The sequence below is a fragment of the Bacillus cereus group sp. N21 genome (assembly GCF_016483395.1).
Classification (GTDB): Bacteria; Bacillota; Bacilli; order Bacillales; family Bacillaceae_G; genus Bacillus_A; species Bacillus_A pseudomycoides.
Window position 1 is genome coordinate 1 of record NZ_JAEHBX010000011.1, and the last position, 57,671, is coordinate 57,671.

Genomic DNA, 57,671 nt, shown 5'->3' on the forward strand with positions numbered 1-57,671 from the left:
GTGGCTCAAGGGGCTCCCCTGCTAAGGGAGTAGATCGCTAACGCGGTGCGAGGGTTCGAATCCCTTCTTCTCTGCCAGAAACTGGCCCGTTGGTCAAGTGGTTAAGACACCGCCCTTTCACGGCGGTAACACGGGTTCGAATCCCGTACGGGTCATACTTAAAGAGATAGCATAATCTGCTATCTCTTTTTATTTATAATGATATTTTCTTCAAGAAAAAGCAGACTTATCAAAGTCTGCTTTTTTTATTAAAATTGATAATTTTTGTATACTTTTTTCTTTTTGAGGCGTCTAACTAATAGAAAGGAGAGAGCAATGGCATATGAAAAAGTTGAAGAAATAATTATACAAACGTCTAAGAATATTTATAGATATCTTCTTAAAATCGGTGTAAATGCAGTGGAAGCGGAAGATATTGTTCAAGATACAATCTATAAAGCATTGTTATCTATACCAATGAATAAAAATTAACCAATATTATCATGTCAGCAATATATAAGAGTTTGTATAAAATGAAGAATCGTTCCTTTCGTAACAGAAAGAATTATAACAAATCATATATTTTTATATTGGAACACGCTATAGAATGGAGTGGTAGTATGGATTTTGAAACTTTGTATCGAACGTATCAACCCTTAGTTTACTCTGTTGCATACCGCCTGCTTGGCTCTGTTAGTGATGCAGAGGATGTTGCACAAGATATACTCATTAAAAGTCAGCATATGGAGCAAGAACAAATTAGAAATATGAAAGCATATTTAATTAAGGTGACAACAAACCATTGTTTGAATGTACTACAGTCTGCGCGGAAACAGAGAGAAATGTATACAGGAGAATGGCTTCCTGAGCCAGAGATAGATAGGGAGAAATTAAATCCAATGGAAACACTACTGCAAACCGAAAGAGTATCCTATGCATTCCTTGTACTGTTAGAGAAGTTAACACCTGTTGAAAGAGCTATATTTGTTTTAAGAGAAGTGTTTAAGTACGAGTATCGTGAAATAGCGGAGCTTTTAAACAAATCAGAGGCAAATTGCCGAAAGATTTTTAGTCGTTGTAAAGAGAAGATAAGGCATGAAGTACCCATACATCCGCAACAATTGGATCATACAGAAAAGATGATACATACCTTTATCAAAGGCTCAGAAACAGGAAATTTTGAGGGATTTATTAATTTACTGACAGTAGATGCAACACTTGTCACTGACGGAGGCGGTAAAGTACGTGCTGCTATATTTCCGATTATGGGCAAACAGCGTATCCAGATATTTTTGGAGTCTATTGTTTCACGAGGATTCTTCCAATTGGAGCTTCTCCCAACTATCATAAATGGTCAATTTGGTATTTTAGCAAGGAATAAGGGCCGTGCAGAGAAGGCCATATGCTTTGAGTGGGATGAAAGCGGAGAATCCATTAGAAGAATCTACATTGTAGTCAATCCTGATAAACTAAAGCATATTCCAGTTCTATAGCATGTAATTGAAAAAGAGATCTTTTTTTTAGATCTCTTTTTTATTTTGTCACAAATTGAAAAGCTAATTTGTCTTATAAGTGACAGGATATAAAAGGGATGCTTGTATGTTTTCTATTAGAGCTTCTGTCATGAATGAAAATATTTTACGGCAGATAGTGATTTGAAATAATTCATGAAAGACCTTATTAAATATCCTGGTACCAAAGTACAAACTAATTTTATGGAGGGAATATAAGATGGAAACAAGATTTTTAATGGGAAAGGTAAATCCGGAAGGTTATAAGGCAATGGTAGGTTTAGAAAAATACTTGTTGACTACAAGTATTGATGAAATATTGAAAGAGCTAATTAAAATCCGGGCTTCTCAAATCAATGGATGTGCGTATTGCATTGATATTCATACGAAAGATGCACGAAAACTAGGGGAAACAGAGCAACGTATTTATGCTCTTAATGCTTGGCGTGAGACACCATTTTTTACGCAGGAAGAACGTGCTGTGCTTGCTTTGACAGAGGCAATTACACTAGTAGCGGAAACGCACGTTCCTGATAAGGTATATGAAGAGGTAAGAAATTTCTTTGAAGAAGAACAAATTGCTGAAATCATTATGCAGATTGTTACTATTAATGCATGGAATCGAATTGGGGTATCTACCCGTTTAATGCCGGAAAAAAGATAAGATGGAGATGTTACTAATAGTTTGTAGAGGCACCCTCATACTGTCAACAAACTAAGAAAAAGGATGGTTCCAAAAACGAAAAAATAAGTTATTCTTTCTGGAAATACTGCTGAAAGGATAGCTTTTTCGTTTTTGAGTATAAAGAAATTGTAATGGGAAGGATATAGAGCTTTTGCAAATTATGTATGATCTAATCTTTAATAGGTAAACGATAAAATATAAGGAAATAAGTTTTTCACAATCTAAAGAAAAGGCTTCCATTAAAATTGATTCCACACCTAATATCATAACTTTCTACTGTGTGTGAGAAAGTTCACAAATAGGTCATAATTTGTGAATATATTCACAATGAATCGTGCTACAATATGAATGTAAAGAAGTTAAACAACATTAAATTAGTATTTTAATTAATTACTTAAACAATAATAAAAAAAATAAATGTGAACAATAGAGAGGGGAATTTACCATGAAAAAAGGTATCAATCGTGTAGTATTAGTAGGAACAGGTGCAGTAGGTTGTAGTTATGCTTACTCAATGATTAACCAAGGTGTAGCTGAAGAATTTGTACTTGTGGATGTAAATGAGGCTAAAGCGGAAGGGGAAGCAATGGACTTAAGCCATGCGGTACCATTCTCTCCATCACCAACAAAAGTTTGGAGCGGTAGTTATGCAGATTGCAAAGATGCAGATTTAGTTGTTATCACTGCTGGATTACCACAAAAGCCAGGTGAAACTCGTTTAGATTTAGTTGAGAAAAATACAAAAATCTTTAAGCAAATCGTTCGCGGCATTATGGATAACGGATTTGATGGTATTTTCCTAATCGCAACTAACCCAGTTGATATTTTAACTTATGTAACTTGGAAAGAATCTGGATTACCAAAAGAACGCGTAATCGGTTCTGGTACAACTTTAGACTCTGCTCGTTTCCGCTACATGTTAGGTGACTATTTAGATGTAGATCCACGTAACGTTCATGCATATATCATTGGTGAGCACGGTGACACTGAACTTCCAGTATGGAGCCACGCTACTGTAGGTGTACAAAAGCTAGAAACAATCTTAGCGAACAACGAACAGTATAACCAAGATGATTTAGATAAAATCTTTGCAAATGTACGCGATGCTGCTTACCACATCATCGAGCGTAAAGGTGCAACTTACTACGGAATTGGTATGTCACTACTTCGTGTAACTAAAGCGATCTTAAACAACGAGAACAGTGTACTAACTGTATCTGCATACCTTGAAGGTCAATACGGCGAGAAAGATGCTTATGTAGGTGTTCCAGCTGTCATTAACCGCGAAGGTGTACGTGAAATCGTGGAGCTTGAGTTAAATAAAGAAGAAAAAGTGAAATTTACTCACTCTGTAAAAGTATTAAAAGAAACAATGGCACCAGTACTATAAGGATAATTGATAAATAATTCAGAAGCGGGAAATTGCTTCCGGCTTCTGAATTTTTATATAACTTTATATAAATTCCTTTTCCAGTTTCCCTGTATATCCCCAAATATACACCCCCTTTTGCTGGGAAAGGATCATTTATAGGAAAAGCACCCTATTTTGTATAGAGTGCTTTTATTTTTTTATATGGAAATTAAATCCATGAAATGGGGGGATAGCGATCGTAAAGAATTATTTCATGAGAGCGTAATAAAAATGAGGGGAATAAAGTTATGATAGAAAGAGCTAATGCTGAAGAAACAATATACATACTATCTAATGCAGTATTATCTGCTAATGAAGGTATTCAAAATCATGGAACAATTTCCGGAGAAAAGGCGATACAGATGATGACAGGTCTTATTGAAAAAGGGGCGTATTATCTTGTATACAAAGAGAATGATTCAATAGCTGGATGGATATTAGTAGGGACAAATACGGATTATTTTACAGAAAGGGAAATTGGTTTTATCTGAATTTCGGGGTAAAGGGATTTCCAAAAAGCTAGTTCAGGCTGGGATTGAAGAGTTGAAAAGAAATGGATATGAGGAAGTACGTCTTAATGTATTTTCCACAAACTTTGCTCAAGAGATTGATGAAAAGATAAGTTTTACTCCGTTACAAACAGTTATGGTTTACAAGTAAATAAGAAATGAAAAAATAAGAAAAGTACCGAGAGTCGGTACTTTTCTTTGTTTTCAGTTTTGAAGTTCTTCTTGAACGAATTACCTGGCTTTAAATCTTTCATATTGACGGTAACAGTAGGATTAGATAAATATATTATACCAGCTTGTAATGCGTTATTTTGATGTTTCAGGGTTGTTAAAATAGGAGAAGCGCTATGCTATAATAAGCCCCCATGTTTAGAGTAAAATATATATCGCCTTACTAACAATTAGATAAAATATAGTATTTAAGTGATGGGATAGTTAGAAAGCATGATTTCCAGTAAATGTTTTACTCCGTTATTCGTGGGCAGTAATAATCTCACCTCAAAATTCAATGGAAACAAAGAAGTTAGGTGGGAGATAAACTGCCCGTAAAAACCCAATTGGTGAGAGCTGATTAAAGTTTCACTTTATGAGAAAACATTTGTTTCAAGATAATAAAGAAGGGAAGAAACTAAAAAAATAGAGACCTTCTTACTATTGTATATTTTTGTGGAAAATAAAAAAGGACGAACAAAAAATAAAACGCTTTCAATGAATATTCGTCAAAATTCGATAAATTTGACGAAAAATTAAAGTGTTACCTTTAATTTTCGCGGAAAAACGTATATTTATTTAAAAATACACAAGGATATTTCAGTTTCCTATCGAATGTTTACAAAGTAATAAAAATTCTGTCATCTTAGTGAGGTGAACATATTGAGTGTAACAAATTGTATAGAAGAGAGTGTGTATGAATTTCATACAAAGCAGTGTTATGAGAGCTATAACATATTTGGCGCGCATCTTGTAACGGAAGATGAAATACAAGGCGTACGATTTACAGTATGGGCTCCTCATGCGAAAGCTCTGAGTGTAGTTGGCGATTTTAATGAGTGGGATATTGAAGGGCATAAGATGCGAAAAATGGCAGAAGAGGGTATTTGGTCATTGTTTATACCACATTTGGGGGAAAATGAATTATATAAGTATGCGATTGAAACTCCAGATGGTGAAACAATTTTAAAAGCAGATCCCTATGCAACATATGCAGAAGTAAGACCAAATACGGCATCTGTTATTTTTGATATAAAGGGATATAAATGGAATGATAAAAATTGGTTTCGAAAGAAGAAACGAAAATTAATTTATAAGGAAGCAATGGCAATTTATGAGTTGCATTTTGGTTCATGGAAAAAGAAAGAAGATGGCTCTCTGTACTCGTATCGAGAGATGGCAGAGGAGCTCATTCCTTATGTGGTGGAACATCAATTTACCCACATTGAAATTATGCCGCTTGTGGAACATCCATATGACCGTTCCTGGGGATATCAGGGAACCGGATATTATGCGGTGACAAGCCGGTTTGGTACACCGCATGATTTCATGTATTTTGTCGATGAATGTCATAAATATGGAATCGGTGTCATTTTAGATTGGGTGCCGGGTCATTTTTGTAAAGATGCTCATGGGTTGTATTTATTTGATGGAGCGCCGACCTATGAATATAAAGATTTGGATGTGCAGGAAAATCACGTTTGGGGCACAGTAAATTTTGATTTAGGAAAACAGGAAGTGCGTAATTTTTTAATTTCAAATGCACTGTTTTGGATGAAGTATTACCATATTGACGGCTTTCGTGTCGATGCGGTTGCGAATATGTTGTACTGGGAAAAAGAAGGGAAGCAGCAAAGTAATGAATACGCCGTTTCCTTCTTGCGTGAGTTAAATGAGGCAGTATTTGCAGAGGACGAAGAATTTTTGATGACCGCAGAAGATTCGACAGCTTGGCCACTTGTGACTGCGCCAGTGTATGAAGGCGGACTAGGGTTTAATTATAAGTGGAATATGGGCTGGATGAATGATGTTCTAAAATACATGGAGTGTGCACCGGAATATCGGAAATATATTCATGAGAAAATGACATTTTCTTTGCTATATGCTTACTCCGAAAACTTTATATTACCGCTCTCTCACGATGAAGTCGTTCACGGAAAAAAATCATTGTTAAATAAAATGCCAGGAGACTACTGGGAAAAGTTTGCACAACTGCGTTTATTATACGGGTATTTCTTTACGCATCCTGGAAAGAAATTACTCTTTATGGGTGGGGAATTTGGTCAGTTTGACGAATGGAAAGATCTCGAGGGTCTAGATTGGAATTTGCATGATTTTGAAATGCATCGTTATATGCATGATTACTTTAAAGAGCTCATAGCATTGTATAAGCGCTCTAAACCACTTTGGCAGTTGGATCATTCGCAGGAAGGATTTCAGTGGATTGATGCCGATAACAAAGAACAAAGTATTTTCTCGTTTATTCGTAAAGGGGATAAGGAAGACGATATCTTTGTTGTGATATGTAATTTTACTAATATTGTGTATGAAAATTATAAAGTAGGTGTACCAGAGTTCAAGTATTATAACGAGATTTTAAATAGTGACGCAGCAATATATGGCGGCTCAGGGCAGGTAAATAAAAAGCGCCTAAAGACAATTCTAGAGCCGTATCATAATCAGTCTGCTCATGTAGAAATAACAATTCCACCATTTGGTGTATCCATTTTAAGACCAGTGAAAACGAGAAAGGGGAGCAAAAAATAAGATGGTTCAAAAGCAGACGTGCGTAGCGATGTTACTAGCAGGAGGAAAGGGTAGTCGTTTAAGTGCTTTAACAAAAAATTTAGCAAAGCCAGCTGTTCCGTTTGGCGGTAAGTACCGAATTATTGATTTCACATTAAGTAATTGTGCAAACTCTGGTATTGAAACAGTTGGAATTTTAACGCAGTATCAGCCACTTGAGCTTCATAGTTATATTGGAATCGGTAATGCTTGGGATTTAGATCGTGTGAATGGCGGCGTGACCGTATTGCCTCCGTACTCGGAATCTTCAGGAGTGAAATGGTATACAGGAACAGCGAGTGCTATTTATCAAAACTTAAACTATTTGCATCAGTACGATCCGGAATATGTTCTGATTTTGTCAGGAGATCATATTTATAAAATGGATTACAGTAAAATGTTAGATTACCATATTGAAAAAGAAGCAGATGTTTCGATTTCAGTTATTGAAGTACCTTGGGATGAGGCAAGTCGATTCGGCATTATGCATACGAATGAGGATATGGAAATTGTTGAATTTGAGGAAAAACCACAACTTCCAAAAAGCAATCTTGCTTCGATGGGAATTTATATCTTTAATTGGGCTGTTTTAAAAGAATATTTAGAGATGGATGCAAGAAATCCAGAATCTAGTAATGATTTTGGAAAAGATGTCATCCCGCTTTTATTAGACGAAGAGAAAAAGCTCATTGCTTACCCATTTGAAGGGTATTGGAAAGATGTTGGAACTGTAAAAAGTTTATGGGAAGCAAATATGGACTTGCTTCGAGAAGAATCGACCTTACAGTTAAATGATCATAGCTGGCGCATTTATTCGGTGAATCCAAATGAGCCACCGCAGTATATTGCTGAAGGCGCAAAGGTAGAAGAATCATTAATTAATGAAGGATGCGTTGTTGAAGGAGATGTAAAACACTCTGTTTTATTCCAAGGAGTGACGGTTGGAGAAGGGAGTATGGTAATCGATTCGGTAATTATGCCAGATGCATGCATCGGTAAAAATGTTGTCATTGAAAGAGCGATTGTCGGATCGGGTATGGTCATTGAAGATGGGACAATTATTCGTCCAGAAAAAAATATCGATGATGTCGTACTAATAGCTGAGGGGAAATAGTGAAGGAGGATAAGATGAATGGGAGAATCAATGTTAGGAATTATTAATGCAACAGGGAGTTTTTCTTCCTTAAAGAAAGTAACAGGGCACCGTTCACTGGCAGCACTACCATTTGGAGGACGTTATCGTCTCATTGATTTTATGCTTTCAAATATGGTTAATTCCCATATTCATAGTGTAGCGATTTTTACGAGTCATAAAAATCGTTCCTTGATGGATCATCTCGGATCAGGAAAACAATGGGATTTAGATAGAAAACGCGACGGCTTATTTTTATTTCCTCCGAATTGCCAATGTAATCAAGATGAGTTTGGTTCCTTCGCTCATTTTAGAAGACATATTGACTATTTTCTGCGCAGCAGACAAGAGTATGTTGTTATTACAAATAGTCATCTTGTTACAGCATTAAATTTTCAAAAGATATTAGAAAGACATATACATACGGGCGCGGATGTTACAGAAGTATGCCATGAAGGCGTAACACTGCAAACTTATGTGCTGAAGAAACAGTTATTATTAGATTTATTTGAAACATATAAAGACATGGAACACTATAGTTTGTTTGATGTAGTCAAAGAGAAACGAGGAGAGTCGTTGTACATTACTACATATGAGCATACAGGGTATGTAGCAGTAATCGATTCGATTGAAAATTATTATAAACATAGTTTAGAAATTTTGCAGCCTTCTATTTGGAAGCAGTTGTTTACGAAAGAAGCTCCGATTTTTACAAAAGTAAAGGATGAACCACCAACACGTTATATAAAAGGAGCACAGGTGCAAAACACAATGATTGCAAACGGCAGTGTTATTGCAGGAAAAGTTGAGAATAGTGTTGTATTTCGTTCTGTTAAGGTTGGGAAAGGTTCGGTTATTCGAAATAGCATCATTATGCAAAAGAGCCAAATTGGAGATAACTGTATATTAGACGGCGTCATTATTGATAAGGATGTTAAAATTGAGGATGGTGTGGTTTTAACAGGAACGCCTGATAATCCATACGTTTTGGAAAAGGGCAGTGTTCAAAGTCAAAATATTACTAGTTATTCTTAAAAGCTTTATGTAAGTTAAATACAAATTGGAAAACTGATAAAAAACATTCTTTTTAAGGTGGAAGAGAGCATCCGCCCATGCATAGAGGCGGTCAGATCCTTTTCCTGCCCCATGCCAAGTGAAAACAAAGAGTTAAAACAAAGAGAGAAAACAAAACAAGTAGCAATCATCTTTTGTTCTTCGTAGCAGCGACTTATATGTCGAAAAATCAAAATGGATATATATAGCCAGTGAAATTCTATCCAATAGGGATTCACTGGCTCATCATGATATGAATTTAAAATCCGAAGGGAGGAAGCTGTAAGAAGGGCGGATCATGGTGTACACGCTTTTCAGGCAGTGGAACAACACGTGAATATTTTATTTGCAGTATCAGAATGCGTACCGTTTATTAAATCAGGTGGCTTAGCAGATGTGGCGGGTGCACTTCCAAAAGAATTGAAAAAATTAGGAGTAAACGTCCGTATTATCCTACCAAACTACAGCCTTATTCCCAAGCACTTGCGAGAAGCATGTACGCTTCATAAGGTAATCAATGTGCAGCTCGGTTGGCGAAATCAATATTGCGGGATTTTAAAAGGGAAGCAAGGCGGGATTACGTATTATTTAATCGACAATGAATATTATTTTAAAAGGGATTCTCTTTATGGACATTATGATGATGGAGAACGTTTTTCTTTCTTTTCTAAGGCGGTGTTAGAGTGTATGCCGCACCTAGATTTTGAAGTGGACATCCTTCACAGTCATGATTGGCATACAGCGATGGCGAATTTTTTACTGCGTGAAAAGTATGGGGATCATCCATTGTATGAGCATATTAAAACTGTTTATACGATTCATAATTTGCAGTTCCAGGGTGTGTTTCCTCGTGAAGTTATGCATGATTTACTGGAACTTGGTGATGAATATTTTGATAGTAAACAGCTTGAGTTTTATGGGAACGTTAACTTTATGAAAGGCGGTATCATCGCTTCAGATCGCATTACAGCGGTTAGCCCGACGTATAAAGAAGAGATCCAATATGGATTTTTTGGTGAAAAATTAGATGGTTTGTTACGGAAATATAATGATAAGCTGAGCGGGATTGTAAATGGTATTGATACGAGCGTATATAATCCGAAAACGGATCCTTATATTACTGCGCAGTATGATGCAAAATCATTGTATGAAAAACAAGAAAATAAACGCGCATTACAGCGCTACTTTGGTTTGCCAGAAAAAGAAGATACGCCAATTATTTCGATGGTAACGCGATTAACAAAGCAAAAAGGCCTTGATTTAGTACGTACTGTCTTTCATGAAATGATGGAAGACGATGTACAATGTATCATTTTAGGATCAGGGGATTCTGAATATGAGCAGTTTTTCGAATGGATGGCATATGAGTATCCAGAAAAAGTGAAAGTGTATATCGGGTTTAATGAAGAGCTAGCGCATCAAGTATATGCAGGGAGCGATTTATTTTTAATGCCATCATTATTTGAACCATGTGGACTCGGACAGCTCATTGCACTGGCATATGGTGTGATCCCAATTGTAAGAGAGACGGGAGGATTGAACGATACAGTTCAGTCTTATAATGAGAAAACAGAGAATGGAAATGGTTTCAGCTTTAGAAATTTTAACGCTCATGACATGTTACATACGATTCGTCGTGCACTGAAGTATTATCATAATCAACCGGTATGGAATCAGCTTGTAAAACAAGCGATGACAGAGGATTATAGCTGGAAAAAGTCAGCTCTTGAATATAAGGAACTATATAAAAGTTTGCTGAAACACTCTTAGGTGGTGAAAAAATGTTTACTCATGTTGAAAGCTTTAAAGTAGCCTTTTTAGAAAAACTAGAAACGATGTATGGAAAAAGTTTCAAAGATTCTACCAGTCGTGACCAGTATAATACACTTGGTCGTATGGTACGTGAGTATATGAATCAGCATTGGATTGCAACAAATGAAAGGTACCGGACAGGGAATCAAAAGCAAATGTATTACTTGTCTATTGAGTTTTTACTTGGTCGTTTGCTCGGTAGTAACTTACTAAATCTAGGTATCCGTGATGTATGTGAACAAGGCCTTTCAGAGCTTGGAATTTCATTAAAGGAATTGGAAGAAAGTGAAGCGGATGCAGGGCTTGGCAATGGAGGACTTGGCCGCCTTGCAGCCTGTTTTCTCGATTCACTTGCATCTTTAAATCTTCCAGGGCACGGATGTGGTATTCGTTATAAGCATGGCTTGTTTGATCAAAAAATTGTGGATGGATATCAAGTAGAATTACCAGAACAGTGGCTCCTTCATGAAAATGTTTGGGAAGTAAGACGACACGATCAAGCGGTAGAAGTGAGCTACTTTGGAAATGTAGAACCGATAGAAATGAATGGTCGCCTCGAATTTCGTCATACGAATGCGGAAGTGATTATGGCAGTTCCATATGACGTTCCGGTTGTTGGATATGAAACAGATACTGTGAATACACTTCGCCTTTGGAATGCAGAGCCGGTTCCTTTTCCACAAAATTATAAAGATATTTTGAAATATAAACGTGAAACAGAAGTGGTATCAGAATTTTTATACCCGGATGATACGCATGATGAAGGGAAAATGCTACGTTTAAAGCAGCAGTATTTCCTTGTATCAGCAAGCTTACAAAACATTGTTCGCATGCATAGAGAGCGAAATGGAACGCTTCGTAATTTACATGAGAAAATCGCGATTCACATTAACGATACGCATCCCGTTTTAGCAATTCCAGAACTTATGCGTATTTTACTAGATGAAGAAAAGCTTGCTTGGGAAGAAGCATGGGATATTACGACTCAGACAATTTCTTATACGAATCATACGACATTATCAGAAGCACTTGAGAAGTGGCCAATCCATATTTTTAAACCGTTATTACCACGAATTTATATGATTATTGAAGAAATCAATGAACGCTTTTGTCATGAACTATGGGAGCGATATCCGTATGATTGGAAGCGGATTGAAGATATGGCAATTATCGCACATGATCTTGTCAAAATGGCACATTTAGCAATTGTAGGAAGCTATAGTGTAAATGGCGTGGCAAAAATTCATACGGAAATTTTAAAGCAACGTGAAATGCGATTGTTTTATGATTTTTATCCGGAGAAATTTAACAATAAGACAAATGGAATCGCGCATCGGCGCTGGCTTATGAAGGCGAACCCGCAGCTTGCAAATCTCATTTCAGAAGCAATTGGAACGGAATGGAAGAAGCAACCGATTCAGTTGCAATCACTGCAAAGCTTTCAACATGACACTGCTTTTCAAGACAAGTTGCATGATGTAAAGCAAGAGCGTAAATATATTTTAGCAGAGCAAATTCAAAGCAAGATGGGGATTATCGTTGACCCGAGTTCCATTTTTGATGTACAAGTAAAACGATTGCACGCTTATAAAAGGCAACTATTAAATGTGTTACATATTTTGTATTTGTACAATCGTTTAAAAGAAGACTCAAGCTTTTCGTTTTATCCGCGTACATTTATTTTTGGAGCGAAGGCATCGCCAGGCTATTATTATGCAAAAAAAATTATTAAATTAATAAATGAACTTGCTAGAAGGGTAAATCAAGATCCATATGTGAGTCAATATATGAAAGTTATCTTTCTAGAAAACTATCGAGTTTCTTTAGCTGAATATATTTTCCCGGCAGCAGATGTAAGTGAGCAAATCTCTACAGCAAGTAAAGAGGCATCAGGAACAGGGAATATGAAGTTTATGATGAATGGTGCAATTACGCTCGGAACACTGGATGGGGCCAATATTGAAATAAGAGAAAAAGTAGGAGATGAAGCCTGTTTTATCTTTGGTTTAACAGCGGAAGAGGTGCTTCATTATTATCAAAATGGTGGATATCGTGCAAATGATTACTATCATCATAATATGCACATAAAAAAAGTAGTCGATCAGTTAATAAATGGCTTTTTCACAAATGTTGGAGCCGAATTTGAAGCAATTTATGATTCTCTTGTTATTCAAAATGACGAGTACTTTGTCCTTCGTGATTTTAGTCCATATGCAGAGCGTCAAGAAGATGTAGGAAGAGCATATGAAAACCGAAGAAAGTGGCTAGAAATGTCTATCATCAATATTGCACAATCAGGACACTTTGCTAGTGATCGAACGATTCTGCAGTATAGTAATGAGATTTGGGGTATTGGTGATAGGGTTAAGCTTTCGTGAATGGAATATATATAAATACAAATTAAAAAACCGACATAACCCACCATTCTTTTTAGGTGGGATAAAGCATCCGGCCATGCATAGAGGCGACTTATATGTTGGAAAATCAAAATGGATATATAGGAATAAGATAGAGTCCCTTGTGAAGATTTTGAGGTGCTTTTATTTATTGGAAAATATTGATGAGAAAACATGAAAGAAGAATGAGTGGAATTCGTAAAGTAAAAATAGCTTGGAAATTTTCCAAGCTGTTTTTACTTAGTTTGCTACTGAGATACAAGGATTTACTGAATACAAAACACCAGTCCCACCATATTCCTCTGTAGCAAAGTATGAGAATGTACAGAAACCTGTGACCGTAAAAAGTATAACGAGAAAAATTGCAAAGAAATATTTTAGCATGTAAGGTCCTCTCATCCAAAAATAATTACATAGATTATTATAATATAATAGTGTATTTTTTCCAAATGTTTCCGTATCAAAAATGAGAAGTCAGACATGTTTTGTATGTTGTCATGGCGTGGTTGTTGACGATAGATTTTGTATTTTTCGTAAATGTCAAGTTGTGATGAACATGTGTATACTCCCAGTCTTGGTCATTAAAATGTACTTTGCGCGGTGGAAGAAGCGGGACCACATCGAATAAATTAACGAAGCGAAAGCTGCTGGCTACTTGCATTTTATAGTAGTTGCGAAAAGTGATATCACCGACTTTTGGAGAGGCGAAGTTATAGAGACCGTATTGTGCAAATGCAGTATTAACGCGTGCATCTAATATGTGTAGTGTGGCAAGTGCTCCGCCTAGGCTATGCCCTGTGGCGAGTAGTTTTTTATGTGATGGTAAAGATACGAGCATATCCATAATCGTATCACGGCACGATTCATAAACAGAGAGAAAGCCGTTATGGACGTTTCCGCTATTTAAGGCGTATGGATAAGGTTTTTGGTTCACAAGTGAATCAATGACCCACTCTGGATCGGATTGGGTCCCTCGAAACGCTACGATGACTGTATCTTCAGATTCTAATATGAATCCAAACCACTCTGTTGTTTGCATAACCTTAGCCTGAAAACCTTGTACATATTGAAATCCTTCAGGTATTTGAAAAATCCCATTTTGTTTATATTGATCATATGTTAACTCGCAGCAAGAAGCTAGCAATATGGCAGTATCTTTATCAAAGGATAAAGGAGCACGCATCAGAGAAGCCCTCCTAAAGAAGAAGTAATAGTTCAATATATGAGTGGGGATGGGGAATCATTCTTTGAGTGGCTTGAAAACAAAGTGCAATGAAAAATGAATGTTTTTTACAAATTAACACTTGAACCTTCAGTTACGTGAGGTAGTATGATTTGAGTAACCACATCGGTAAAAAGAATGTAGGGGGGATTTAAGATGAGTAAAAGTGAAAACTATTCAATTGGAGAGTTTTCGAAAAGAGCAGGCATATCAATACGGACGCTACATTATTACGATGAAATTGGATTACTTAAACCCGAAAAACATCCTAGTTCCGGACGTCGAATATATAAAAAGCAAGACATCTTAACGTTGCAAAAAATAGTAAGTCTAAAATTTTTAGGATATAGTCTAGACGAAATATCTGTAATGATAAATATGTCTAGCTTTAATGTAAGTTTAAAAGAAACATTACAAAGTCAGAAACAAGCTTTTGAAGAGAAAAAGGAGCATATCGAAATTTCTTTGAAAGCAATTAATCGAACAATTACTTTATTAGAAGATGAAGGGCAAGTAGATAGTGACATTTTAATGAGTTTAATTTGTAATATACAAAAAGAAAGTGAACAACGCCTATGGCTTGAGGAATATATGGATAAGGAAGTCGTTGATCGATTATATGATAAATCTGAAGAAGAGATGGTGGCATTGGATAAAGAATTTATTCAGTTGTCGAAGGAGGTAAAGAGATTATTTGGAAAACCAGTCCATGATCCAGAGGTACAAAAGCTTGTCGATCAACATATGAAGGCAACTCTTACATATGTGGGAGAAGAAACGATATGCTCTTTGAATGGATTAGAAAATATGGAAGATGAGTATGAAAATATGATTCCATCACCATATACAAAGGAAGAAGAGGAATGGTTAAATGCGGCAATGGAGTATTATATGATTCAACATGGTATGTACAGTCCTACAGGAGAAAAAGATAAGTGAAAAAAATCGCTACGTCTTATGACATAGCGATTTGGACCTTATTCTTTTCCATCAAGAAGGCGACCAAGTCCACCTAAAACGCTACCTTCCCCGCTACTTTGAGCTGCAGGGCTTGTAAGACGCGCTGCTAAACGGCTTAATGTTAAGGATTGAATCCAAACTGTTCCTGGTCCTTCTAATGTAGCGAAGAATAAACCTTCTCCGCCAAATAACGCAGTTTTTACGTTTCCTACGAATTGAATGTCGTAGGAAACATCTCTTGTCATTGCAACGAGACACCCTGTATCAATGCGGAGTCTTTCACCGGGCTTAAGCTCACGCTTGTATACTGTGCCACCTGCGTGCATGAAAGCAAGGCCATCACCTTCAAGCTTCTGCATAATGAAGCCTTCACCGCCGAAGAAGCCGCTACCAATTTTTTTCGTGAATTCAATTCCGATAGAAACACCTTTTGCGGCGCAAAGGAATGCATCTTTTTGACAAACTACTTTGCCTTGATATTCTGTTAAATCAACTGGAACGATTTTTCCAGGGTAAGGTGCAGCAAATGATACGTGACGTTTGCCATGACCTGTATTTGTAAATACGGTCATAAACATACTCTCACCTGTAACGAGTCGTTTTCCGGCACCCATTAATTTACCGAATAGGCCGCTAGACTTTCCAGCACCGTCACCGAAGATTGTTTCCATTTCAATATGGTCTTCCATCATCATCATTGCTCCAGCTTCTGCAATTACGCTTTCTTCTGGATCTAATTCAATTTCAACAAACTGCATATCATCGCCATATAATTTATACTCAATTTCATGTGCTTTCATTATTTTCACCTCATATGTAGTGGATACTAATATTGTACAGAAATTAATGAGATTAGAAAACTATCGTTTTGTTAATTTTTAAACAAAAATCTGTTTTGATTGTTCAACATATAAGTGACTGCTACGAAAAACAACAGGTGACCTGCTCGCGTTTGCTCTCTTTGTTTTCACTTGGCATGGGCTGTAAAAGCCCGATTCGTTCAACTAATAATCAGTGGGGGATGAAGAAAACCCCCACTGATTAAAGTTTCACTTTATATATAGTTTACATATTTTGTGAACCTTTTAAAAAAATATGAGAAAAATGCTGAAATGAAAGTGTTCTCATTTGACGTTTTTGATAGAGCGTGATATAGTGAAATCACTATTGAGCTACATAATGTGGTACGGAAATAAAGCGTGTTTAATTCAAGGCATCAGGTCTGAGATACATTCATGTCCTTTATATCCACCTTTTCATGTGGATTCATAGTTTCATTTTTATTTAGGAGGTACATGACATGCAAACAGGTAAAGTTAAATGGTTTAACGGCGAAAAAGGTTTCGGTTTCATCGAAGTTGAAGGTGGAGACGATGTATTCGTACATTTCTCAGCTATCCAAGGCGACGGCTTCAAAACTTTAGAAGAAGGTCAAGAAGTTTCTTTCGAAATCGTTGAAGGTAACCGTGGACCACAAGCTGCTAACGTTACAAAAAACTAATTAGCTAGCGAGAAAAAAGCATTCCGAATTTCGGAATGCTTTTTTATTCTTTTGAACTAGACTCATTCGGAGATAACTCACCTTTATAAGTTCGTTCTTCAAAATCATCCAGCATCTGTTCGTATTCTTCATGCTCTTCTGTTGCATACACCTGTGGATTCTTTCCATACATATCTGTTCCGATGAAGTTTTCAAAGTCTTCTACGTAACCGCGTGGTTCTTCAGCATCTACATACATCTCATCAAAGTTTTTCGAGTCGCGGCGTTCTAAATCAGATGGTGTTTCTGATGTTCCGTATAAAGCAACATCTTGCCAAGCATCCTCTGCATCGTATCCTACGGCACTGTCCATATCGTATTTGCCAAACGGTGGCTCTACTAATTCTTCTTCAACGGGACGTGCGCTTAAGTTTAATTTATTCGTTGTATGTTCTATACAGGTCGTAGCAGTTGGCATCGCTTCTAATCTTTCTAGTGGAATTTCTTCACCAGAAACTTCGCAAACCCCATATGTGCCAGCTTCGATTTTTTGTAAGGCATGCTTCGTATCTTGCAGTTGCTTATGCCAAAATTCAATAAGCCCGAAGTCTTTTTCGCGTTCATATAATTCGGTAGCCATATCGCCGGGATGATTGTCATAAGCGGATAATTCTCCAACAGATTCCCGTTCAGAGGCGCGGTCTTCGCCTTCATGACTTTGCAGCGTTTGTTCAATTTCGTGCAGTTGCTTTTCTAAAATGGATTTAAAATGATTGATTTGTTGTGGAGTTAACATAGTATCCACCTTCCTACAATTCGGTTTCTTTATGTAGTATGAGCTTGATTGCGGGAAATATCCCGGTATTTGAGTGAGTCGATCGTGTTGTAAAATGTCGAGCGATCGATATGTTGTGTCGAAGTGCCGATATATGAGGAGAAACGGTCGATATATTTAAAAAATCGCCGATATATTTTGAAAATGGAAAAAGGAGCTGCTCTAGCAGCTCCTCTTTTATAGGAAATAACCAAGTAATAGTCCGATTCCCATTAAGAAACCAAAGATTGTATTTGTTTTTGCCGTCGCGATCATCGCAGGTGCCATTTCCATTGGAATACTTTTGCCGATAAATCCTTTTGTCGCTTTAAATGCTTTCGGGGCACTTAGGAAAACAATCAGCATCCATGGGGACACGATTCCGACAATGATTAGGGCAATTGTCCAAATGTAGGAAACAATAAACATGGAAGCAAGAACACCAATTGCGTTCTCACGTCCAACAATAATCGCTAATGTATTACGGCCATTTTCTTTATCTCCATCTAAATCACGAATGTTGTTGGAAAGTAAAATCGCTCCAATTAAAATCGCATTTGGAATAGATACTAAAATAATTTCTGATGTTACAGTTCCTGTCTGAATGAAAAATGAAATACCAATAATAATAACACCCATAAATAATCCTGCTGTTAATTCTCCAAAAGGCGTATAGGCAATCGGAAGTGGGCCGCCTGTATAAAGGTAAGCAACAGCCATACAAACAAGACCGATTGCAGCAAGCCACCAGCTAGAGTTCATACAAATATAAACGCCTAAAAGCATTGCGATACCGAAAAATCCAAATGCTAAATTAAGGACTGTTTTTGGTTGAATTCCGTCACGGACAATGGCACCACCGATACCAACTGAACCTTCGTGATCTAATCCTCTTTTATAATCAAAGTATTCATTAAACATGTTTGTTGCTGCTTGAATGAGAAGACAAGCAAGAAGCATGATAAAGAAAAGAGGGAGATGTATTTGATTGATACCCCCTACTTGCATTGCATAAGCTGTTCCAATAAAAACAGGAACAAAAGCTGCTGTTAATGTATGAGGACGTAATAAACTCCACCAAATGCGCCAGCCTGTTTGTTTACTTGGCTTTGGCGACATAGGAGAGGAATTCGTTTCGACTTTCATTTCCATGTTGAATCCTCCTTGTCACATAATATACACAATTAAGTGTAGGAAAAGCATCATTTAGTGTCAACGTTTATTTTCTAGGAAGAGAAGGGGAATTTCTCAGAAATGCTAAACGTTGACAGGGCTTTCGTTTGAGGTGTATCTTAAAATCAAGCGTATTTATGACTATTTTTCGCCCATAGGGGGGAGACTTTGTGATTCAGACGAAACAAAAAGATTTACAAGAAGTGATTTTGGCAGCTATTAAACATGCGACGAATGAAAAAACATTGGTCAGTTTTGTAAAACAAATAGATTGGATGGATCCGCTTCTTTTTTATGCAGCAGGAAAAAGGATTGCATCCAAAAATAGATGTTATTTTGCAGACCCATCTCAGCATGTCATATTTGCTGGAATTGGCTCTGTTCTCACTATAGCAAATTCTTCTGACAAACGCTTTCAAAATGCCCGCGAAAAGTGGAGTAAAGTGCAAGAGAAAGCAATTGTTCACAGAGAAGAGTATGAATTTGGAACGGGTCCACTTTTATTTGGTAGCTTTTCATTTGATCCAGAAAAAGAACAAACGGATCTTTGGGAAGAGTTTAAAGATACAACATTATCGTTACCGGCTTTTCTTTTAACGGTAAAAAATGAAAAAGCATGGTTAACAATGAATACATTTATTTCAGCTGAAGACTCTGCACAGGGAGTGTATGAAGAAATTGTTTCTTTGGAAAAAAGAATTTTAGAAGAATGCAACTGTCCGCTTACAGAAGCGAAATTAACAGTAACTTCTAAAGTAGAAGTTGATCCAAAGAGCTGGATGAATGCAATTGTAAAAGTGCAGGATGAAATGAAAAAAGGAATTGTACAAAAGGTTGTATTGGCAAGAGAATTAAAACTAACGATGGATCAGAATATTGATTCTGCTCGTGTTTTAGAGGCGCTCCGTATTGGGCAACCGGATTGTTACGTGTTTTCCTTCGATTATAAAGGAGCATGCTTTTTAGGAGCAACGCCTGAGAGATTAATTCGAAAAGAAGGCGGAAAATTTACATCGATGTGCCTTGCTGGTTCGATTGGTCATGGTAATTCTATAGAAGAAAGTAAGCAAAATGGTGATGCGCTTCTTCATGATGAAAAGAATTTAGCAGAGCATGGTTATGTAGTCAATATGATTCGTAGCGTATTAACAGAGCATTGTGAATCCGTTACTATTCCGCAGCGTCCAGGTTTATTAACAACAAAAAATTTACTACATTTATATACACCGGTTGAAGCGAAAGGTGAAGCATCACTTCTTTCAATGGTGGAAGAACTGCATCCAACGCCAGCACTTGGTGGTACGCCACGCCACGCTGCGATGAAGCTCATCCGTGATGTAGAGTTATTAGACCGTGGATTGTACGGAGCACCAATCGGCTGGATAGATGACAAAGGGAACGGCGAATTTGCGGTAGCCCTGCGCTGCGGGCTATTAAATGGTGACAAGGCATCCTTATTTGCCGGCTGCGGTATTGTGATTGATTCAGTACCACAGCTTGAATATGAAGAAACAAGTTTGAAGTTTAGACCGATGCTTGGTGCTTTGGAGGAATTAATGAAATGAATAATCATATAGAAGCATTATCATATTATTTAGGCGCATTTGTGGACGAACTGGCGCGTCTATATGTATATGATGTTGTCATTAGTCCAGGTTCGCGGTCAACGCCGCTAGCCTTGCTAATGGAGCAACATGAACAGATAAAAACATATTTGCATGTAGATGAACGATCAGCTGCTTTTTTCGCGCTCGGTATTGCGAAAGCGAAGAAGCGTCCTGTAGCGATTTTATGTACATCAGGAACAGCGGCAGCGAACTATTATCCAGCAATTTGTGAAGCCTTTCATTCGCGTGTGCCAATGCTTGTCTTAACAGCAGATAGACCACATGAACTAAGAGATGTTGGTGCCCCGCAGGCAATGAATCAGCTGAACTTATATGGCTCCTTTGTGAAACAGTTTATGGAGATGGCACTGCCAGAAGCTAGAGAGCCGATGTATCATTATGCCCGTATGACAGCCGGGCGTGCTGTTGCAAGTGCATCTCTTGCGCCAAGGGGACCTGTCCATATTAATTTTCCACTTCGGGAGCCGTTGATCCCTGACTTTTCTTTAGAGGAATTATGGGAAAAAGGACGAGGTGAATATACAGGGGCAGTTCATCAAGGGAATATGGCGATGACGAGTGAATATGTAAGTTCTCTTACAGAGCGCCTTTTGAGTATGGAAAAGGGGCTTATTATTTGTGGAGACGATAGTCATCCAGAGATTGCTGAAGTTATCACGCAGCTTGCTGAGAAAACTGGATATCCAATTTTGGCAGATCCGCTTTCAGGTCTTCGGAGCGGTAATCACGATAAATCATTGGTAATCGATTGCTATGATACATTTTTACGAAATGAATGGTTGAAGGATACATGGAAGCCAGATGTCATTATTCGTTTCGGTGGTATGCCAGTATCTAAGGCATTAACGCAATATATAAAGAAACAAACGGCTGCTGTCCATATTGTTGTAGATGAATCAGGAAAATGGAGAGATCCAGCTCTTGTAGCAACGGAAGTGGTATGTGCAAGCGACGTCTCGTTTTGTAAAGCAATGACAGATAATATGCAAAAGCGAGAACGGAATGATTGGTGCGAGATGTGGAAACATATAAACGATGCAACGAAGAAAAAGATTCGTGAAATCGAAACATATGAAACAGCGTTTGAAGGAAAAGTGATTACAGACATTGTGCATGTGTTACAAGAGGAAGCGACGTTATTTGTCAGTAATAGCATGCCAATTCGTGACACAGATACATTTTTCTTTAACATAGATAAAAAAATTCATGTCATGGCAAATCGTGGTGTGAATGGGATTGATGGGATTATTTCAACAGCCTTAGGAACGAGCACTGTTTGTGAACCACTCGTATTAGTCATTGGTGATTTATCATTTTATCATGACCTAAATGGACTCTTAGCAGCAAAATTACATGATTTAAACGTAACAATTGTCGTTGTTAATAATGATGGTGGTGGCATCTTCTCATTCCTACCACAATACAAGTCAAAAGAACATTTTGAATCATTATTCGGAACGCCGCTTGGGCTTGATTATGAACATGTTGTCAAAATGTACGGTGGTTCATTCTCGCGTGTAAATGACTGGGAAGCATTTCGTCATGAAGTAAAAAAAGGAACAACGGAAAAAGGGTTACACGTTGTGGAAATTTGTACAAACCGAGAAGAGAATTTACAATTGCACCGTGATTTATGGGCAAGTACATCGAAGGTTGCTACGGAAATTTTGCAAGGTGAATCGGAATGAAAGTAGCGCTGCAAGGTATAATGTATGAATATGAAGTGGTCGGTAGTGGAGAGCCACTTCTACTTCTTCATGGTTTTACGGGGAGCATGGAAACGTGGCATTCGTTTGTTCCTGCATGGAGTAAACAGTTCCAAGTCATCACAGTTGATCTTGTGGGACATGGAAAAACGGAAAGTCCCGAGGAACTTATGCATTATGATATTCAAAATGTAGCACTTCAAATGACGACACTACTCGATCATTTGAATATTGAAAAAGCACATATACTCGGCTATTCAATGGGCGGAAGACTGGCGATTACGATGGCATGCTTATATCCAAACCGCGTGAAATCTCTTTTATTAGAGAACTGCACAGCTGGACTTGAGATGGAATCGGACCGGAAAGAGCGCCGCGCGCGCGATGAACAGCTTGCAGATCGAATTGAATTAGAAAGAATAGAAGCTTTCGTAAATAGATGGGAAAATATCCCGCTGTTTGCAACGCAAAAAAAGTTATCACAAGGTGTGCAAGAACAAGTAAGGAAAGAGCGACTTGCTAATAACCCGAAAGGACTCGCAAATAGCCTTCGGGGCATGGGAACAGGAGCCCAGCCTTCTTGGTGGAGTCAGCTTGAAGAGCTCAAAATGCCTGTCTTGTTAATGAATGGAGAGAGCGATCAGAAGTTCTTTCACATCTTACAAAATATACAAAAACGCATCCCTCACGCGAAATTTGTCAAAATTGGTGGGGCTGGCCATGCAATTCATGTGGAACAACCGCAAAAGTTTGGTACAATAGTAGAGGGATTTCTCAAAACCATACAGTGACACTTTTTTCTTTTGAGGAAAGTAGAACTTATAGAGGCTAGTGGACAACCATTAGCACAATAAAAAGGAGGTAAGAATAATGGCTATTGAATGGGTAAAAGAAGGCAATTATGAAGATATTATTTATTCTACATACAATGGTATCGCAAAGATTTCGATTAACCGTCCTGAAGTACATAATGCATTCCGTCCTAAAACGGTAATGGAGTTAATCGATGCATTTGCACAAGCACGTGATGATGCAAATGTTGGCGTTATCATTTTAACAGGTGAAGGTGGACGTGCATTCTGTTCTGGTGGCGACCAAAAAGTTCGCGGTCATGGTGGATATGTAGGTGAAGACCAAATCCCACGCTTAAACGTATTAGACTTACAACGTTTAATTCGCGCAATCCCTAAACCAGTTATCGCAATGGTAGCAGGTTATGCAATTGGCGGTGGACACGTACTTCATATCGTATGTGATTTAACAATCGCAGCAGACAACGCTGTATTCGGACAAACTGGTCCTAAAGTAGGTAGCTTTGATGGCGGATACGGAGCTGGTTATTTAGCTCGCATGGTAGGTCATAAGAAAGCTCGTGAAATTTGGTACCTATGCCGTCAATACAGTGCACAAGAAGCACTTGATATGGGCTTAGTAAACACAGTTGTACCATTAGAAGAGCTAGAAGCAGAAACAGTCCAATGGGCAGAAGAAATCTTAGCAAACAGCCCAATGGCACTTCGTTTCTTAAAAGCTGCATTCAATGCAGATACAGACGGTTTAGCTGGTATCCAGCAACTAGCGGGAGACGCAACGTTATTGTACTACACAACTGACGAAGCAAAAGAAGGCCGCGACGCGTTCAAAGAAAAACGCCGTCCAGACTTCGGACAATTCCCTCGTTTTCCGTGATTAAAAGCGGAAGCGGCTCGTTCAGAATGTGAGGGGGATGGAGCTTCTGACGAAGAGGCACAGTTTGCCTCGTAGGAAGCAGCGAAGCCACCGACTATTCTAGCTGCTGTAGCTGGATGAAATTAAAGGCGGAAGCAGCTCGTTCAGAATAGGAGAGGGATGGAGCTTCAGACGAAGAGGCGTAGTTTGCCTCGCAGGAAGAAGCAAAGCCACCGACTATTCTAGCTGCTGTAGCTGGATAAGATTAAAAGCGGAAACAAAAACAAGAGACTTGATTGTACATCAAGTCTCTTTCTTTAATGGAAGGAGAATATGTAATGGAGACAATGCCCAATTGGTTAATGCAACGTTCTTTTTTAACACCAGAGCGCACTGCGATTGAGACAAAAGAGGAGAAGATTACATTTTTAGAACTGCATGAAAAAGTAGGATCTATTTGTGAACACCTTTCATACTTACAGATAGAAAAAGGTCAAAAAGTGGCTGTTCTGATGAAAAATGGTACCCAGATGATTACAGTAATTCACGCCTTATCTTATATTGGGGCAGTAGCTGTACTTCTAAATACACGTCTTTCAAGAGAAGAGCTACTTTGGCAAATGGATGATGCTGAAGTTGTTTGCTTAGTAACGGACCAAGAATTTGAAACAGAACAGGTACTAGTATATGCATTTGAAGAGGTAGTGAACGGACCGAAGAAAACTGCAGTCGTTCAAGAGGAGTTTTCCTTAGAAGAATCGATGACAATTATTTATACGTCAGGAACAACAGGAAAACCGAAAGGGGTTATCTTAACATACGGTAATCACTGGGCGAGTGCTGTTGGATCATCACTTAACTTAGGGCTTCGCGATGATGATTGTTGGTTAGCGTGCATGCCAATGTTTCATGTAGGCGGATTATCTCTGTTAATGAAAAATATTATGTACGGTATGCGGATTTTACTCGTTCCGAAATATGATCCTGATTTCATTCATGAGGCAATAAAAACTCGGGGAATAACAATCATATCTGTCGTTTCTAAGATGTTAATGGACTTATTAGAAAGACTTGGGAAGGAAACATATCCGAGCTCTTTACGTTGCATGTTATTAGGCGGAGGACCAGCACCAAAGCCACTTTTAGAAACATGTGTAACAAAAGGAATCCCTGTGTACCAAACATATGGTATGACAGAAACATCCTCGCAAATTTGCACACTTTCAGCTGATTACATGTTAACGAAAGTTGGTTCAGCAGGAAAACCGCTTTTCTCATGCCAGCTTCGAATTGAGAAGGATGGAGAAGTAGTGCCACCGAATGTTGAAGGAGAGATTGTTGTAAAAGGACCGAATGTGACACATGGCTATTTTAAACGTGAAGACGCAACGCGTGAAACAATAATAGACGGTTGGCTTCATACTGGAGATCTTGGGTATTTAGATGAAGAAGGATTTTTATATGTATTAGATCGTCGTAGTGATCTCATTATTTCAGGCGGAGAAAATATTTATCCAGCGCAAATTGAAGAAGTACTACTTGCAAATCCTAAAGTGGTGGAAGCTGGAGTTGTTGGGAAAGCAGACGAACAGTGGGGACAAGTGCCTGCTGCGTTTATTGTTAAGGCTGCCGATATAACAGAAGAAGAACTGATTAAATTTTGTGAAGAAAAATTAGCGCGATATAAAGTACCGAGAGAAGTGCATTTCTTACTTGAATTACCACGTAATGCTTCGAAAAAATTGTTAAGACGGGAACTAAGGCACCTGCTGGAGGAGATGTAAATGAGAATTAAAAAGGCGACGCTTTATGTAACAGAAATGCCTCTTGTGATTCCTTTTGCAGCAAGTTACGGAACGTATGAAACGCGGGAAAGTATTGTCATTGAACTTGAGGATACGGACGGATATATCGGGTTTGGGGAAGTTGTTGCGTTCTCAGAACCATGGTATACAGAAGAAACTGTAACAACGGCACTTCATATGCTTCAAGATTTTTTAATACCAGATGTATTGAAAGCTGAAATTACACATCCAAATGAAATTCCGAGTCTCTTTCAGCATATAAAGCGTAACCGTATGGCAAAAGCGGGAATAGAAGGCGCTGTATGGGATTTGTATGCGAAACACGAAAACAGGTCATTAGCGATTTTACTTGGAGGAACACAGTCAGAAATTGAAGTCGGTGTTGTGATTGGGTTAGATACGATTTCTAATATGTTAAAACGAATTGAAATGTATGCAGAAGAAGGATATCAACGTTTTAAGGTGAAAATCAAACCGGAATTTGATTATGAGCTAATAAAGGAAATACGAAGAGTCTTTCCAAAGGTTCCATTAATGGTCGATGCAAATTCAGCGTATACGTTAGGGGATATTGAGCGATTAAAACGATTGGATGAATTTCAGTTAATGATGATTGAACAGCCTTTAGCGGATAACGATTTTCTCGATCACGCTAAGCTCCAAAAACAAATAGAGACACCTATTTGTTTGGACGAGAGTATTCATAGCTTAGAAGATGCAAGAGTAGCGATTACACTTGGAAGCTGCCGCATTATAAATATTAAACCGGGACGAGTTGGCGGTTTAACAGAATCAATCCAAATTCATGATTATTGCAAGGAACATGGTATTCCTGTTTGGTGCGGCGGTATGGTTGAAATGGGGATTTCACGTGCGCAAAATATTGCGTTAGCATCACTCCCAAACTTTACGATTCCGGGTGATATTTCAGCTTCAAGTAGACACTGGGAGCGAGATATTATTTCACCAGAAGTAACATTGCAAGGCGGGAAAGTAATTGTTCCAAAAGAGCTTGGGTTTGGATATGGCGTAAACCGGGAAAGATTAGAAGAGATTACGAGAAAACGGATTGTATGTGAGAGGTGAATGTATGAGGCAGCAGGAAGATATATTGCGGGTTATACAAGCATATTTGTTAAAGGTGTCATTTGTAAAAGTTGCATATATTTTTGGGCCTCACGTAAGGAAAGAAGTAACAGATCAATGTAGTCATCACATTGCGATTGAAACGAAGAATGCTTCGCACAAACAATTTCAATGGTTATGTTTTGAGTTGACAGAAGAGCTGGAGGGAAGAGTGAAATTTGATGTGGTACATTTAAATACACTCTCTAATCAACAACTACAAAAGCGTATATTGCAAGAAGGAAAGTTGTTTGTACAGCGTATATAAAGTGAAACTTTAATCAGTGGGGAGCTTCATCCCTCACTGATTATTAGCCCTCACCAATCGGGCTTTTACGGGCAGTTCATCACCTGCTTAACTTCTTTGCTTTCACTGAATGAGGTGGGAGTGTTACTGCCCACAAATAGCGGGATAAAGAGCCTACGATGATTCAATTATCGTAGGTTCTTTTGTGATTCGCAGGCATTGCATTCTTTATTGATGGTTTATCAGTAAATCCAAGGTCTCGTTGTATCTTTTCGTAAAACAAGCCTGTTTTTGGGAAAAACAAGCTCCCGATTTCCCATGTAAACATAATATAAATTGAATCCGCTCATTTAGAACATGATAGGATCCCCTTGTTGTTACGAATGATACTAAAGGAGGAATAGAGTAATGAGTGATAAGTGCGATGACAGATGCGATGACAGACATGAACATCACCATAGACACATAAGACACGGCTGTGGAGGCGGTTTTGCGCTTCTAATCGTATTGTTTATTTTATTGATTATCATCGGTGCTAGCTGCTTCGGTGGTGGCTACGGTGGCGGTTGTGGATATGGCGGCGGCTATGGTGGCTTTGGTGGTGGTTACGGATACTGCTAACAAAAACTATTGAGAATAGCCTTGTGCGCATGCACAAGGCTATTTTATTCACAATTTAAGGCGTTGTGATAATTTATTCATGTAAAGGGAACGGATTAAAAAGAAGAAAATAATCTCGATCATCCCAAATAGGACTAATACGAATAATAATTCTTTTAATAATGAAAATGAGTATATAAATTGTAAAAATTTAATAGCGAATATCGTATGGATAACAGCAACAATATAAGGTACGAAGAATAGGATTGCCAGTTGAATTGTTGCCGAACGAGCCATTTCGTTTTCTGTTAATCCAATTTTCGTAATGGTAATATACTTCTGTTCTTCTCTTGTTAGGTCGTTATACATTCGAAAGTATAAAACGCTAGCTGCACCCATAAAGAAGATGACGCCGAGAAATGCACCGATAAAGAAACCAGAAACATTATTTTGTTTACTATATTGCAACTCATCACTAGCTGTAACTATTTGGAATGGAGCGACCTTTTCGATGCCATTTTTTTGTTCTTCTGGTTTAATAATATTGTCTCTATCCTCGTTCGTTACTTTTAAAATATTTGTTGTTGGTAAAAGGGCCTGTTCCCAGTTTTTTACTATATAATTATAAATTGTCATCGTTTCGATATGAGGAATCATAGTTTCCACTACATAATCTTGCATAACAATAATATAGGGAAGAGCAAACCTTGGCTCAATTGCTTGTTCAGAAAAGCCCTTTATACGAAATGTTTTTTTATTAGATTCGATCGTAATATTTTCTCGCTTTCCAAAAGGATGCATGATTAAACTTCCTGTAGCTTTTGAATACTCGGAAACAATATAGGTTTCGGATTCATTCAGCTGAATCGTGGATCTGTTTAATAGTGTAGAAAGCTGGTTATAATCACTTTCTTTCATAATGACAATATCAATATCCAAAACCTGATCCTTTAACACGGTGAATTTGTGTTTTTTATACTGAAATTCGTGATTTGTTAACTCTCTTTCGATTGTATCCGTATGCTTTTTTTCAAAAGAATTTTTATCATCAGATATATACGTGAAAGGAAACGGATAATCTGCTAGAATTACTGCTTTTGTGTAATTATTCATTGCAAAAAGTGATGTGATAATCGTGAATGTAAGCGCAGATAGCATAGTAACGATAAAAAGCATATTAATATTACCACGTGTACGTGTTGCTAAATCCGAGATCCAAAGCATATTAATTTTTTTCATATAAAAACGGCGTCTCTTTTTTAACAACCAAATGAAAAGAAAAAGTGTTTGTGAAAACAGTAAATAGGTTCCAATTGTTACAAGTGGAATGATAGATAATGGTGGAACAATGGCAAATCCGCTTCGAACCGTTTTCTCTGATACATAACTTTCTGGAACACCAGCGATATAATAGCACCCTATTAAACAAGCCACTCCAAAAAGAGAAATAAGAATAGAAGGGCGTCTCTCTTTTTTTTGTGGACCGTCATCTTTTATTAAACGCATTGTTTTGCGCGTGCGAATTAATATAGGTGTGAAAGTAGAAACAATCAAAAATAAAATGATAAATGTTATGGTCGTTATGATAATCGCTTTTGTTGGCCAATATAAATAAAGCCCTTTTACACCCGTTAATTTAGAAGTAACTAGTAGAAAAAAGTTAGAAAACACAAGGCCAACTTGAATGCCGGAAAAAATTGCTAATATTCCAATCATCATATTTTCCATAAATACAAGCCGCTTTAATTGTTTCTTTGAAATGCCAAGAATGGTCAAAATACCGAATTGCTTTTTACGTACTTTTAAAAATGCTCCTATAGAATAAAGGAGAAAAAAGAACGAAAACATGATGATGACAAATTGGGCCATCCCAATTAAATTCATCAGTGGTCCTCGCTCTTGTAAGTCTTGTAAACGTGGGTGATACGAATACACAGTAAATGAAAAGAAAACCATAATTGAAAATACACTGCTTACAAAATAGGCAAAGTATGCTTTTGAATTACGAGAGACATTTTTAAATGCAAACTGCCAAAATGTCATCCGCGTCGTCCGCCTAGTAACGCTAATACATCTAATATTTCTTGATAGAACTTCTCTCTATAAAGCCCTCGGTGTAATTCGTTGTAAAGTTCACCGTCTTTAATAAAAATTACACGGTTGCAGTAACTAGCAGCGAATGGATCATGTGTCACCATTAAAATCGTTGCTTGTTCTTCTTTATTTAACTTTGTAAAAAGTTCCATTACGTCGATTGCTGCTTTTGAATCTAAATTTCCTGTAGGCTCATCAGCAAGCAAGAGTGATGGATTATGAATAACAGCGCGAGCTACTGCAGTGCGCTGAGCTTGTCCACCAGAAACTTCAAAAATCCGCTTGTCTAAAATGTGGTCAATCCCAAGTTTCTTTGAAACAATATCTAATCTCTTATCCATTTCTTTTAGCGGAACATTGTCTAACGTTAATGGTAATACGATATTTTCACCAATTGTTAACGTATCTAATAAGTTAAAGTTTTGAAAAACAAACCCTAGTTCTTGGCGGCGGAAAACAGCTAGTTTTTCCCTGCGGAATGTGTGCGGCTGTTTCCCATTAATAAAAACTTCGCCTGCAGTAGGAGAATCGATTGTTGAAATTACATTTAAGAAAGTAGATTTACCGCTTCCTGAAGGCCCCATAATTGCGACAAATTCTCCTTTATCTACATGTAAGTTAATATTTTTTAAAGCGGTATAAGGGACTTTGCCCTCATACACTTTAGAGACATTTTTAATGTGTAAGACTTCTTCCATAAAGAATCACCTTTCTATTTTTTAAAGACTAATATGCCGAGATAGTTTTTGCATATATAAGGAACGAATTAACAAGAAAAAGATAATTTCAACCGTTCCAAATATCGTAAGAACAACTGTAATTTCAGCAAATAATGATAGATTTATGACTTCTTGTAGCATTTTTGTAGCAAACATTGTATGAATGGAAGCCATGATGTACGGAACGAAGAATAAGATCGCTAGCTGAATGGTAGCGGAACGCTTCATTTCAGATTCTGTTAACCCGATTTTTGTAATCGTAATATATTTTTCTTGTTCACTTGTTAAGTCCGTATACATACGGAAGTAAAGGACACTCCCGGCACCAATGAAGAAAATGACGCCAAGGAAAGTACCAATAAAGAAGAATGAAGCGGCGCCTAGTTTAATTTGGTATAGCGTATCACTCGCTTCCCACATGATATATAAAGGTTCTTTAGATGCGATACTTTTTCGATCTTTTTCCAATTTATTAATATATTCTTCAGCGATTATATATGTCTTTTCCCAGTCTTGTACTTGAAAGTTATACAGTGTCATATGTCTCATGTTATTCGATAAAGCATGTACTGTATCATCAGATAAAATTAGTAATTGTGGTGTCAGACCAGCTGGTGTTACGCTAAAATTCTCATAATCTTTTACATGTAATGTAAGTGAATTTTGCGAAAGTGTAACGTTTTTTTGTTTGAAATCTTCTTGCAGTGGACTCAATATGTTTTGATATCCATATCCAGGTAGGATATATGTTTCATTCTCTTTTACAAAAAGGTGCTTGAGGTGTAAAGCAGTCGCGAGTTTATTATAGTCACTTTCTTTTAATACATATGCTTCTCTTTCATAAGGAGTGGTTTTGTCCTTTTGTAATGAAACTGCATATAAGTCTGTTTTGAACTTTTTATAGGTAAATTGTTCTTCGCTAAGTCGTTTTTCCAACCAGTCCATATGCTGTGAAGCAAGTGGATTGGCATCGTATGAAATATAGGTGAACGGGAATGGATTATTTTTGGCAACATCCAACTTTATGAATTTCCCAAACCCATATATGAATGTAATCATTGTAAATGCGAGAGTAGATAGCATAGCTACAATAAAAAGCATATTAATATTTGTTCGAATACGGCTTGCCAAATCTGAAATCCACAGCATATTAATTCGCTTCATGTAAAATTTTCGTCTTGTTTTCAAAATCCGAATGAGCAGGAAGCAAATTTGTGAAAAGAAAAAGTATGTTCCAATTGCCACAAGTGACGGAATGACGAAAATGCTAGAAAACATGTAAATCGATCCTATCTTTGGATCTAAAGATAGAAAGAACATTGGATTTCCGGCTAGTATATATCCCGACAGCAAACATAGAGCACCAAATAAAGAAATAAGGATAGAAGGTTTTTGCTCTTTTTGCTTTACTTTTCCTTCTTTTAAAAGGCGTACTGCTTTTCTTGTTCGGATGAGCATAGGAGTAAAAGCAGAAACAACGATAAAGAGTCCAAGGAAGATTGTTGCAGTTAAAAGGATGGCCCCTGAAGGCCAATATAAATACAATCCTGGGACGTGTGTGATTTTTCCTGTTACTAACAAGAAAAATTGTGAGAATACGAGTCCAAGTTGAATGCCAACAAAGATGGACAATATCCCAATCAACATATTTTCCATAAAAACAAGACGTTTTAATTGCCTTCTCGATATTCCTAAAACGGTTAAAACTCCAAATTGTTTTTTACGAACTTTTAAGAAAGTACCGATGGAATAAAGCAGAAAGAAAAAGGAAAAGCACACAATGACCACTTCTGAAAATATCATTAACCCTGTAATTCCATCAACTGTACTAAAATTTTGTAGCCGAGGATGAAATAAATACACCGCAAATGAGAAGAAAATCGCAATGGAAAACGCACTGCTTAAAAAATAGGCAAAATAAGCACGGGAATTTCGCGTTACGTTTTTAAATGCAAACTGCCAAAAAGTCATGCTGTATACCTCCAAATCGAAGATATAGATGTAGTCATGTTGCAAAAAATGTATGAGAGTGAGTTCTCATACATTTCGCTGAAATTGTGTATGTTCATTCTTCAATCACCTTCCCCGAGCCGTCTGCTTGATGATTTAAAGCATTATGGAAGATGATCTTAATGCTAGTCCCTTTACCTACTTCAGAGTCTAACTTCACGGAATGACCTAAATAAGAGCAAATTTTACTGACAATATAAAGCCCCATACCAGTTGATTCTCCGAAAGTACGTCCATTTTTCCCTGTATAAAATGGTTCAAATACTCTTCGGATATCTTCCTGCGGGATACCAACCCCTTCATCACGAATTTCTAAAATAATATCTTTCCCATTTCGATAGCCAGATAAGAAGACTTTCTTGCCTCGCTCGCCAGAATAGCGAACCGCATTCGTCATTAACTGATAAATAATGAATTTCAGCCACTTTGCATCAGAAGCAACCATAAGATCAGAATGAACTTCTAGAACAGGGAATACACCGTTACGAATAAAGAGTTCTTTTAAGCCGTTAATATTTTTTGTTACGGCATCCTTTAGTGAAATCGTTTCTACATGGAAGTCTTCGTGGAAGTTATTGAGTCTCGCCATATATAACGCCATATCAAGTCCTTGATTTAATCTTTCTAGTTCTTTCTTAAACTTGGGAATGAGATGTTCATCTTCCATTTCTAGTACCATCAGCTGCATAATAGAAACTGGCGTTTTCATTTGATGTACCCAGTGATTAATAAACAATTGGTGTTCTTGTTGTTTGACTTCATATGATTGCAGTTCTTTTTGGAATAGACGATATTGAGTCCGAACAAGCTCATTTACGCCGTGTGGCATAGGTGCGGTCGCTCTTTCAATAAACGCATCTTCCATTTTTTCCGGTGGCTCACTTAATCTGTGATACATTCTGCGGTTGCGAACATAACGATAAGCAAGGAAGCAAATAAATAAATATAAACTTAATACGATGAAATAAAATTTATTGTTTTGAAATCCATCAACTGCATCATAGAGAATAAAAATGATACCGAAATTTAATGCATATAATAGAAAAAATACAAAATGATCACGCAAAAATAACTTCATGCTTATTCACTCCAAGTTGCGTTAAAACGATACCCTAATCCGCGTACTGTTTCAATTGCGTTTTCAATACCAAGCTCATTAAATTTCTTACGAAGACGTGTAATGTTTACGTTTAACGTGTTTTCTTCAACGAAGCTTTCATCATCCCAAAGCGCAGCTAATAGATCTTCGCGGTTTGCTGTACGAGGGTGTTTCGATAATAACATTTCAGCTAAGATAGCTTCTTTCTTTGTAAGAAGAACTTGCTCACTTCCAAAATGGATTTCTGGTCGTTCAGGGAATAATTTTAAACCTTCCACTTCAACAATACGCTCCGAAATATTTGGTGCATAGTCACCATAAATGCGACGTAATTGTCCTTTAATTTTCGCCATAACAACATCGTAGTGGAATGGTTTTGTAATATAATCATCTGCACCGCTTTCAATTGCCATAATTTGTTCCATCTCACCAGCGCGTGCAGAAATAAAAATAATCGGACAAGTAGATTCGTGACGAATTTGACGGCACCAGTAGAAACCATCGAATTTTGGTAAGTTTACATCAAGCAATACAAGATGTGGTTTCACTCTATTAAAAGAATCCATAATATCATCAAAGTTATCAGCAACAACAGCTTCATAACCGTATTTTTGAATGTGAGACTGAAGTAAAGATGAGATATTTGGATCGTCTTCAACGATTAAAATTTTATACATAGTTATTCCTCCTAAAAAACAATTGTAGCTATAGTGTACCATGTGTTTCTTGTCTTTTCATTATGTTGAAACGAGCGCTAGTAAACAGTATAGGGCAAAAGTGGAAAAAGCAAAAAGAAATGTGGATATAATTGACAATTTATAGTTTTTATTTTAACATTTAGATAAATATCTAAATGTCTAATTATTGAAAGGAAGAAAGGCATTGAACCAAGCATTTAAAGCATTAGCAGATCCAACAAGACGAAAAATATTAGATTTATTAAAAGAAGGCGATTTAACAGCTGGAGAAATCGCCGAGCACTTCAATATGACAAAGCCGAGTATTTCGCATCATTTAAATGCACTTAAAAACGCGGAACTCATTCAAGATGAAAAAAGAGGGCAATTTGTTGTGTATTCCTTAAACACAACCGTTTTTCAAGATTTATTAACTTGGGTGTTTACGTTTACGAATAAAGGGGGAGAGGGGAAATGAAAAAGCATCTTTTTGCAATTATATTAATTCTTACAACTTGCTTAATATGGGCAATTTCTTGGCCATACTTGCCAGATACAATCGCAACCCATTGGAGCGGCGGGACTGCTGATGGATTTTCATCGAAATTAACTGGAATGATGTCTATGGTTGGTATCATGATTGGTTGTTATGTATTTCTAAATGTTTTACAAAAAATTGATCCAAAGAAAGAAAACTATGAAAAGTTTTCTAAAGCTTTGATGATGATAAATAATAGCCTGCTAGTTGTCTTATTTATCGGAAACATAGATATCATTACAAATGGCTTAGGTTATAAATTATTTATTAATCGGGTCCCCGAATTACTTGTTGGAATTTTATTTTTAATTATTGGTAATTATTTACCGCAGTGTAAACCGAATTTCTTTGTGGGTATGCGTAACCCATGGACGCTAAGCAATGAAGAAGTATGGCGCAAAACACATCGCTTTAGCGGAAAAGTATTTGTAGCTTTAGGACTTATGATGATGGTAAGTATTGTTGTGCCAGCTGAATGGAGATCTTATATGATGCTTACAATGATATTAATTGCTGTGGTGTTGACGAATGGATATTCTTATATTTTATATAAAAAGGAACAATTATAAATAGTAGATACGATTCTGTAAGGACGTTTGCAAGTAATGATATGTGGTAAGGATGAAGTCTTATTGCGTATCATTTTAGTTGTTTAGGTCTGAATATTCAGTCTTGGTATACGCGAGTTTAAATCGTTTGGGGGAGAGGGCATGTTAGAAATCATAAATTTTAGCAAAACCTACAAAGGTGGCAAAAAAGCAGTAGATGATTTGAGTTTAACTGTTCAAGCGGGAGATATTTTTGGATTTATCGGACATAACGGCGCTGGGAAAAGTACGACGATTAAGTCGCTAGTAGGTGTTATAGACTTTGAGGAGGGCGAAATTTTTGTTGATGGACATTCAGTAAAAAAGGACCCGATTACGTGTAAGAAGGTCATGGCATACATTCCTGATAATCCAGATTTATATGAACAACTAACAGGGATTCAATATTTGAACTTTGTGGCGGATGTTTTTGGGGTGTCTGTAAAGGACAGAGAAGAACGGATACAAACATATGGAGATGCTTTTGAGATTACACCATATTTGGGGGATTTAATATCCTCCTACTCACACGGTATGAAACAAAAAGTAGCGATTATATCAGCAGTTGTGCATCATCCCAAATTATTAGTTTTAGATGAGCCTTTTGTTGGTCTCGATCCAAAGGCGGCTCTTGTACTTAAGGGGATGATGAAGGAACTTTGTGAATCAGGCAGTGCGATTTTCTTTTCTACTCATGTATTAGATGTAGCAGAGAAGTTATGCAATAAGATAGCGATGATTCATAAAGGGAAACTAGCAATCTCGGGGGAAGTAAAGTCTTTAATCAAGGGGAATTCATTAGAAGAGCTCTTTATGAAGGTGCTTGCTGATGAAGAATAATACGCTAGCGCTTTTGAAAATCCGTCTGATAACGCAGCTTGGTCTAAATACTTTCAAGTATGAAAAAGATAAGAAAAAGAAGCAGAGTAAAATTTTAATTTCAGTATCAATCGCCTTGGTTGCTGCCCTTTTGATGCTATATTGTGGAGGCGCGGCATATGGATTAATCAAACTGGGGATAGGGGAAGTCATTCCAGTTTATGCATTCGTTATTAGCAGTATATTAGTTTTGTTTTTCACTATGTTTAAGGCGAATGGTGAAATTTTTGCCTTTAAGGATTATGATTTTGTCATGTCTTTACCGATTCGTGTAGATACGATTATCGCTAGTAGATTTTTGTATTTGTACGTATTAAATACTGTCTTTTCAATGATCATCATGCTGCCGATGGGGATTATTTATTGTATATATGAGAATCCATCAATATCTTTCTATGTAATGTGGATCATAACTCTGTTTACAGTATCTTTAATTCCAACAACAATTGCGGCTGTTTTTGGTGCATGCATTACGGCGATAGCATCTAAGTTTAGACATGCGAATCGAGTCACTACTGTTTTAAGTTTTATGGCAATTATTATATTTGGCTACTTTATGTTCAAGCAGGGAAATGCGAAATATAGTTTTACTGACTTAGAAGGGATTGGAGCAATCGTTTCAGAGCAATTGACTAAAGTGTATCCGCTAGCTAACATTTTTCAAAAAGCAATTGTCGATGCGAATATAGGAGCTTTTATTCTTTTTGTCAGCATATCAGTTATTTGGTATTATCTTTTTGTAAAAATACTCTCTTTCAAATATAAGCAAATCAATACAGGAGTTTCTACGTACCATACGCGTTCCGATTACAAGATTGATCATATGAAGAAAGAAAAAGTGTTGATTGCATTATATAAAAAAGAACGGAAGCGTTTCTTTTCTTCTACAGTATATGTAATTAATATCGGTATGGGAGTTGTCATGGCAGTCATATTCTCACTTGCAGTCGTTATAGTAGGGCCAAGTCAATTTATTGGATATCCTGGAATCGAAACGCTTTTACAAAAGGTTGCTCCATTTGTTATTTCAGCAATGATTGCAATGACGTGTACAACGTGTGTGTCATTGTCGCTCGAGGGGAAAAACGTATGGATTATCAAGTCATTGCCTCTTACACCGAAAATGATCTATGACAGTAAGATTCTCATGAATCTTTCACTCAGCATACCTACATCAATTATTAGCGCTATCCTTATGATTATAGGTTTAAAGCCAGGTATTTGGACTTCAATTTTAATCGTAATTACCCCAATCACATATTCTTTTTTTTCAGCAGTATGGGGTGTTTTTATTAATAACCGATTTGCTTATTATGATTGGGTATCAGAAACCCAAGTAGTGAAACAGAGTATGGGAGCTGTTCTTGGTATGCTTGGAGGCATGATTCTGGCAGTCATTCCTGCCTTTCTTATAGGTACTGCTGTGATATCAAACTATAGAATGTTTACTTTTGTAGTTGTTGTAATGATTTCGATTATGACTGCAGTGTTGTATAGCAATGAGTCTAAAAGAAGGATAAAGTGAAGCATTAGTCTAAAAAAGCTGTCTCCAAAAGGGTGTTAAAAATGACCTTTTGGGACAGCTTCTTTACTTTAATAATCAACTAGGAATATATTACCTTTTCACAACTGGTATCCATATTTCACTTTTAAAAGTAGATGAAGTCACATCTTTATTTTCATTCCATAGGATTTCCGGTCCTTCCATTTGTTCATAATTCGAAGATGGAAACCACTCGGAATAAATACGTCCCCATATATTTTGCAATGCATTAGGAAATGGCCCAATTGCTTCAAATATAGCCCATGTTGAGGCAGGAACTTCAAGTTGCTTGAACTGCTCTGGACAAGTTTTCGTTGTTGCGACGCCAATATAGTGATCAAGTTCTCCTTTTTCCTCCATTCTCCCTTCAGAAAAATTGGTAGAAGCACTGATGAGTCCTGTAGGATCCACATTCGAAAGGGTCTTTAATGTGTGAATCGATTGACTGTCTAAGCTTTTCCACATAGAAGCAATTTCTTGATTTACACCACTAAAAATAATCGGTACTCGTTTCTTTATACCAACGATGCGAAACGTCTCTTTTTTTTCGATTCGATAGTTCATTTCATTTCCTCCTTTAATGGATAACTGGAAGGTCATTCGTGAGTAAGCCTTAAGGGTATGGCTGCTATTTCTAGCCTCTGACGGTGTTATCCCATGCAGATTTTGAAATGCACGTGAAAAGGAATCTGGCGAGTTGTATCCATATTTTATAGCGATATCAATGACTTTTACATTGCTAGCATTTAGCTCAAATGCTGCAAGAGTAAGGCGTCTACAACGAATATATTCTGAAAGCGACGTGCCTGAAAGGAAGGAAAACATTCTTTTAAAATGGTATTCCGAGCAGAAAGCTAGCCTAGCCACTTCTTTAAAGTCAATGTCATTCGTAAGATTGTCTTCAATATACTGTATTGCTGCATTCATATTTTTAAGCGAATCCATCATATGACCTCCTTTGTTAATAGAATAGCAGGAATGAAATAACCTCATCCGACATTTCGTGCACAATTATATAGGGTACCTTACAGAAATGTAATGTTTCTGTAAGGAGAATGAATGGATGGCTATTTATCCCAATGCTATAGTAGCAAAGTAGTTATTTCATGAAGTTAAATGTCCATGTCTTCTGCTAAGTAGCCTTACATAACTGTCATGTTTGTGTAAGAAACATCGATAGTGGCAAGAGTAGGAGTTAGATATAGTGAAAATAGAGAATAGAAGAAGTGAGGGATATAGAGATGAAAACAGTGTTAGAAGCGAAAAATATTAAAAAAGTATATGATACAGGTGGAAATAAATTTGAAGCGTTAAAAGGTATTAACTTACAAGTGCAAGAAGGTGAATTCGTTGGAATTATGGGACCTTCTGGATCTGGTAAAACGACTCTTTTAAATGTTCTTTCTACAATTGATAATGCAACGAGCGGTGAGATTTTAATTGATGGGAAAGACATTGTGAAAATGAATGATGATAAATTAGCATTGTTCCGCCGTGATCATTTAGGATTCATTTTCCAAGATTATAACTTATTAGATACGCTAACGGTGAAAGAGAACATTGCATTGCCACTTGCGTTATCAAAAGTGAAAGCGAATGAAATTGATCGCCGCGTTCTTGAGATTGCGAAGAAGTTCGGCATCGATCATATTTTAAGTCAATTTCCATACCAAGTATCTGGTGGACAGAAGCAGCGCTGCGCAGCATCACGTGCAATCGTTACAAATCCAAGTATGATTTTTGGGGATGAGCCAACAGGAGCACTTGATTCCAAATCAGCAACAGACTTATTAGAAAGTATGAAGTCATTAAATGAATATGATAATTCAACAATTTTAATGGTAACGCATGATGCGTTTGCGGCAAGTTATTGTAAACGTGTTATCTTCATTAAAGACGGTGAGTTATATAAAGAATTGCACCGCGGGGAATTAACTCGTAAACAATTCTTCCAACAAGTAGTAGACGTAATGTCCGCAATTTCCGGAGGTGCCATGGATGACGTTATCTAGCATTGCCCTCCGCAATATACAGCGGAACTTTAAGGATTATTTTTTATATTTTGCATCTATGATCTTTAGCATCGTCATTTATTTTACATTTAAAGCGCTGCAATATAATTCACAAATGGAAAAAGCAGCGGAAGGATCTAAGAAAATTAGCGGAGCATTCCAAGTTTCCAGTGTGATGCTGATTATTTTCGTAGCGGTATTTATTATATACTCTAACGGGTTCTTTACACGGAAACGTAAAAAAGAAGTTGGATTATATTCACTGCTTGGTATTCGAAAAAGACAAATCGGTAAAATGTTATTTTATGAAAATATGTTGATGGGCTTAATGTCATTAGTAATCGGGATTGCGATTGGTAGTGTACTGTCGAAGTTGTTCCTTGAATTGTTAGTAAGTATGATGGGACTGAATTTAAATGTTCATTTTGAAGTACCAATGTCTGCAATTATTGATACGGCAATTATCTTTTTTATGATTATCCTTTATACATCACTTCAAGGATATCGTTTAATCTATCGCTTTAAATTAATTGAACTTTTCCGTGCAGAACGTGAAGGAGAAACGATGCCAAAAGGATCAATGATTATGGCATTGATTTCAGTGTTCTTAATCGGTTCTGGCTATTTCTTATCACTGATGTATATTAAAGCAATTAAATATATAGACTTTATGACAGTTGCGCTTTATATTTTACTTGCAACAGTACTTGGTACGTACTTACTATTCATGTTCTTTACAGTATTTGTATTAAAACGAGCAAGACATAAGAAATCATCTTTCTATAACGGTATGAACATGGTAACGACGTCACAGTTACTGTACCGCATTAAAGGAAATGCAAAATCTCTAGCAACTATTGCAATATTAAGTGCGGTAACATTAACGGCAGTTGGTACGTCTGTTACGATGTATTACAACACGTTTAAACAAACGAAAGATTATGCGCCGCACAGTTATTCTTACGAGAAAAAGGATGCGGCACTTGATAATAAAGTAAATGCGATTTTGGGTGAAGAGAAACAGAAGCATCCTGTAACGAACCAATTCGAAATAGAAATGGTTCCTGTTAAAGGAAAGTTTGAAGGCGAAAAAGCAGATATGGGTATGAATACAAATTATTTAGTTACCGAGAAATATCAGCTTGTATCGCAATCAGCATTTAATAACATAGCAAAGAATATGGATATAGAGGCTGTAAGTTTGGCGGCTAACGAGGCATTCGTATTTGATGGTATGTATATTGAAGGGCATGAGTTCAGCACTGTATATAAAGGGAATAAAGCGGTATTCCCGATTGGTAATGAAGCGAAAACATTAACGATTAAAGGTGCTGAAGGACGTAATATAACGAACTTAGGAGAACTATTCGTTGTTGTACCAGATGAAGTATATAAGAGTGCGAAGGCAGTAGCTGACACACGTATCGTTAAAAATATCGATGTAAAAGATGAGAGGAATAGTAAAGTGCTAACAGAGAAATTAAAGAAAGTGATGCCAGCTGGAGAATCAGAAGTTGCGCGACCTTTCAATGATTTCTACACGGGTTTCCATGGTATGCTGGAAGCAACAGGATTAATGATGTTTATCGGTCTATTCTTAGGACTTGTCTTCTTACTAGCAACAGGCTCTATCATTTACTTCAAACAGCTAACAGAAGCAAGTGCAGACCACGATCGTTACGTTGTACTACGTAAAGTCGGGGTTACAAAACAAGAAATGAAAAAGGCAATTGCGAAACAAGTAAGCTTTATCTTTGCAATTCCATTAGTAGTAGGGATTTGCCACAGCTTATTTGCATTAAAAGGATTATCAACGTTAATGCCATATGAAATTTTGATTCCATTATTAATGAGTATTGGTGTGTATAGCGTCATTTATATTGGATATTACTTCTTAACAGTTCGTTCTTATTACAAGATCGTGAGCTCGAAGTAATGAAAGGAGCAGCTATCGCTAGAAGCGATAGCTGCTTTTTTACATCTTCATAAAATCTTAAGAAATTCCCATGCTATTTTTTAAAAAATGATAGTTATACTGGGAGCTACATTAGACGATATTGAATGAACGGGAGAGGTTAGAGATGCAACTTATTACATTCTTAACCGAATTTGTGAAACATCCAAAGAATACTGGAGCAATTGCACCTAGTTCTAACATATTAGCCAAAAAGATGGTAGGCGCGATTAATTTCGAAGAAGCAAAGTATATTCTAGAATTGGAACCTGGAACAGGATCATTCACGAGAGAGATTATAAAGAGAAAAAAAGAACATACAATATTTATCTTGATTGAAATTAATGAAGTTTTTTTCAAAAAGTTACAGAAGCAGTTTAAGGACGATCCAAACGTTTTGGTTATACATGGATCAGCTGAGAACATAAAGAAATATATAAAGGAGTTACAAATAGAGAAGGTTGATTATGTATTATCAGGGTTACCTTTTACATCCTTACCAACGGAAGTATCATCTCGTATTTTATCCAGTGTAATGGAGTCATTAAGTGAGGATGGCGAGTTTATTACGTTTCAATATTCGCTTGCAAGGAAAGCATTTATCCAAACCTTTTTTCAGGAAATTTCACTAAAAAAGGTTTGGTTGAATCTTCCTCCAGCACATGTTCTTAGTTGTAGAAAAAGGCAGCTATTTTAAGTAATAGCTGCCTTTTTCAATCATTTATTTCAAATTTATAATTAGGAAGTAAACTTGCACTGTAGATAAGGAGAAAGAGGATCTTCTCTTTATTTGATTTCTTAATTGGGGAATGTAGGGGAAATGGAACCTAATCTTTACAATTTTTGTAGTAGTCGTGTTCCGCTCCCCATATCTCCTTTACATAAGGGACATTTTGGTTCTTCTTCTAAAGAAAAGTTTTTACGCATCCATCCTAAACAGTCTTCTGCTTGGCATTCCCATACAGCGATTTCTTCTGGATCTTCGACAGGTTTATTATTTCTTTTCCAGTACATACAATCACTCCTCTAAAGTGAAAAATTTTTCTAAAAAATAAAAAGGTTGTTAACGTTTTTTGTTAACAACCTTTTATACTTTTAATTATAATGTTTATTTTATAAAAATGCGAACTTTACTATTTACCAAAGTATAACAAAGAATCTATTATACTAGTGCTGGATTATAAATCATCGTAAGATGACCTGGCAATAATTCGATATGACACGGTGTATAAAGGGAACTTTCTCCATCTGTATCCACTTCGTTTGCAAACTCCCTGCAATACTTTGTTGCATCGTCTTGTTTTTTGTATGGAGAATACGTAAATCAGAAAAAGCTGCAGCTAGCGGTGGAACGATTTTGGATAGATTAGTATGTAAATCGCCGTGTCCTGCTTTTGGGTTTACGATGAGAAGAACTTTTTCGAAAGCTTTTTTTGCTATTCTAATCGCTCCCTTTGCTTTTTACTAGTAGAACTTTATATAAATAAACTTCCATCAGAAAGCGATGGAAGTTATATACGATTTTATTTCTCTGTTACTACTGAAGCGATAAATGGTAAGTTACGATATTTTTCTGCACAGTCAATGCCATAGCCGACGATAAATTCATCTGGAATTTGGAAGCCTACATACTCGGCTGTCAAATCAACTTTACGACGCTCTGGTTTATCAAGTAATGTACAGAACTTTAATGCTTTTGGTTTATGCATAAAGAAGTGGTCTTTTAAGAAGTGAAGTGTTAAGCCAGAATCGATAATGTCTTCTACAACAATTACATTTTTGCCTGTAATGTTGACATCGATATCTTTTAACAATTTAACTTTTCCTGTTGTTTCCGTTTGGTTGCCGTAACTAGATGCAGAGATAAAGTCGATTGTTACTTCATTTTTAATGTGACGAATTAAATCAGCAGCAAAGACGAAAGAACCTTTTAGTACTGCGATCACAACGATTTCTTCTCCTTCAAAATCGCGTTCAATTTGCAGTGCTAGTTCTTTTACCTTTGTTTGTAATGCTTCTTCAGAGATTAAAGTATCTTTTATTTCAATTTTCATTAGGATCCTCCTGCGTTGTAAAACTTGTGAACATTTTGACTGTAAAGGATTGAAGGGGAAAAGTCAAAAAAGAGAAATACATATTGGCTAAAGGTTTATATTAGGAAAGCCAGAATAAAATAAAATGAAAGTTCGATTTGAAGTTTTCATGATCCGTTCATGCTAGAGAAATTGAGAGGAGAATGGAATGTTTAAAAAAATAATCTCAATAATTCTTCAACTATTTATTATGATTATGCTATTTGTAGTGATTGTAAGTCTTCCGATGTTATTTATAAATGGGAAGAAAGTTGGAATACATGTAGAGCATTTTTTTACACAATGTATACATGTTATCTCTGCACTTATACATCCAGAAGAGTTAAAGCTGAAAATGGCTACACAAGTAGCGACTGTTTCAAACAATGTACAAATATTTAAGATAGAAGAAAGGGAATTTCCCTTATTTCCACTTATATTTAAGCCATATACATATTCACTCGTGCTTATACTTGGAGCGCTTATAGTTTCTATATGTTCGTCTTTTTTATGTAGTATCATTGCGGCGGTTTCACCGAGGCGTGTACAGAGAGTGATAGAAGAAGCTGTATTTTTTCTTAAAACAATTCCAGATGTCTTCCTAATTTTTTTTCTTCAACTTTTCATGGTAAGTATATATAGGTATACCGGATTTTTACCATTACATCCATTTTCTACGATGCAAAATACATCTATTGTATTACCACTTCTCATTTTAGCTATTATACCTACCATCTCTTTATTCCAATTTCAAATGCTACTTATAAATGAGGAGCAGAAGCAAGATTATGTTATGTTTGCGAGAGCGAAAGGGTTTGGTAACATGTATATTTTGTGCAGGCATATTTTTCGCAATATGGTTGTTTCAGTTGTGAATCATATTGAATCAATATTACTAGCCTTGATAACGAGTTTATTCGTTTTTGAGTATATGTTTAACATAAGAGGTTTATTTTCGATTTTGATTAGCGGTCAAGATCCGGTGATTATCGTTTATTTGCTGCTGTTATTTATAGTGCCTATGTATGGAGTAATAGTAGGATTGAATTGGTTAAGGAGGAAGTTGTATGCATAGCCAGCGTTATAAGTACTTCTTATTCCCGATTATTTTATTATTAATAATAAGTATTACACTCCCATATTTTCAAGAGGAGTCTAAGGTAGTGGAATATCGATACAATGAAAAAGGAGAAATTGTTGAAGCGGCTCCTTTTTCAATTTCCCGTGCACATTGGTTTGGAACGGATCGAGAAGGAGAAGATTTATTTTATAAAGTAATAGATGGGGCTAAGTACACAATTTTAATTTCATTTTTTGTGGCAGTTGCTAGAGTAATCATTTCTTTATTGATGAGCCTGTTCATTCATAATGATAAGTGGGGACTTTCTTTCTTACAACGTGTTACTGTTAGTTTGCAATTTTTTCCGCAAACGTTATTTTGTATCTTATTTCTTACACCATTTATCATTTATGAGCTACGAACGAAACCTATTGTCACAAATATAGAAGTACTATGTATACAATTTCTTGTATTCGTTTTTGTAGCAGTGCCAGGAATGACACGATTTTTTCATAAAGAAGTTCAGCAACTTTGGAACAAGGAATATGTAAAGAGTTCTTTCTTATTAGGAGGAAGCAGATGGCATGTGTTTCGAACTCATATTATGAAAGTATTGCAACCACAAATTATATTTCAAATTGGAGAGCAAATGGTGCAAGTATTATTAATTATGTTACATCTTGCCCTGTTTAAATTATTTTTAGGGGGAACGAAAATTGTTTCCGGGCAAGCTCATGATCAATTTAGTATATATTTTCCATACCTAAATGACTGGGCAAATTTAATTAGTTATTACTATGGAGAATTAATGCTAGAGCCAAGAATTATTATAATCCCAGTTATGTTTTATATGATTCTTTTATATTGTATGACGAAAGTAGTGAACGGATATAAACATAATAGAATAGAGTAAGCAGAAGATTTATCTAGAGTATTATTTTTCGTCCAACGTGGTTAGAGAGTAGAGGTGAGGAAATAAAAAAGAATTGGATTTATCTTAGAGGAATTCCTTTATTTGTATAATAGCATTCTTTTTACAAAAATCCCCACAAAATAATCTGATGATATGATATACTGACCATATTGAGAAAACGCTTCCATGAAGGGTGATAACCATGAAAAAGAAACAGTACACAAGTGTTACATTTATAAAAGCATCACTTTTAACAATTGTTCTTGGTATGTTGGCTTACTTAATTGATGTTCCTGCTATTCGCATTTCACTCATTGGGATGACTTTAGTTCTTGGAGCAATTTCTCATGGAATGATGTTGCAACTGTATGAAGCTGGATTAGATGATATGAAAAAATATATAGATGAAAAATGATTAAAAACCCTCCATTCGTTTAGATGAAGGGTTTTTTCATTTCTTACAAAAATGTAAGGTGATTTGTAAGAAAAATCGATAGTTGAGTAGTCATCTTTTGGATAAACTTATAGATGTAAGGTAAAAGGCAAGCACATTTTAGGTAAAATAAGCTTTAGGCACTATATGTGAAAAGGAGTAGGAGGGAATGGAGAAACGTTGGACGACCCTTGCTTTGTTATCAACTAGTAATAAGATGGTACTAGATGAAGAGATGTGCCTTTTGCACTTGTTTGATCGGGAAAACGATCATTCTTCTTCACAGTTTACAATGAAGTGGTGTAAATGGAGCGAAAGTTGTAAGTTTGAAGAAGAGACCCCTAATGAAGAGCAAAGGATCATTTTCACAAACCCGATAGAGGCATGGGCCTTCCAACGTCGTAAGTGTAACGTCAAAAATCACTTAAAGAAAACTGAGCCGAGACAATTAGTTATCACTCCAGCCCCTTTTACTCTAAATTCACGCGAAAGTAACAATTAGACACTGAGACACAGAAAAAGCATTGTAGATTCCCTCTACAATGCTTTTTTATCCCGCATGAATTTCCATTCATGCGGGATAAAAAGGAATTTAGTGAAAGAGAAATATCTATACTAATTGTAAGAATGTAACGGTAAAATGTTACCATAAAAATATAAAAGTAACAAAAGTGATAAAAATATTACAATTATATTACAAAAGTGTTGTTTATACCTATAATTAGTAATATAATTTACTTGTAGGGTATAGAAACTAAAAAATAATTTATTATTTGGGAGACTGGGAAAAATGAAAAAAATTATTTTGCTAGTTTTAATGTCTGTAATGTTTTTAGTACCTGCCGTTTCTCATGCAGAAACAAGTGGAAATGTGAATCAGGCTGTCCCGAAAGAAGAACAAGCTATACAAAAAATGAGATGGGTAAAAGCTGGAGATTCATGGTATTACTTTGATAAAGATGGAAAAGCTCATGAAGGATGGGTAAGTTATAACGGAAATTGGTATTACTTTATAGATGGAATCATGGTGCAAAAAGATTATGTTAGGGTAAATGGAAGAGATTATTATTTAGGTAATGATGGTGTTATGCAGACTGGTTGGATACATGATGGTGGAAATCGCTGGTTATATGCAAACCAAGATGGATCATTCAAAACAGGTTGGGTAAAAGAAGGGAATAAGTGGTATTATATTCATCGTGGATTAATGGCAACTGGATGGATAAGAAATGATACAGGTTGGTATTATATGAATCCGAATGGTACGATGAAAACAGGTTGGTTGCAAGAATCTGGGAACTGGTATTATTTAAAATCTGACGGTGCAATGGCAACAGGCAAACACTTAATTAATGGTACTTGGTATTCATTTAAAGATAACGGTGTTATGCTCTAGATATTTAAAAAAAGAGGCTGTCGAAAGTAGTTGAATTAGCTACTTTCGGCAGCCTCTTTTTATTCCGTAAATAGAGAGGTGTGCATAGGGAATTTTGCTTTCTTGAAGGTAATTGAATCTTTAAGAAAAATCCATTTCATCTGCATCTCATATTTACATAACAGATATATTCTATAAATACATCCGATGCGATGTGAAAAAAGTATACTAAGGAGAGATATAAAATGAAAAAGAAACTTTTACCAATCTGTGCGATGGCACTTTTATCCGTAGGATATTCTTCGGTAGCAAGTGCGTCTACTGGGACAATGACAAAGGAAGAAGTAGCACAAGTACAGCAAGATACAACGAAAAAAGAAGCAGCAATGCAGGAACAACAAAAACAAGATAAGATGAAAAAAGAAGCGGCAGTGCAAGAGCAACAAAAACAAGATCAAATGAAAAAAGAAGCGGTAGTGCAAGAGCAACAAAAACAAGATCAAATGAAAAAAGAAGCAGCAGTGCAAGCTACAAAAGGTGAAAAACTACCAAATACAGCATCAAATAGCATAACAATGATGACGTTAAGCGCGTGCCTTGTAGCATTAGGATCATTGTTTGGATTTACGCGCCGTAAAATTAAAGCGTAAAACAAAATATAAATTAGTCTATAAAGAATGGGATAATTTCATATATTAAAAATGGTAGGATATCCCTACCATTTTTTGCATGGAGGGATTAAAGTGAGAGTTATAAATCGTATTGGACTTGCTTTCATGATAGTCGGTATTCTTATGGGGACGTATTATTTTTTTGAATGGTATAAAGGAAAAAGTTCTGCACAAGATTTAACGACAGAAGAGATAAAGCATTTTGAAAAAATAGAATTAAAAGGGCATTCCACTGAAACATCTGTGAATTCTCAAGTACCTTCTTCTCAAATGCAATATAAAGAAGGAGAGAAAGTAGCGATGTTAAATATCCCAAAAATAAAGAAGAAGTTCTCTATATATTGGGGGGCAAGTGATACCACATTGAAAAAAGGGGTAGGTATGTTTGTTAGTGATATGACAACAGCTCCATCTGAAGGAGGACACACTGTACTGAGTGGACATCGCGATACTGTATTTACAGAGCTAGGAGAGCTTAAAGAAAAAGATAACCTCATTGTGGAATACGATAATAAGATTTATACTTATGAAATTCAAAAAATGTGGATTACACATGCGGATGATCGCACAGTCATAGTAAAGAAAGAAGAACCAACATTAACGCTGACGACGTGCTATCCATTTGATTATATAGGTGATGCACCAGATCGATATATTATTGAAGCGAAATTGATTGCTACTGATTCAAAATGAGAGTATAGTACTCTGTCTTTAGCTATTTAGAATGAGAGAAGGGGGAAGGGAATATGACAAAAACAATTTTAATTGTTGAGGATGAAGATATTTTACGCGAAATATTGAAAGATTATTTTCTAAATGAACAATATAAAGTACTTGAGGCAAGAGATGGGAAAGAAGCTTTATCCTTGTTTGAAGAAGAAGAGGTTCATTTAGTTATTCTTGATATCATGTTACCGGAATTGGATGGTTGGTCTGTTTGCCGAAGAATCCGTAAAACGTCTCAAGTGCCGATTATTATGCTCACGGCACGTGTGGATGAAGATGATACGTTACTTGGATTTGAGTTAGGAGCGGATGATTATGTAACGAAGCCATATAGTCCGCCTATTTTACTAGCGAGGGCAAAGCGATTACTTGAAAGTCGAATACTTACAAGTAAATCTCCAAGTAATGAAGATGATACGCTATCTATTCATGGAATTTGTGTTCATTTCCCATCACGTATCGTTACGATAGAGGGAGTGGACATTAATTTAACACATACAGAGTTTGAGATATTGACCTATTTTATGCAGAATCAAGGGATTGTTTTGACAAGAGAGCAATTGATTTCAAGAATTTGGGGATATGAATTTGCTGGTGATGACCGGACAGTGAATAGTCATATCCGTAATTTACGAAATAAATTAGGAGATAAAGCAAAGTACATTACGACTGTTGTTCGGATGGGGTATAAATTTGAGGGGAATGTATGAGCAAAGGGATTGTACTCAAATTATTTATTCTTACAACAGCACTATGCATGTTGATTTTAGCGACGATTTTTATTGGACAAACGATATTTTTTAAACAATATTATGCCAACAGAAAAGTTAGTGATATTAAAACAAATATAAGCTCCTTTGAGAGAGAGTATTTGAATAGTGATGGTAACACAGAAGCAATTCAGAAACTGGAACAAGATTTTTATAGAGAAAATAATACATGGATTACAGCATTAGATAGTGATGGGAATTTAAAACATGCGACTGATTTTTATTTAGAAGTAAAGCTGGATCGGCTATCGCAGAAGGAACTTGGAAAAACAAACCTTACAATCCCTCTCTATTATCTTATGGGGATAGAAGAGGTTGAAAATGAAAAAATGCCGTATTTTTCAGGGGTGCAAATTTCAGTTTATGGAATGGTTAGAGATTCTACATTTGTTCCTGCTGTATTAAATTTAAGTAAGGGTAGTATAAATTGGTCCAACAAGCCATTAGATAAGAAAATAAATGAAATAGCTCCTAAGGTGAAAGAGGAAAAGAAAAGTGCTGCTCAAGTTCCTAGTACTGGTTTTGGGGGAACCGTTACAAAAGTGCAACTACCTGATAGTAAAGGGATAGTGAATCCACTTTATAAAAACACTTTGTTCTTGGAGAGTATAAAAGAATTTCAAGCGGACTTACTGTTAAATGAAAATAAAGATAACAATGATGCCTTAAGAATAAATGACTATGAAAAAAATGATATAAAATATAAATTATTAATCAAACCGATAAAGGAAAAGGATGGCTCTTTAACATATATATTCGCGATGGCGTCCTTGCAGCCCGTAGATGAAGCAGTACAAATGGTAAAGGATTATTATGTATATATTATTGCATTTGTGCTAGTACTTACCTTGTTGGCATCTTTTTATTACTCAAAACAAATTGCAAAACCGCTATTACGAATTAATGATACAACGAAAAAAATTGCACATTTAGATTTTTCGGAAAGAATCCCAATTACTTCAAAAGATGAGATTGGCGATTTATCTAACAACATTAATATATTATCAAATACATTGCACACACATATTGAACAATTAGAACAAGATATTGAAAAAGAAAGAAAGCTAGAAAATACGAGAAAAGAATTTATTTCAGGTGTCTCACATGAATTGAAAACACCGCTAAGTATTATGAAAAGCTGTATTTCGATTCTAAAAGATGGGGTAGCCGAACATAAGAAAGAATATTATTTTCAGGCAATGGAAAAAGAAGTGGATAAGATGGATATGTTAATTTTGGACATGCTGGAGTTAGCTAAATTTGAATCTGGCACGTATAAAATGCAGATGGATACTTTTCATATTGATGAGGTCATTGAGCATATATGTGGACAACTATCATTAGAAATAGAGAAGAAACAACTTCATATTCACAAACACATATCTCCAGCTCAAGTTGTTGCAAATCAACATCGTATTGAGCAAGTAATTGTCAATTTCATTACGAATGCAATCCGTTATACACCTGAAAAAGAGGATATTATTATTTCTACAATAGATGAGCTAAATCAAATAAAGATTTGTATAGAAAATAAAGGCACTCATATTGAAGAAGAACAATTAGATAAAATATGGGACCGTTTTTACCGTATAGATACAGCTCGTCAACGTTCAAACGGTGGAACGGGACTCGGACTTGCTATTTCCAAAAATATTTTGGAACTTCATGGCGTAGAGTATGGTGTAAATAATACAGCAGATGGTGTGTTGTTTTACTTCTATTTAAATAAAAAAGTGTAGTAGGGTTTGTCTAAATACACAGAATGAAAAAGGTCTTTCTCAGTAGAGAAAGGCCTTTTGGTTCTTATCCCGTATTAACGGGCAGTAAGACCCCCACCTTCACTTCGTTTAGAGGGGGGGATCTTCTCGGTTAAAATGATAAAAAATAAGACTGCCATTTAGGCACTCTTATTTTTAAAATTCATATTATGCGCACCAATACTTTTAAATAAGCGTGGTGAAGTTGAAAACAGGAGTAGTAGTAATACTGTGCATAATGCAAATGAACCGAGCATTGTACTACCATTCACGATCAATGAATAAAGAACAGCTGACTGTCCTGGTGGTGCGTACTTCCCAAAGAAGATAACACCAGCAATAAAGTGACAGAAATAACGGGCAAAGCTACCAACAAATGTAGCAAGGATAATATAAAAAAGCGCCTTTTTCCCTTGCCCGCTTTTTGATGAAGGTTTATCTTTGCGGCTACCAATGTCGGATTGTACGTTAGATGTATGTTGGTTGTTCGCAAGTGCCTTTTGAATTGGACGATAGAATAAACCAGCAAAACCGATAAAAGCAAATGCAACGAAGTACTCAATAAACGCTTGAACTGGCGTTAAAATGTAAGCATCGCCGACTACAATTTGTAGTAGACCCCAAATGAGTCCTCCTAAGAAAGCAGTTTTAAAGCCCCAGCGGTAAGCGATAATAAAAATAGGAATCATTGCAAATGAAACAGAACCGCCTGTTGGAAGTTTAATTGATAGTGGTAAAATGTCGATGATCAAGGCGAAGGCTGCAAGGATTGCAGATTCAATCATCGCTTGTAAATTGGTGTTACGCATGTTGTTAATCCCCCTAAATCCAAGTTGCACAAAAAAGAATACTTATCATAGGGAGATATGAAATACGTAAGTAGAAAAAGAATGAGGTATTTCAAGTTCAACGTTTGCACAATTCCTACGTTAGCATTAACTAACAGGTTCTAAGGGTCGGAACGAAGTGTTCCCTCTCAGCAGCAAAGCTCCCCCTGTGATAACGAGATTCTTTATTTGTTAGGTTTATTGTAATTGAAATGGATGAGAATGGCAAATGAATATATAAATACAAATTGAAACGGCATAAAAACCTTCTTTCTAGGTGGAAGAGAGGATTCGGCCATGGATAGAAGCGGTCAGACCCTCTTCCTGCTCCATACCAAGTGAAAGCAAAAGGAGAAAACGAGTGGGGATCTCCTTTTGTTTTCATAGCAGCGACTTATATGCCAGCAAATCAACATGGATATATATAATTCTCCCGAAATGTTAATAAATAGGAAGAAAAAATATATAGTACTTGATTCATAGAATGTGATATAATTTTCTTGAAAATAATTATCATTCTCTTTCGAGGGGGAAGATTATGAGCTTAGTTGATATTAAAATAGGTGAAAAAGTATTAGTTAAAAATTTACAAACGTTAGATAAATTATTAAAGCGGAGATTAGCTGCTTTTGGTCTTTCAGAAGGAAGTGAACTTCGTATGAAACAAAAAGCGATGTTTAAAGGGCCGTGTACATTAGAGTGCCGTGGACAATTAATTAGTATTCGTCATTGTGACGCGAAAATGATAAAGGTGGAATTAGCGTGAATAAGGTTGCATTGCTAGGGAACCCGAATACAGGGAAAACATCATTATTTAATGCGCTGACGGGTTCTTATGAATATGTAGGAAACTGGAGCGGAGTAACAGTAGAAAAGAAGGTTGGTAAGTTAAAGGGGAAGCAAGGGACATTAATTGATTTACCAGGTATATATGATTTAAATCCTGTTTCTCGTGATGAAGGTGTCGTTACAAAGTTTCTACTAACAGAAGAATTTCATCATATGCTAAATATTGTTGACTCTTCTCAATTTGAGCGCAATATGCATTTAACATTGCAACTACTAGAGTTTGGTAAACCAGTTTCTATCGGTTTAAATATGATTGATGTTGCGAAGCAACGCGGAATTGTTATTAATGCGAACAGATTGTCAGAAATATTAGGAGTAACGGTCGTTCCTGTTGTTGCGAGAAGTGGTAAAGGTTGTGAAGAATTACTGGCTACTCTTCATGAGAACGAGAAGAAAGAGAAAAAGCCTTTCATTCTTTCTTATGGTAAAGAAGTAGATGCAGGTATTGAAGAAATCATGGATCTTTTAACTCAAGCAAATTATGAGCATCCTAGATGGCTTACACTTCAATTTTTAAGTAATAACGAAGTAGTAGAACAAGAAGTTAGAAGATTGCCTGTTTATGAAAAGCTTGTAGCAATTCGTTCTAAATTAGAAGCGAAACTTGATGGTACGCTAGAACAGCATATTTACCGGACACGTGCAGCGTATATTGAAAAGTTAAAAACAAATGTCATTCAGCATGAAAAGGAAGGAAAGATTCCCTTTTCAGAAAAAATTGATAAGTTAATTACACATAAAATTTTAGGACTTCCAATCTTTTTAGCAGTTATGTTTTTTATTTTTCAGGTTACGTTTACGTGGATTGGTACGCCGTTATCAGATATGCTTGATGAATTTCTTGGTGGGCAGTTTACGGATTGGGTAACGGCAGGTTTAACAAACATTGGTGCCTCTGAGTTTATTCAAGCGCTCGTTACAGAGGGAATTATTGCCGGCGTTGGTGCGGTATTAGTATTCGTTCCACAAATTTTTGCATTGTTCTTCTTTATTTCGTTATTAGAAGACTCAGGGTATATGGCCCGCATTGCAGTTGTAATGGACCGTATTATGGAATTATTTGGTTTAAATGGAAAAGCATTTATTCCTATGATTATCGGTTTTGGTTGTAACGTTCCCGGGATTATGGCAGCGAGAACGATTGAGCAGGAAAAAGAAAGATTACTTACCGTTTTAGTAACACCATTTATGTCTTGTTCAGCGCGTTTACCTGTATATGCATTATTTGCGGGAGTCTTTTTCCCGAATAGTCAAGCGACTGTTGTGTTCTCTTTATACATTGCAGGTATTGTACTTGCTTTACTCGTTACAAAAGTAATGTCTCTTACTGTTTTAAAAGAAGAAAAATCTATTTTCGTTATTGAGCTTCCGCCTTATCGTGTACCACAAGCAAAAACATTGTGGCTTAGTACGTGGGAAAAAGGAAAAGGTTTCGTACGTAAAGCTGGTACATTTATCTTTGGTGGATCTGTTGTTATCTGGTTACTCAACTATGCTGGTCCATCTGGATTTGGCGTAGATATGGGAGATAGTTTCTTAGCAATGATTGGTGGGTTCGTGGCACCAATTTTAGCACCGCTCGGTTTTGGAACGTGGCAAGCAGCGGCATCATTATTAACAGGATTTTTAGCAAAAGAAGTTGTTGTTTCTACAATGGCTATTATTTATGCGGTGAAAGAAGATGTATTAGGAAATGTAATGGGAGCACACTATACTGCATTATCAGCATATGCGTTTATGTTCTTCATTTTGTTATATGTTCCATGTTTGGCGACAGTAGCTGTTATTCGTCGTGAAACAGGATCTGTCAAGTGGACAATTTTCTCTGTTGTTTATCCACTTATAGTTGCTTATGTATTAACGTTCGTTATATACCAAGTCGGATCCTTACTCGGATTCTAGAAGGAGATGTATCATAATGATGGTCAATATTGTAATTGGAGCTATCATTTTTGGTTATGCAGGATATACATTATTCAATTTTGTGAAGAGAAGTAAAAAAGGGAAATGCGCAGCATGTTCCTTAAATAAATCATGTCAGTCAAATAGTTGTAGTCCTGATATGGAGCAAGTCGTTAATAAGTAGAAAAAAGCTTTGCGGATTTCGCAAAGCTTTTTTTATCCCGCATTAACGGACAGTAACACCCCCACCTCAAAATTCAGCGAAAGCAAAGAAGTTAGGTGGGAGATGAACTGTCCGTAAAAGCCCGATTGGTGAGGGCTAATAATCAGTGGGGGATGGAGAAAACCCCCACTGATTAAAGTTTCACTTTATGACTTGCTATTTAATTTTCACAAGTTGTGATGCGTCTACCCCATTTTTTTTAGGTAATTCTTTACTTGGGTCCTTATCAAATTTTAGTACACCTACAGATTTTTCTTCGCCCTTCACATTACCATATGCGGCATCATCAACGATTGCAAACATATCCACATATTGACGACCATCACCGATAATTGTGTTACCTTCGTATTTTAATTTTGCTCCATCAATTGTAGCATTCCCTACTTTTTCTTTCGCAAATAATATACCTTGGTCAGCTGTTACAGCTGGTAATTTATTGATTGCTTTTGTATCTTCGTTTTCTACTTTCTTGAGTAGCTCTTTTTTCACTAGTTCTTCACCAGTTTTCTTATCCATTACAAGCACTTTCTTACCTTCTAATGTTGCAAGCTTCATTTTATATACATCTTTTTCTTTTACCTCTGTTTTGTTCTTATCTGCTATTTGTTGAACTTGTTGTTCTGTTCCGTATAATACTAAGCCATTTGCTTTTTCTCCAAGTAAAGAACAACCTGATAATGCTCCGAATGAAATTGCCGCTGCTAACCCGATTCCTACTAATTTTTTCATTTTTCCTGTCTCCTTTTTATATAATAGTAAATACAAATGTATTGTTTTTAAAATTTAGAGAAGCAAAAGTGTTTTTGGTTTTAACCTCGACTTCTGATTTCATTTTATAAGAATAACGCCCTTCTACCTATCGAGTTAGCTTACAGTAACATTACAATGATGTAATTTAGTGAAAAGAGTTAAAAATGTGAGAAATGGCAACTAAAAACAGCACATAACCTTTTTTGATTAGATGTTATTTGTATTACGAACGTTTTATTTAATAAACTCCGAAATTCCTTTTAACAGGAAAAGAATACTTACTACCCAAGTGATTCCTGATAAGGCTAATTGAAGTGACTTTTCTTCTGATGCCATATTGTAGTTAGAAAAGTTAGGTCCAATTAGGAGGGTTATCAGGAGGAATAAACTTAAAGAAAGGGTTAAGAAGTGTGCAATAAACCAGATGATATGTTTTTCTGTGTACTTAATGAACCAATATATTAGAAGTATTAAAGAAACAATAACTACAAGATAGGAACCTGTAACTAAATACTCTCTAACCCCTTGTTCCATCGGCATATACATATCACTCATTTCATCTAAGCATCTATATCTATTTTTAGTATGAGTCATTATTATTTTAGATAGTCCTCAGGGTGTTGGGAATTGCTTCGAATTGATTGTATATCAATCAGATGTGCCTTTTTGTTCTGACTTCTTTATTTATAGTGGTTTGAATAATTGATTTTGAGGATATCAAAGGATTTGACATGAGGTCAATGTTGAGAAGGGAATGTCATATTATAGTTTGCATATTCAAGAAATAACATGTAAGGACATCTTAGTTTTGATATAATGTACACATAGGCTTTAAAAATGAATATTCTTACTGTAGAGGAAGAATTTTTAGTTTTCCAGGTATTGAATTTGAAATATGAAGCAGTTTATAGGAGGAGTTTAAATGTCTGTTTTTAAACGATTAAGAGATTTAACGATGTCAAATGTGTATGCATTAATTGAAAAGGCAGAAGATCCAGTTAAGATGACGGATCAATATTTACGCGATATGCAAGAGGATGTACAAGAAGCTGAGAAGAGTGTAGCAGCTCAAATTGCGCTTGAGAAAAAGTTTAAATTATTGTTTGAAGAACAAGAAGCACTTGTAAAGAAACGTGAAGAACAAGCACATATGGCTGTTCAAGCAAATAATATTGATCTTGCGCGCCGTGCTTTAGAAGAAAAACAAAATGCAGAGCAAAAGATGAATGAATACAAAGCGAGCTATGAGCAAAATAAAGCAGCAGCTGATAATCTTCGTGCGAAATTGGAAGAAATGCGCAAACAATTAACTGAACTGAGAAATAAACGTGAAACACTTGTGGCGCGTGTGAACGCAGCGAAAGCACAAAAGAATATTAATCAAGCAATGTCTGGATTTGATGCAAATACAGCAAAAGCTGGTTTAAGCCGTATGGAAGAAAAAGCTCTTCAATTAGAGGCTGAAGCAGAAGCAAGCGGTGAAATTTATAAAAAAGAAAAGTCGTTAGATGATGAATTTGCGGCTTTAAATAAAAACTCA

Annotated in this window: 56 protein-coding genes, 1 tRNA gene, 2 pseudogenes and 1 riboswitch (1 of these 60 running past the window's edge); of the genes and pseudogenes, 42 read left to right on the plus strand and 17 right to left on the minus strand. The window is 36.3% G+C overall.

Annotation, left to right across the window (positions count from 1 at the left end; genetic code table 11):
• Positions 1-83 precede the first annotated feature (83 nt).
• From JDS96_RS08535 to JDS96_RS33230, 7 genes and pseudogenes are all read left to right on the plus strand, one after another.
• A tRNA-Glu gene (locus tag JDS96_RS08535) sits at positions 84-155 on the plus strand.
• A 160-nt stretch (positions 156-315) separates the two neighbouring features.
• Positions 316-447: pseudogene (locus JDS96_RS08540) on the plus strand (RNA polymerase subunit sigma-70); the annotation flags it as partial.
• A gap of 152 nt (positions 448-599) precedes the next feature.
• Positions 600-1,472, plus strand: coding sequence for an RNA polymerase sigma-70 factor (locus JDS96_RS08545; RefSeq protein WP_199666601.1), 873 nt, complete (start codon positions 600-602; stop codon positions 1,470-1,472).
• Positions 1,473-1,710: 238 nt separating this feature from the next.
• Positions 1,711-2,154 carry a carboxymuconolactone decarboxylase family protein gene (locus JDS96_RS08550; RefSeq protein WP_199666602.1) on the plus strand — a complete coding sequence of 148 codons (444 nt, stop codon included), beginning with the start codon at positions 1,711-1,713 and terminating at the stop codon, positions 2,152-2,154.
• A 466-nt stretch (positions 2,155-2,620) separates the two neighbouring features.
• Entirely contained in the window at positions 2,621-3,565 is a 945-nt protein-coding gene (locus tag JDS96_RS08555) for an L-lactate dehydrogenase (protein WP_199666603.1), read from the plus strand.
• 269 nt (positions 3,566-3,834) lie between these two features.
• Positions 3,835-4,077, plus strand: coding sequence for a GCN5 family acetyltransferase (locus JDS96_RS33225; RefSeq protein ID WP_242479879.1), 243 nt, complete (start codon positions 3,835-3,837; stop codon positions 4,075-4,077).
• Positions 4,064-4,246, plus strand: a complete 183-nt coding sequence (locus JDS96_RS33230; RefSeq protein ID WP_018764653.1) for a GNAT family N-acetyltransferase — start codon at positions 4,064-4,066, stop codon at positions 4,244-4,246. Before JDS96_RS33225 ends, JDS96_RS33230 begins: the two co-directional genes overlap by 14 nt.
• Here the strand turns inward: JDS96_RS33230 and JDS96_RS08565 are convergent.
• Positions 4,230-4,430, minus strand: coding sequence for a TasA family protein (locus JDS96_RS08565; protein WP_080547258.1), 201 nt, complete (start codon positions 4,428-4,430; stop codon positions 4,230-4,232). The two genes, JDS96_RS33230 and JDS96_RS08565, sit on opposite strands and share 17 nt — an antisense overlap.
• 538 nt (positions 4,431-4,968) lie before the next feature.
• Here JDS96_RS08565 and glgB point away from each other — a divergent pair.
• The 5 genes from glgB to JDS96_RS08590 all read left to right on the plus strand — a co-directional run bounded on the left by glgB (position 4,969) and on the right by JDS96_RS08590 (position 13,245).
• The gene (glgB, locus tag JDS96_RS08570) at positions 4,969-6,852 is read left to right on the plus strand and encodes a 1,4-alpha-glucan branching protein GlgB (protein WP_199666604.1); all 1,884 of its coding nucleotides are present in this window, start codon (positions 4,969-4,971) and stop codon (positions 6,850-6,852) included.
• Position 6,853: 1 nt separating this feature from the next.
• A complete protein-coding gene (locus JDS96_RS08575; RefSeq protein ID WP_018764651.1) occupies positions 6,854-7,984 on the plus strand; it encodes a glucose-1-phosphate adenylyltransferase in 1,131 nt (376 codons plus the stop codon).
• An 18-nt stretch (positions 7,985-8,002) separates the two neighbouring features.
• Complete coding sequence (locus JDS96_RS08580; protein ID WP_199666605.1) at positions 8,003-9,037, plus strand: GlgC family sugar phosphate nucleotidyltransferase; 1,035 nt, start codon at positions 8,003-8,005, stop codon at positions 9,035-9,037.
• A 351-nt stretch (positions 9,038-9,388) separates the two neighbouring features.
• Positions 9,389-10,825, plus strand: a complete 1,437-nt coding sequence (gene glgA, locus JDS96_RS08585) for a glycogen synthase GlgA (protein ID WP_199666606.1) — start codon at positions 9,389-9,391, stop codon at positions 10,823-10,825.
• A gap of 11 nt (positions 10,826-10,836) precedes the next feature.
• The gene (locus tag JDS96_RS08590) at positions 10,837-13,245 is read left to right on the plus strand and encodes a glycogen/starch/alpha-glucan phosphorylase (protein WP_199666607.1); all 2,409 of its coding nucleotides are present in this window, start codon (positions 10,837-10,839) and stop codon (positions 13,243-13,245) included.
• A 478-nt stretch (positions 13,246-13,723) separates the two neighbouring features.
• Here the strand turns inward: JDS96_RS08590 and JDS96_RS08595 are convergent, their stop codons facing one another.
• On the minus strand, positions 13,724-14,446 hold the full coding sequence (locus JDS96_RS08595) for a lipase family protein (RefSeq protein WP_003201474.1): 723 nt from the start codon (positions 14,444-14,446) through the stop codon (positions 13,724-13,726).
• Positions 14,447-14,641: 195 nt separating this feature from the next.
• Here JDS96_RS08595 and JDS96_RS08600 point away from each other — a divergent pair, with 195 nt between their 5' ends.
• The gene (locus JDS96_RS08600; RefSeq protein WP_199666608.1) at positions 14,642-15,424 is read left to right on the plus strand and encodes a MerR family transcriptional regulator; all 783 of its coding nucleotides are present in this window, start codon (positions 14,642-14,644) and stop codon (positions 15,422-15,424) included.
• Between the two features lie 38 nt (positions 15,425-15,462).
• On the opposite strand, the gene JDS96_RS08605 is transcribed toward JDS96_RS08600, so the two are convergent.
• The gene (locus JDS96_RS08605) at positions 15,463-16,245 is read right to left on the minus strand and encodes a TIGR00266 family protein (RefSeq protein WP_018764647.1); all 783 of its coding nucleotides are present in this window, start codon (positions 16,243-16,245) and stop codon (positions 15,463-15,465) included.
• 500 nt (positions 16,246-16,745) lie between these two features.
• Here JDS96_RS08605 and cspD point away from each other — a divergent pair, with 500 nt between their 5' ends.
• The gene (gene cspD, locus JDS96_RS08610; RefSeq protein WP_001193049.1) at positions 16,746-16,946 is read left to right on the plus strand and encodes a cold-shock protein CspD; all 201 of its coding nucleotides are present in this window, start codon (positions 16,746-16,748) and stop codon (positions 16,944-16,946) included.
• 43 nt (positions 16,947-16,989) lie between these two features.
• Here cspD and JDS96_RS08615 read toward each other — a convergent pair whose 3' ends face one another.
• The gene (locus JDS96_RS08615) at positions 16,990-17,721 is read right to left on the minus strand and encodes a yteA family sporulation protein (RefSeq protein ID WP_003201460.1); all 732 of its coding nucleotides are present in this window, start codon (positions 17,719-17,721) and stop codon (positions 16,990-16,992) included.
• 216 nt (positions 17,722-17,937) lie between these two features.
• Positions 17,938-18,891: a 1,4-dihydroxy-2-naphthoate polyprenyltransferase gene (locus tag JDS96_RS08620; protein WP_003208825.1), complete on the minus strand. Its 954-nt coding sequence runs from the start codon at positions 18,889-18,891 to the stop codon at positions 17,938-17,940.
• A gap of 191 nt (positions 18,892-19,082) precedes the next feature.
• On the opposite strand from JDS96_RS08620, the gene JDS96_RS08625 reads away from it, so the two are divergent.
• From JDS96_RS08625 to JDS96_RS08660, 8 genes are all read left to right on the plus strand, one after another.
• Complete coding sequence (locus tag JDS96_RS08625) at positions 19,083-20,477, plus strand: isochorismate synthase (protein WP_199666609.1); 1,395 nt, start codon at positions 19,083-19,085, stop codon at positions 20,475-20,477.
• The gene (gene menD, locus JDS96_RS08630) at positions 20,474-22,228 is read left to right on the plus strand and encodes a 2-succinyl-5-enolpyruvyl-6-hydroxy-3-cyclohexene-1-carboxylic-acid synthase (protein ID WP_199666610.1); all 1,755 of its coding nucleotides are present in this window, start codon (positions 20,474-20,476) and stop codon (positions 22,226-22,228) included. Before JDS96_RS08625 ends, menD begins: the two co-directional genes overlap by 4 nt.
• Entirely contained in the window at positions 22,225-23,037 is an 813-nt protein-coding gene (menH, locus tag JDS96_RS08635) for a 2-succinyl-6-hydroxy-2,4-cyclohexadiene-1-carboxylate synthase (protein ID WP_199666611.1), read from the plus strand. The genes menD and menH overlap by 4 nt, the downstream gene beginning before the upstream one ends.
• Before the next feature lie 79 nt (positions 23,038-23,116).
• Positions 23,117-23,935, plus strand: a complete 819-nt coding sequence (gene menB / locus JDS96_RS08640) for a 1,4-dihydroxy-2-naphthoyl-CoA synthase (RefSeq protein WP_003201443.1) — start codon at positions 23,117-23,119, stop codon at positions 23,933-23,935.
• A 317-nt stretch (positions 23,936-24,252) separates the two neighbouring features.
• Positions 24,253-25,698 (plus strand): o-succinylbenzoate--CoA ligase, encoded by a 1,446-nt coding sequence (locus JDS96_RS08645; RefSeq protein ID WP_033796494.1) that lies wholly within the window; start codon positions 24,253-24,255, stop codon positions 25,696-25,698.
• Positions 25,699-26,805 (plus strand): o-succinylbenzoate synthase, encoded by a 1,107-nt coding sequence (gene menC, locus JDS96_RS08650; protein ID WP_003201447.1) that lies wholly within the window; start codon positions 25,699-25,701, stop codon positions 26,803-26,805.
• 4 nt (positions 26,806-26,809) lie between these two features.
• Positions 26,810-27,112 carry a hypothetical protein gene (locus JDS96_RS08655; RefSeq protein ID WP_018764639.1) on the plus strand — a complete coding sequence of 101 codons (303 nt, stop codon included), beginning with the start codon at positions 26,810-26,812 and terminating at the stop codon, positions 27,110-27,112.
• A gap of 387 nt (positions 27,113-27,499) precedes the next feature.
• Complete coding sequence (locus JDS96_RS08660) at positions 27,500-27,712, plus strand: YjcZ family sporulation protein (RefSeq protein ID WP_018764638.1); 213 nt, start codon at positions 27,500-27,502, stop codon at positions 27,710-27,712.
• 48 nt (positions 27,713-27,760) lie between these two features.
• Here JDS96_RS08660 and JDS96_RS08665 read toward each other — a convergent pair whose 3' ends face one another.
• The 5 genes from JDS96_RS08665 to JDS96_RS08685 form a co-directional block, all read right to left on the minus strand.
• The gene (locus JDS96_RS08665; RefSeq protein WP_033796495.1) at positions 27,761-29,734 is read right to left on the minus strand and encodes an FtsX-like permease family protein; all 1,974 of its coding nucleotides are present in this window, start codon (positions 29,732-29,734) and stop codon (positions 27,761-27,763) included.
• Complete coding sequence (locus tag JDS96_RS08670; protein WP_003208840.1) at positions 29,731-30,483, minus strand: ABC transporter ATP-binding protein; 753 nt, start codon at positions 30,481-30,483, stop codon at positions 29,731-29,733. Before JDS96_RS08670 ends, JDS96_RS08665 begins: the two co-directional genes overlap by 4 nt.
• Before the next feature lie 21 nt (positions 30,484-30,504).
• Positions 30,505-32,475, minus strand: coding sequence for an FtsX-like permease family protein (locus JDS96_RS08675; RefSeq protein WP_003208842.1), 1,971 nt, complete (start codon positions 32,473-32,475; stop codon positions 30,505-30,507).
• Positions 32,476-32,569: 94 nt separating this feature from the next.
• Positions 32,570-33,592 carry a sensor histidine kinase gene (locus JDS96_RS08680; RefSeq protein ID WP_003201433.1) on the minus strand — a complete coding sequence of 341 codons (1,023 nt, stop codon included), beginning with the start codon at positions 33,590-33,592 and terminating at the stop codon, positions 32,570-32,572.
• A 2-nt stretch (positions 33,593-33,594) separates the two neighbouring features.
• On the minus strand, positions 33,595-34,290 hold the full coding sequence (locus JDS96_RS08685) for a response regulator transcription factor (RefSeq protein ID WP_003201435.1): 696 nt from the start codon (positions 34,288-34,290) through the stop codon (positions 33,595-33,597).
• 205 nt (positions 34,291-34,495) lie between these two features.
• On the opposite strand from JDS96_RS08685, the gene JDS96_RS08690 reads away from it, so the two are divergent.
• The 4 genes from JDS96_RS08690 to JDS96_RS08705 all read left to right on the plus strand — a co-directional run bounded on the left by JDS96_RS08690 (position 34,496) and on the right by JDS96_RS08705 (position 37,819).
• A complete protein-coding gene (locus tag JDS96_RS08690) occupies positions 34,496-34,768 on the plus strand; it encodes an autorepressor SdpR family transcription factor (protein WP_018764634.1) in 273 nt (90 codons plus the stop codon).
• A complete protein-coding gene (locus JDS96_RS08695) occupies positions 34,765-35,397 on the plus strand; it encodes an SdpI family protein (protein WP_018764633.1) in 633 nt (210 codons plus the stop codon). Before JDS96_RS08690 ends, JDS96_RS08695 begins: the two co-directional genes overlap by 4 nt.
• 141 nt (positions 35,398-35,538) lie before the next feature.
• Positions 35,539-36,255: an ABC transporter ATP-binding protein gene (locus JDS96_RS08700; protein ID WP_003204770.1), complete on the plus strand. Its 717-nt coding sequence runs from the start codon at positions 35,539-35,541 to the stop codon at positions 36,253-36,255.
• Entirely contained in the window at positions 36,245-37,819 is a 1,575-nt protein-coding gene (locus JDS96_RS08705) for a putative ABC transporter permease subunit (protein ID WP_033796497.1), read from the plus strand. Before JDS96_RS08700 ends, JDS96_RS08705 begins: the two co-directional genes overlap by 11 nt.
• A gap of 90 nt (positions 37,820-37,909) precedes the next feature.
• On the opposite strand, the gene JDS96_RS08710 is transcribed toward JDS96_RS08705, so the two are convergent.
• The gene (locus JDS96_RS08710; protein WP_098114069.1) at positions 37,910-38,782 is read right to left on the minus strand and encodes an AraC family transcriptional regulator; all 873 of its coding nucleotides are present in this window, start codon (positions 38,780-38,782) and stop codon (positions 37,910-37,912) included.
• Positions 38,783-39,078: 296 nt separating this feature from the next.
• Here JDS96_RS08710 and JDS96_RS08715 point away from each other — a divergent pair, with 296 nt between their 5' ends.
• The 3 genes from JDS96_RS08715 (at position 39,079) to JDS96_RS08725 (ending at position 42,500) form a co-directional block, all read left to right on the plus strand.
• On the plus strand, positions 39,079-39,849 hold the full coding sequence (locus JDS96_RS08715; protein ID WP_003201420.1) for an ABC transporter ATP-binding protein: 771 nt from the start codon (positions 39,079-39,081) through the stop codon (positions 39,847-39,849).
• Positions 39,836-41,785, plus strand: coding sequence for an ABC transporter permease (locus JDS96_RS08720; protein ID WP_199666612.1), 1,950 nt, complete (start codon positions 39,836-39,838; stop codon positions 41,783-41,785). The genes JDS96_RS08715 and JDS96_RS08720 overlap by 14 nt, the downstream gene beginning before the upstream one ends.
• 145 nt (positions 41,786-41,930) lie before the next feature.
• Positions 41,931-42,500 (plus strand): class I SAM-dependent methyltransferase, encoded by a 570-nt coding sequence (locus JDS96_RS08725; RefSeq protein WP_199666613.1) that lies wholly within the window; start codon positions 41,931-41,933, stop codon positions 42,498-42,500.
• A 137-nt stretch (positions 42,501-42,637) separates the two neighbouring features.
• Here JDS96_RS08725 and JDS96_RS08730 read toward each other — a convergent pair whose 3' ends face one another.
• The 3 genes and pseudogenes from JDS96_RS08730 to hpt all read right to left on the minus strand — a co-directional run bounded on the left by JDS96_RS08730 (position 42,638) and on the right by hpt (position 43,857).
• Entirely contained in the window at positions 42,638-42,817 is a 180-nt protein-coding gene (locus JDS96_RS08730) for a cold-inducible protein YdjO-related protein (protein ID WP_003208850.1), read from the minus strand.
• 184 nt (positions 42,818-43,001) lie between these two features.
• Positions 43,002-43,243: pseudogene (locus JDS96_RS08735) on the minus strand (diacylglycerol kinase family protein); the annotation flags it as partial.
• 83 nt (positions 43,244-43,326) lie between these two features.
• Positions 43,327-43,857 carry a hypoxanthine phosphoribosyltransferase gene (gene hpt / locus JDS96_RS08740; RefSeq protein ID WP_003201413.1) on the minus strand — a complete coding sequence of 177 codons (531 nt, stop codon included), beginning with the start codon at positions 43,855-43,857 and terminating at the stop codon, positions 43,327-43,329.
• 187 nt (positions 43,858-44,044) lie between these two features.
• Between hpt and JDS96_RS08745 the strand changes: the two genes are divergently transcribed.
• The 9 genes from JDS96_RS08745 to JDS96_RS08785 all read left to right on the plus strand — a co-directional run bounded on the left by JDS96_RS08745 (position 44,045) and on the right by JDS96_RS08785 (position 51,562).
• On the plus strand, positions 44,045-44,950 hold the full coding sequence (locus JDS96_RS08745; protein ID WP_199666614.1) for an ABC transporter permease subunit: 906 nt from the start codon (positions 44,045-44,047) through the stop codon (positions 44,948-44,950).
• A complete protein-coding gene (locus JDS96_RS08750) occupies positions 44,943-45,848 on the plus strand; it encodes an ABC transporter permease subunit (RefSeq protein ID WP_018764626.1) in 906 nt (301 codons plus the stop codon). The genes JDS96_RS08745 and JDS96_RS08750 overlap by 8 nt, the downstream gene beginning before the upstream one ends.
• Positions 45,849-46,050: 202 nt before the next feature.
• Positions 46,051-46,263, plus strand: a complete 213-nt coding sequence (locus tag JDS96_RS08755; RefSeq protein WP_003201418.1) for a hypothetical protein — start codon at positions 46,051-46,053, stop codon at positions 46,261-46,263.
• Positions 46,264-46,450: 187 nt separating this feature from the next.
• Complete coding sequence (locus JDS96_RS08760; protein ID WP_199666615.1) at positions 46,451-46,783, plus strand: hypothetical protein; 333 nt, start codon at positions 46,451-46,453, stop codon at positions 46,781-46,783.
• Between the two features lie 288 nt (positions 46,784-47,071).
• Positions 47,072-47,677, plus strand: a complete 606-nt coding sequence (locus JDS96_RS08765; RefSeq protein WP_033797774.1) for a PspC-like choline-binding domain-containing protein — start codon at positions 47,072-47,074, stop codon at positions 47,675-47,677.
• 224 nt (positions 47,678-47,901) lie between these two features.
• Positions 47,902-48,306: an LPXTG cell wall anchor domain-containing protein gene (locus tag JDS96_RS08770; protein ID WP_098187895.1), complete on the plus strand. Its 405-nt coding sequence runs from the start codon at positions 47,902-47,904 to the stop codon at positions 48,304-48,306.
• Between the two features lie 93 nt (positions 48,307-48,399).
• Complete coding sequence (locus JDS96_RS08775) at positions 48,400-49,020, plus strand: class D sortase (protein ID WP_098114066.1); 621 nt, start codon at positions 48,400-48,402, stop codon at positions 49,018-49,020.
• Positions 49,021-49,073: 53 nt separating this feature from the next.
• Entirely contained in the window at positions 49,074-49,763 is a 690-nt protein-coding gene (locus JDS96_RS08780; protein WP_003201411.1) for a response regulator transcription factor, read from the plus strand.
• A complete protein-coding gene (locus JDS96_RS08785; RefSeq protein ID WP_033796501.1) occupies positions 49,760-51,562 on the plus strand; it encodes a sensor histidine kinase in 1,803 nt (600 codons plus the stop codon). Before JDS96_RS08780 ends, JDS96_RS08785 begins: the two co-directional genes overlap by 4 nt.
• 158 nt (positions 51,563-51,720) lie before the next feature.
• Here JDS96_RS08785 and thiT read toward each other — a convergent pair whose 3' ends face one another.
• Entirely contained in the window at positions 51,721-52,389 is a 669-nt protein-coding gene (thiT, locus tag JDS96_RS08790) for an energy-coupled thiamine transporter ThiT (RefSeq protein ID WP_018764620.1), read from the minus strand.
• 94 nt (positions 52,390-52,483) lie between these two features.
• Positions 52,484-52,585: riboswitch (TPP riboswitch) on the minus strand.
• Between the two features lie 360 nt (positions 52,586-52,945).
• Here thiT and JDS96_RS08795 point away from each other — a divergent pair.
• Genes JDS96_RS08795 through JDS96_RS08805 form a run of 3 tightly spaced genes read left to right on the plus strand, consistent with a single transcriptional unit; the run spans position 52,946 to position 55,342 of the window.
• Positions 52,946-53,173, plus strand: a complete 228-nt coding sequence (locus JDS96_RS08795) for a FeoA family protein (protein WP_003208854.1) — start codon at positions 52,946-52,948, stop codon at positions 53,171-53,173.
• Entirely contained in the window at positions 53,170-55,158 is a 1,989-nt protein-coding gene (gene feoB / locus JDS96_RS08800) for a ferrous iron transport protein B (protein WP_199666616.1), read from the plus strand. The genes JDS96_RS08795 and feoB overlap by 4 nt, the downstream gene beginning before the upstream one ends.
• A gap of 16 nt (positions 55,159-55,174) precedes the next feature.
• On the plus strand, positions 55,175-55,342 hold the full coding sequence (locus tag JDS96_RS08805) for a FeoB-associated Cys-rich membrane protein (RefSeq protein WP_003201403.1): 168 nt from the start codon (positions 55,175-55,177) through the stop codon (positions 55,340-55,342).
• Between the two features lie 195 nt (positions 55,343-55,537).
• Here JDS96_RS08805 and JDS96_RS08810 read toward each other — a convergent pair whose 3' ends face one another.
• Positions 55,538-56,110, minus strand: a complete 573-nt coding sequence (locus tag JDS96_RS08810) for a lipoprotein BA_5634 family protein (protein ID WP_033796503.1) — start codon at positions 56,108-56,110, stop codon at positions 55,538-55,540.
• Positions 56,111-56,365: 255 nt separating this feature from the next.
• Positions 56,366-56,686, minus strand: a complete 321-nt coding sequence (locus JDS96_RS08815; protein WP_199666617.1) for a hypothetical protein — start codon at positions 56,684-56,686, stop codon at positions 56,366-56,368.
• A gap of 367 nt (positions 56,687-57,053) precedes the next feature.
• Here JDS96_RS08815 and JDS96_RS08820 point away from each other — a divergent pair, with 367 nt between their 5' ends.
• On the plus strand, positions 57,054-57,671 hold the 5' portion of the coding sequence (locus JDS96_RS08820) for a PspA/IM30 family protein (protein WP_003201365.1). Its footprint extends 48 nt past the window's final position; 618 of the gene's 666 nt are visible here — the first part of the coding sequence; its start codon is at positions 57,054-57,056; the stop codon falls past the right edge of the window.

Bases quoted from the DNA above. Each gene is read 5' to 3' on its own strand.
- JDS96_RS08615 (WP_003201460.1), bottom strand. From the start codon at position 17,721: ATGTTAACTCCACAACAAATCAATCATTTTAAATCCATTTTAGAAAAG.
- JDS96_RS33225 (WP_242479879.1), top strand. From the start codon at position 3,835: ATGATAGAAAGAGCTAATGCTGAAGAAACAATATACATACTATCTAAT.
- JDS96_RS08805 (WP_003201403.1), top strand. From the start codon at position 55,175: ATGATGGTCAATATTGTAATTGGAGCTATCATTTTTGGTTATGCAGGA.
- JDS96_RS08760 (WP_199666615.1), top strand. From the start codon at position 46,451: ATGGAGAAACGTTGGACGACCCTTGCTTTGTTATCAACTAGTAATAAG.
- JDS96_RS08770 (WP_098187895.1), top strand. From the start codon at position 47,902: ATGAAAAAGAAACTTTTACCAATCTGTGCGATGGCACTTTTATCCGTA.
- JDS96_RS08685 (WP_003201435.1), bottom strand. From the start codon at position 34,290: ATGTATAAAATTTTAATCGTTGAAGACGATCCAAATATCTCATCTTTA.
- JDS96_RS08580 (WP_199666605.1), top strand. From the start codon at position 8,003: ATGGGAGAATCAATGTTAGGAATTATTAATGCAACAGGGAGTTTTTCT.
- JDS96_RS08715 (WP_003201420.1), top strand. From the start codon at position 39,079: ATGAAAACAGTGTTAGAAGCGAAAAATATTAAAAAAGTATATGATACA.
- JDS96_RS08750 (WP_018764626.1), top strand. From the start codon at position 44,943: ATGCATAGCCAGCGTTATAAGTACTTCTTATTCCCGATTATTTTATTA.
- JDS96_RS08725 (WP_199666613.1), top strand. From the start codon at position 41,931: ATGCAACTTATTACATTCTTAACCGAATTTGTGAAACATCCAAAGAAT.
- JDS96_RS08780 (WP_003201411.1), top strand. From the start codon at position 49,074: ATGACAAAAACAATTTTAATTGTTGAGGATGAAGATATTTTACGCGAA.
- hpt (WP_003201413.1), bottom strand. From the start codon at position 43,857: ATGAAAATTGAAATAAAAGATACTTTAATCTCTGAAGAAGCATTACAA.
- thiT (WP_018764620.1), bottom strand. From the start codon at position 52,389: ATGCGTAACACCAATTTACAAGCGATGATTGAATCTGCAATCCTTGCA.
- JDS96_RS08785 (WP_033796501.1), top strand. From the start codon at position 49,760: ATGAGCAAAGGGATTGTACTCAAATTATTTATTCTTACAACAGCACTA.
- JDS96_RS08810 (WP_033796503.1), bottom strand. From the start codon at position 56,110: ATGAAAAAATTAGTAGGAATCGGGTTAGCAGCGGCAATTTCATTCGGA.
- JDS96_RS08680 (WP_003201433.1), bottom strand. From the start codon at position 33,592: ATGAAGTTATTTTTGCGTGATCATTTTGTATTTTTTCTATTATATGCA.
- menB (WP_003201443.1), top strand. From the start codon at position 23,117: ATGGCTATTGAATGGGTAAAAGAAGGCAATTATGAAGATATTATTTAT.
- menD (WP_199666610.1), top strand. From the start codon at position 20,474: ATGAATAATCATATAGAAGCATTATCATATTATTTAGGCGCATTTGTG.
- JDS96_RS08765 (WP_033797774.1), top strand. From the start codon at position 47,072: ATGAAAAAAATTATTTTGCTAGTTTTAATGTCTGTAATGTTTTTAGTA.
- JDS96_RS08595 (WP_003201474.1), bottom strand. From the start codon at position 14,446: ATGCGTGCTCCTTTATCCTTTGATAAAGATACTGCCATATTGCTAGCT.
- JDS96_RS08815 (WP_199666617.1), bottom strand. From the start codon at position 56,686: ATGAGTGATATGTATATGCCGATGGAACAAGGGGTTAGAGAGTATTTA.
- JDS96_RS08655 (WP_018764639.1), top strand. From the start codon at position 26,810: ATGAGGCAGCAGGAAGATATATTGCGGGTTATACAAGCATATTTGTTA.
- JDS96_RS08705 (WP_033796497.1), top strand. From the start codon at position 36,245: ATGAAGAATAATACGCTAGCGCTTTTGAAAATCCGTCTGATAACGCAG.
- JDS96_RS08665 (WP_033796495.1), bottom strand. From the start codon at position 29,734: ATGACATTTTGGCAGTTTGCATTTAAAAATGTCTCTCGTAATTCAAAA.
- JDS96_RS08755 (WP_003201418.1), top strand. From the start codon at position 46,051: ATGAAAAAGAAACAGTACACAAGTGTTACATTTATAAAAGCATCACTT.
- JDS96_RS08795 (WP_003208854.1), top strand. From the start codon at position 52,946: ATGAGCTTAGTTGATATTAAAATAGGTGAAAAAGTATTAGTTAAAAAT.
- cspD (WP_001193049.1), top strand. From the start codon at position 16,746: ATGCAAACAGGTAAAGTTAAATGGTTTAACGGCGAAAAAGGTTTCGGT.
- JDS96_RS08605 (WP_018764647.1), bottom strand. From the start codon at position 16,245: ATGAAAGCACATGAAATTGAGTATAAATTATATGGCGATGATATGCAG.
- JDS96_RS08620 (WP_003208825.1), bottom strand. From the start codon at position 18,891: ATGGAAATGAAAGTCGAAACGAATTCCTCTCCTATGTCGCCAAAGCCA.
- JDS96_RS08670 (WP_003208840.1), bottom strand. From the start codon at position 30,483: ATGGAAGAAGTCTTACACATTAAAAATGTCTCTAAAGTGTATGAGGGC.
- JDS96_RS08590 (WP_199666607.1), top strand. From the start codon at position 10,837: ATGTTTACTCATGTTGAAAGCTTTAAAGTAGCCTTTTTAGAAAAACTA.
- JDS96_RS08645 (WP_033796494.1), top strand. From the start codon at position 24,253: ATGGAGACAATGCCCAATTGGTTAATGCAACGTTCTTTTTTAACACCA.
- JDS96_RS08695 (WP_018764633.1), top strand. From the start codon at position 34,765: ATGAAAAAGCATCTTTTTGCAATTATATTAATTCTTACAACTTGCTTA.
- JDS96_RS08575 (WP_018764651.1), top strand. From the start codon at position 6,854: ATGGTTCAAAAGCAGACGTGCGTAGCGATGTTACTAGCAGGAGGAAAG.
- JDS96_RS08660 (WP_018764638.1), top strand. From the start codon at position 27,500: ATGAGTGATAAGTGCGATGACAGATGCGATGACAGACATGAACATCAC.
- JDS96_RS08555 (WP_199666603.1), top strand. From the start codon at position 2,621: ATGAAAAAAGGTATCAATCGTGTAGTATTAGTAGGAACAGGTGCAGTA.
- menC (WP_003201447.1), top strand. From the start codon at position 25,699: ATGAGAATTAAAAAGGCGACGCTTTATGTAACAGAAATGCCTCTTGTG.
- menH (WP_199666611.1), top strand. From the start codon at position 22,225: ATGAAAGTAGCGCTGCAAGGTATAATGTATGAATATGAAGTGGTCGGT.
- JDS96_RS08675 (WP_003208842.1), bottom strand. From the start codon at position 32,475: ATGACTTTTTGGCAGTTTGCATTTAAAAACGTAACGCGAAATTCCCGT.
- JDS96_RS08710 (WP_098114069.1), bottom strand. From the start codon at position 38,782: ATGGATTCGCTTAAAAATATGAATGCAGCAATACAGTATATTGAAGAC.
- JDS96_RS08545 (WP_199666601.1), top strand. From the start codon at position 600: ATGGATTTTGAAACTTTGTATCGAACGTATCAACCCTTAGTTTACTCT.
- JDS96_RS08600 (WP_199666608.1), top strand. From the start codon at position 14,642: ATGAGTAAAAGTGAAAACTATTCAATTGGAGAGTTTTCGAAAAGAGCA.
- JDS96_RS08550 (WP_199666602.1), top strand. From the start codon at position 1,711: ATGGAAACAAGATTTTTAATGGGAAAGGTAAATCCGGAAGGTTATAAG.
- JDS96_RS08720 (WP_199666612.1), top strand. From the start codon at position 39,836: ATGACGTTATCTAGCATTGCCCTCCGCAATATACAGCGGAACTTTAAG.
- JDS96_RS08730 (WP_003208850.1), bottom strand. From the start codon at position 42,817: ATGTACTGGAAAAGAAATAATAAACCTGTCGAAGATCCAGAAGAAATC.
- JDS96_RS08745 (WP_199666614.1), top strand. From the start codon at position 44,045: ATGTTTAAAAAAATAATCTCAATAATTCTTCAACTATTTATTATGATT.
- JDS96_RS08700 (WP_003204770.1), top strand. From the start codon at position 35,539: ATGTTAGAAATCATAAATTTTAGCAAAACCTACAAAGGTGGCAAAAAA.